Annotated in this window: 50 protein-coding genes, 1 tRNA gene and 1 riboswitch (2 of these 52 cut by a window edge); of the genes, 28 read left to right on the top strand and 23 right to left on the bottom strand. The window is 70.6% G+C overall.

Translation table 11 applies throughout. From position 1 onward, the window contains the following. Window positions 1-65, bottom strand: the 5' end (the start) of a protein-coding gene (locus ABZV42_RS06440) for a hypothetical protein (protein WP_356051012.1). Its footprint begins 523 nt before the window's first position; only the first 65 of its 588 coding nucleotides appear in the window; its start codon is at window positions 63-65; its stop codon lies off the left edge, out of view. 55 nt (window positions 66-120) lie between these two features. After that, a complete protein-coding gene (locus tag ABZV42_RS06435) occupies window positions 121-786 on the bottom strand; it encodes a bifunctional DNA primase/polymerase (RefSeq protein ID WP_355983519.1) in 666 nt (221 codons plus the stop codon). 482 nt (window positions 787-1,268) lie between these two features. On the opposite strand from ABZV42_RS06435, the gene ABZV42_RS06430 reads away from it, so the two are divergent. Then, complete coding sequence (locus tag ABZV42_RS06430) at window positions 1,269-2,780, top strand: PP2C family protein-serine/threonine phosphatase (RefSeq protein WP_356051010.1); 1,512 nt, start codon at window positions 1,269-1,271, stop codon at window positions 2,778-2,780. A gap of 99 nt (window positions 2,781-2,879) precedes the next feature. Then, window positions 2,880-4,367, top strand: a complete 1,488-nt coding sequence (locus tag ABZV42_RS06425; RefSeq protein ID WP_355983521.1) for an aminopeptidase P family protein — start codon at window positions 2,880-2,882, stop codon at window positions 4,365-4,367. A gap of 293 nt (window positions 4,368-4,660) precedes the next feature. Here ABZV42_RS06425 and ABZV42_RS06420 read toward each other — a convergent pair whose 3' ends face one another. Beyond that, entirely contained in the window at window positions 4,661-5,485 is an 825-nt protein-coding gene (locus tag ABZV42_RS06420) for a triphosphoribosyl-dephospho-CoA synthase (RefSeq protein ID WP_355983522.1), read from the bottom strand. 154 nt (window positions 5,486-5,639) lie between these two features. Continuing rightward, window positions 5,640-6,095 (bottom strand): ATP-binding protein, encoded by a 456-nt coding sequence (locus ABZV42_RS06415; RefSeq protein ID WP_355983523.1) that lies wholly within the window; start codon window positions 6,093-6,095, stop codon window positions 5,640-5,642. A 251-nt stretch (window positions 6,096-6,346) separates the two neighbouring features. Between ABZV42_RS06415 and ABZV42_RS06410 the strand changes: the two genes are divergently transcribed. The 9 genes from ABZV42_RS06410 to ABZV42_RS06370 all read left to right on the top strand — a co-directional run bounded on the left by ABZV42_RS06410 (window position 6,347) and on the right by ABZV42_RS06370 (window position 16,666). Beyond that, window positions 6,347-7,195 (top strand): hypothetical protein, encoded by an 849-nt coding sequence (locus tag ABZV42_RS06410; protein ID WP_356051009.1) that lies wholly within the window; start codon window positions 6,347-6,349, stop codon window positions 7,193-7,195. A 221-nt stretch (window positions 7,196-7,416) separates the two neighbouring features. Next, the gene (locus ABZV42_RS06405) at window positions 7,417-8,157 is read left to right on the top strand and encodes a YcnI family protein (protein ID WP_356051008.1); all 741 of its coding nucleotides are present in this window, start codon (window positions 7,417-7,419) and stop codon (window positions 8,155-8,157) included. Between the two features lie 185 nt (window positions 8,158-8,342). Further along, the gene (locus tag ABZV42_RS06400; RefSeq protein WP_356051007.1) at window positions 8,343-8,996 is read left to right on the top strand and encodes an SCO family protein; all 654 of its coding nucleotides are present in this window, start codon (window positions 8,343-8,345) and stop codon (window positions 8,994-8,996) included. Window positions 8,997-9,046: 50 nt separating this feature from the next. Next, window positions 9,047-9,478 carry a copper chaperone PCu(A)C gene (locus ABZV42_RS06395; RefSeq protein ID WP_355983597.1) on the top strand — a complete coding sequence of 144 codons (432 nt, stop codon included), beginning with the start codon at window positions 9,047-9,049 and terminating at the stop codon, window positions 9,476-9,478. 13 nt (window positions 9,479-9,491) lie between these two features. After that, window positions 9,492-11,507 (top strand): copper resistance protein CopC, encoded by a 2,016-nt coding sequence (locus ABZV42_RS06390; RefSeq protein WP_356051006.1) that lies wholly within the window; start codon window positions 9,492-9,494, stop codon window positions 11,505-11,507. 8 nt (window positions 11,508-11,515) lie between these two features. Beyond that, complete coding sequence (gene efeB / locus ABZV42_RS06385) at window positions 11,516-12,835, top strand: iron uptake transporter deferrochelatase/peroxidase subunit (RefSeq protein WP_355983528.1); 1,320 nt, start codon at window positions 11,516-11,518, stop codon at window positions 12,833-12,835. Window positions 12,836-13,030: 195 nt separating this feature from the next. Beyond that, a complete protein-coding gene (pheA, locus tag ABZV42_RS06380) occupies window positions 13,031-13,966 on the top strand; it encodes a prephenate dehydratase (protein WP_356051005.1) in 936 nt (311 codons plus the stop codon). Window positions 13,967-14,537: 571 nt separating this feature from the next. After that, complete coding sequence (serS, locus tag ABZV42_RS06375) at window positions 14,538-15,815, top strand: serine--tRNA ligase (RefSeq protein WP_355983530.1); 1,278 nt, start codon at window positions 14,538-14,540, stop codon at window positions 15,813-15,815. After that, window positions 15,812-16,666 carry a Cof-type HAD-IIB family hydrolase gene (locus ABZV42_RS06370; protein ID WP_355983531.1) on the top strand — a complete coding sequence of 285 codons (855 nt, stop codon included), beginning with the start codon at window positions 15,812-15,814 and terminating at the stop codon, window positions 16,664-16,666. Before serS ends, ABZV42_RS06370 begins: the two co-directional genes overlap by 4 nt. 30 nt (window positions 16,667-16,696) lie before the next feature. Here the strand turns inward: ABZV42_RS06370 and ABZV42_RS06365 are convergent. From ABZV42_RS06365 to ABZV42_RS06340, 6 genes are all read right to left on the bottom strand, one after another. Next, window positions 16,697-16,783: transfer RNA gene (locus ABZV42_RS06365), tRNA-Ser, on the bottom strand. Window positions 16,784-17,044: 261 nt separating this feature from the next. Next, window positions 17,045-17,332 (bottom strand): hypothetical protein, encoded by a 288-nt coding sequence (locus ABZV42_RS06360; protein WP_356051004.1) that lies wholly within the window; start codon window positions 17,330-17,332, stop codon window positions 17,045-17,047. 131 nt (window positions 17,333-17,463) lie between these two features. Then, window positions 17,464-18,183, bottom strand: coding sequence for an ABC transporter permease (locus ABZV42_RS06355; protein ID WP_355983533.1), 720 nt, complete (start codon window positions 18,181-18,183; stop codon window positions 17,464-17,466). A gap of 10 nt (window positions 18,184-18,193) precedes the next feature. Next, a complete protein-coding gene (locus tag ABZV42_RS06350) occupies window positions 18,194-19,105 on the bottom strand; it encodes an ABC transporter ATP-binding protein (protein WP_355983534.1) in 912 nt (303 codons plus the stop codon). After that, window positions 19,102-20,007: an ABC transporter permease gene (locus ABZV42_RS06345; RefSeq protein ID WP_355983535.1), complete on the bottom strand. Its 906-nt coding sequence runs from the start codon at window positions 20,005-20,007 to the stop codon at window positions 19,102-19,104. Before ABZV42_RS06345 ends, ABZV42_RS06350 begins: the two co-directional genes overlap by 4 nt. Continuing rightward, the gene (locus ABZV42_RS06340; protein ID WP_355983598.1) at window positions 19,997-20,959 is read right to left on the bottom strand and encodes an ABC transporter ATP-binding protein; all 963 of its coding nucleotides are present in this window, start codon (window positions 20,957-20,959) and stop codon (window positions 19,997-19,999) included. The genes ABZV42_RS06345 and ABZV42_RS06340 overlap by 11 nt, the downstream gene beginning before the upstream one ends. A 256-nt stretch (window positions 20,960-21,215) precedes the next feature. Here ABZV42_RS06340 and ABZV42_RS06335 point away from each other — a divergent pair, with 256 nt between their 5' ends. The 6 genes from ABZV42_RS06335 (at window position 21,216) to ABZV42_RS06310 (ending at window position 27,925) form a co-directional block, all read left to right on the top strand. Next, window positions 21,216-22,058 (top strand): M24 family metallopeptidase, encoded by an 843-nt coding sequence (locus ABZV42_RS06335; RefSeq protein WP_356051003.1) that lies wholly within the window; start codon window positions 21,216-21,218, stop codon window positions 22,056-22,058. Beyond that, window positions 22,055-23,824: an SDR family oxidoreductase gene (locus ABZV42_RS06330; RefSeq protein WP_356051002.1), complete on the top strand. Its 1,770-nt coding sequence runs from the start codon at window positions 22,055-22,057 to the stop codon at window positions 23,822-23,824. Before ABZV42_RS06335 ends, ABZV42_RS06330 begins: the two co-directional genes overlap by 4 nt. A 367-nt stretch (window positions 23,825-24,191) precedes the next feature. Next, the gene (locus tag ABZV42_RS06325) at window positions 24,192-25,136 is read left to right on the top strand and encodes a MerR family transcriptional regulator (RefSeq protein ID WP_356051001.1); all 945 of its coding nucleotides are present in this window, start codon (window positions 24,192-24,194) and stop codon (window positions 25,134-25,136) included. Between the two features lie 230 nt (window positions 25,137-25,366). Then, entirely contained in the window at window positions 25,367-25,915 is a 549-nt protein-coding gene (locus ABZV42_RS06320; protein ID WP_356051000.1) for an RNA 2'-phosphotransferase, read from the top strand. A gap of 117 nt (window positions 25,916-26,032) precedes the next feature. Next, complete coding sequence (locus ABZV42_RS06315) at window positions 26,033-26,935, top strand: LLM class flavin-dependent oxidoreductase (protein ID WP_355983540.1); 903 nt, start codon at window positions 26,033-26,035, stop codon at window positions 26,933-26,935. Between the two features lie 102 nt (window positions 26,936-27,037). Beyond that, window positions 27,038-27,925: a Cof-type HAD-IIB family hydrolase gene (locus tag ABZV42_RS06310; RefSeq protein ID WP_355983541.1), complete on the top strand. Its 888-nt coding sequence runs from the start codon at window positions 27,038-27,040 to the stop codon at window positions 27,923-27,925. A gap of 146 nt (window positions 27,926-28,071) precedes the next feature. Here the strand turns inward: ABZV42_RS06310 and ABZV42_RS06305 are convergent, their stop codons facing one another. From ABZV42_RS06305 to hisC, 6 genes are all read right to left on the bottom strand, one after another. After that, window positions 28,072-29,115 carry a peptidoglycan DD-metalloendopeptidase family protein gene (locus tag ABZV42_RS06305; protein ID WP_355983542.1) on the bottom strand — a complete coding sequence of 348 codons (1,044 nt, stop codon included), beginning with the start codon at window positions 29,113-29,115 and terminating at the stop codon, window positions 28,072-28,074. Between the two features lie 170 nt (window positions 29,116-29,285). After that, entirely contained in the window at window positions 29,286-31,007 is a 1,722-nt protein-coding gene (locus ABZV42_RS06300) for a GAF domain-containing protein (RefSeq protein ID WP_356050999.1), read from the bottom strand. Between the two features lie 295 nt (window positions 31,008-31,302). After that, window positions 31,303-34,833, bottom strand: coding sequence for a thiol reductant ABC exporter subunit CydD (gene cydD / locus ABZV42_RS06295; RefSeq protein ID WP_356050998.1), 3,531 nt, complete (start codon window positions 34,831-34,833; stop codon window positions 31,303-31,305). A 60-nt stretch (window positions 34,834-34,893) separates the two neighbouring features. Beyond that, entirely contained in the window at window positions 34,894-35,901 is a 1,008-nt protein-coding gene (gene cydB, locus ABZV42_RS06290) for a cytochrome d ubiquinol oxidase subunit II (protein ID WP_355983545.1), read from the bottom strand. Between the two features lie 20 nt (window positions 35,902-35,921). Beyond that, the gene (locus ABZV42_RS06285; protein ID WP_355983546.1) at window positions 35,922-37,430 is read right to left on the bottom strand and encodes a cytochrome ubiquinol oxidase subunit I; all 1,509 of its coding nucleotides are present in this window, start codon (window positions 37,428-37,430) and stop codon (window positions 35,922-35,924) included. 375 nt (window positions 37,431-37,805) lie between these two features. After that, window positions 37,806-38,882: a histidinol-phosphate transaminase gene (gene hisC / locus ABZV42_RS06280; RefSeq protein ID WP_356050997.1), complete on the bottom strand. Its 1,077-nt coding sequence runs from the start codon at window positions 38,880-38,882 to the stop codon at window positions 37,806-37,808. 475 nt (window positions 38,883-39,357) lie between these two features. On the opposite strand from hisC, the gene ABZV42_RS06275 reads away from it, so the two are divergent. The 3 genes from ABZV42_RS06275 (at window position 39,358) to ABZV42_RS06265 (ending at window position 42,859) form a co-directional block, all read left to right on the top strand. Beyond that, on the top strand, window positions 39,358-40,470 hold the full coding sequence (locus ABZV42_RS06275; RefSeq protein ID WP_355983548.1) for a LacI family DNA-binding transcriptional regulator: 1,113 nt from the start codon (window positions 39,358-39,360) through the stop codon (window positions 40,468-40,470). A 202-nt stretch (window positions 40,471-40,672) separates the two neighbouring features. After that, window positions 40,673-41,815: a metallophosphoesterase gene (locus ABZV42_RS06270; protein ID WP_355983549.1), complete on the top strand. Its 1,143-nt coding sequence runs from the start codon at window positions 40,673-40,675 to the stop codon at window positions 41,813-41,815. 180 nt (window positions 41,816-41,995) lie between these two features. After that, complete coding sequence (locus ABZV42_RS06265) at window positions 41,996-42,859, top strand: hypothetical protein (RefSeq protein ID WP_355983550.1); 864 nt, start codon at window positions 41,996-41,998, stop codon at window positions 42,857-42,859. Window positions 42,860-43,042: 183 nt separating this feature from the next. On the opposite strand, the gene ABZV42_RS06260 is transcribed toward ABZV42_RS06265, so the two are convergent. Together ABZV42_RS06260 and ABZV42_RS06255 are read right to left on the bottom strand one after the other, a co-directional pair. Continuing rightward, window positions 43,043-44,545 carry a VWA domain-containing protein gene (locus tag ABZV42_RS06260; protein ID WP_355983551.1) on the bottom strand — a complete coding sequence of 501 codons (1,503 nt, stop codon included), beginning with the start codon at window positions 44,543-44,545 and terminating at the stop codon, window positions 43,043-43,045. Next, window positions 44,542-45,486: a LysR substrate-binding domain-containing protein gene (locus tag ABZV42_RS06255; protein WP_355983552.1), complete on the bottom strand. Its 945-nt coding sequence runs from the start codon at window positions 45,484-45,486 to the stop codon at window positions 44,542-44,544. The genes ABZV42_RS06260 and ABZV42_RS06255 overlap by 4 nt, the downstream gene beginning before the upstream one ends. 186 nt (window positions 45,487-45,672) lie before the next feature. Between ABZV42_RS06255 and ABZV42_RS06250 the strand changes: the two genes are divergently transcribed. Beyond that, complete coding sequence (locus ABZV42_RS06250) at window positions 45,673-46,068, top strand: VOC family protein (RefSeq protein WP_355983553.1); 396 nt, start codon at window positions 45,673-45,675, stop codon at window positions 46,066-46,068. Between the two features lie 57 nt (window positions 46,069-46,125). Here the strand turns inward: ABZV42_RS06250 and thiC are convergent, their stop codons facing one another. Further along, entirely contained in the window at window positions 46,126-47,946 is a 1,821-nt protein-coding gene (thiC, locus tag ABZV42_RS06245) for a phosphomethylpyrimidine synthase ThiC (protein WP_356050996.1), read from the bottom strand. After that, a riboswitch (TPP riboswitch) is annotated at window positions 47,939-48,095 on the bottom strand. Its footprint overlaps the gene before it by 8 nt. Before the next feature lie 71 nt (window positions 48,096-48,166). Between thiC and ABZV42_RS06240 the strand changes: the two genes are divergently transcribed. Continuing rightward, the gene (locus tag ABZV42_RS06240) at window positions 48,167-49,666 is read left to right on the top strand and encodes a YibE/F family protein (RefSeq protein WP_355983555.1); all 1,500 of its coding nucleotides are present in this window, start codon (window positions 48,167-48,169) and stop codon (window positions 49,664-49,666) included. Window positions 49,667-49,748: 82 nt separating this feature from the next. Here the strand turns inward: ABZV42_RS06240 and ABZV42_RS06235 are convergent, their stop codons facing one another. The 4 genes from ABZV42_RS06235 to ABZV42_RS06220 form a co-directional block, all read right to left on the bottom strand. Then, window positions 49,749-50,186, bottom strand: a complete 438-nt coding sequence (locus ABZV42_RS06235; protein ID WP_355983556.1) for an SsgA family sporulation/cell division regulator — start codon at window positions 50,184-50,186, stop codon at window positions 49,749-49,751. Between the two features lie 100 nt (window positions 50,187-50,286). Next, on the bottom strand, window positions 50,287-51,024 hold the full coding sequence (locus ABZV42_RS06230) for a helix-turn-helix domain-containing protein (protein ID WP_355983599.1): 738 nt from the start codon (window positions 51,022-51,024) through the stop codon (window positions 50,287-50,289). Window positions 51,025-51,571: 547 nt separating this feature from the next. Continuing rightward, window positions 51,572-51,784 (bottom strand): DUF5326 family protein, encoded by a 213-nt coding sequence (locus ABZV42_RS06225; protein WP_355983557.1) that lies wholly within the window; start codon window positions 51,782-51,784, stop codon window positions 51,572-51,574. A gap of 164 nt (window positions 51,785-51,948) precedes the next feature. Further along, the gene (locus tag ABZV42_RS06220) at window positions 51,949-52,266 is read right to left on the bottom strand and encodes a cupin domain-containing protein (RefSeq protein ID WP_355983558.1); all 318 of its coding nucleotides are present in this window, start codon (window positions 52,264-52,266) and stop codon (window positions 51,949-51,951) included. A gap of 81 nt (window positions 52,267-52,347) precedes the next feature. Here ABZV42_RS06220 and ABZV42_RS06215 point away from each other — a divergent pair, with 81 nt between their 5' ends. From ABZV42_RS06215 to ABZV42_RS06190, 6 genes are all read left to right on the top strand, one after another. Then, window positions 52,348-52,725 (top strand): phage holin family protein, encoded by a 378-nt coding sequence (locus ABZV42_RS06215; protein WP_355983559.1) that lies wholly within the window; start codon window positions 52,348-52,350, stop codon window positions 52,723-52,725. A gap of 17 nt (window positions 52,726-52,742) precedes the next feature. Then, on the top strand, window positions 52,743-53,234 hold the full coding sequence (locus tag ABZV42_RS06210) for a low molecular weight protein-tyrosine-phosphatase (protein ID WP_355983560.1): 492 nt from the start codon (window positions 52,743-52,745) through the stop codon (window positions 53,232-53,234). 74 nt (window positions 53,235-53,308) lie between these two features. Further along, window positions 53,309-54,430, top strand: coding sequence for a cystathionine gamma-lyase (locus tag ABZV42_RS06205; protein WP_356051056.1), 1,122 nt, complete (start codon window positions 53,309-53,311; stop codon window positions 54,428-54,430). Between the two features lie 216 nt (window positions 54,431-54,646). Then, window positions 54,647-55,552 carry a LysR family transcriptional regulator gene (locus tag ABZV42_RS06200; protein ID WP_355983561.1) on the top strand — a complete coding sequence of 302 codons (906 nt, stop codon included), beginning with the start codon at window positions 54,647-54,649 and terminating at the stop codon, window positions 55,550-55,552. A gap of 100 nt (window positions 55,553-55,652) precedes the next feature. Beyond that, window positions 55,653-56,135 (top strand): NUDIX hydrolase, encoded by a 483-nt coding sequence (locus tag ABZV42_RS06195; protein ID WP_355983562.1) that lies wholly within the window; start codon window positions 55,653-55,655, stop codon window positions 56,133-56,135. 124 nt (window positions 56,136-56,259) lie between these two features. Beyond that, window positions 56,260-56,941 carry the 5' portion of a GNAT family N-acetyltransferase gene (locus tag ABZV42_RS06190; protein WP_356050995.1) on the top strand. 185 nt of this gene lie beyond the right edge of the window, so 682 of the gene's 867 nt are visible here — the first part of the coding sequence; its start codon is at window positions 56,260-56,262; its stop codon lies beyond the right edge, outside the window.

Here is a 56,941-nt window from a genome sequence, read left to right as displayed (position 1 = left end):
CTTCGGGGGTCCGGCCCGTCGTCCGGCTCCGTCGCGGCCCGGTACCCCCCGGAATGACGCTGCATAGGCGGACGATAACGAGCCCGGGCGGGCGCGCGGCGAGCCGCGCGCCGGACGCCCTTACAACTCGGGCGCGCTCACACCCGTACGAGTGAGTGCCTCGACGACGGCATCCACCACGGCCTCCACGTCGGGCACCCAGGGGGCGGCCGAACCGGGCAGCGGAGCGCGCTCCCAGCGGATCTGCCCCTGGGCCGTCTCGGACGGCGGCAGCGCGATGTAGCCGCCCTCGCCGTGGAAGCGCAGGGAACCGGGGACGAAGTCCTTGGCGTAGAGCAGTTCGCCGAGCTGCTCCATGGAGTACGGGGCGACGAGGATCGCCCAGCGGGAGGGGGCCGCGACGACCGGGCCGAGGCGCATCCCGGTGCGGTCGAGGGCGTCGAGCGCGCGGGCCGCCGCGAGGGCGGGCAGACTCACCGCGCACGGCGCGCCGCCCCCGGTGGCCAGCACGATGGGGGCCGAGGGCCGGTTGGTCCACCACCAGCGCACCATGCGCTCGTCCGTGGTGGCCGCGAGGAGGCCGGGGTCGAAGGGATGGGCGCCCGGCACCGTGCACTCCGGGTCGGGGCAGCCGCAGCGGGCGCGCCCCTGCGGGTCGGCCGCCACACCCGGGAGTACGGGCCACCGCCATTCGGCCGCGAAGGTCAGGGCCGCGCTGAGCATCTCAGGCTTCCCGTCGTTCCGCCTGGACAGGAGCCTGCGTCGCCTTCCGAGGATCTCGCGCATGAGCGCTCGTTCCTTTCCGTTGCACGCCTGGCAACACCGAGGATCACATCACACCATGTGTCGATCACTTCACTGTGCGTACCTGCTGGCGCATCACACCCCTGCTGGGGACAAGGGGAACCCCTCTGGGCCGAGCATGTGGCTGTGTCCGCGCCCATACCGCGTACATCCAAAGCATGGGCATGGCGTGGGGTGGCGGCGCCTGGCGTTTTACGTCCCGCGTATTGCTAGCCGCCTCCGCCACGGGAGGATGGGGCACGGTCGTCGGTGGTTAAGACGCCCGGGTCCGTCGCCAGGTTCCGGGCGGATCTCAACCACCCCTGACCTTCACCGAGTACGTACCCACCACGACCGCTGTGACGCTCCGTCGAACGAGGCCAGTCGACCTCAATCAGCCGTTACCCGAGTCAGTTTTAGGCCAATTTTGATTTCCCGCAAGGGTTACCACCGGTCGCACGGACACCAGGAATCCCGGCAGGACAATGCTGGACATCCCCTCACGAGTACGTGTACATGTGGAGACACCGCTAGCGGCGCAGAACGACATGGGGGTTTGCGATGCTATTGAGCAATACGCACCGGTCGGAAGGCCGGACGCCATGAACGCCCCTCACCTTCCGAAAGTGGCCGGAATCGATTCAACGGTTCCCTCGCCCGCACACACTGTCGCGCCGGCGCCCGCGCCCACGGGCACCTCCCCGGCCGTCCCGCCGGCCGGCCCCGGAGCCGCTCTCCAGGATCGACTCGCGGGCTGGGTCTCGGACCTCACGACGCTCCACGAGCTCACCGAGCGTCTCGCCCGCGCCGCGACACTGAGCGACGCGCTCCAGGAACTGCTGCGCGCCGGAGCCGCCCTCGTGGGCGCCCGGCGCGGTCTGGTCGTCCTTGAACCCGGCGACGGACTCGGACCCGACACCACGATCGGCCTCGGCCTCGCCCGGGCGGACCTCGGCCACATCGAGACGGTGCCGCGCAGCTCCATGTCGTACGGGAAGATCCTGGACGGACTGCCGGGCGGCGAGGGCGAGATCACCCAGCCGGACCTCCTCTCGGAGGACGGGCTCGACCCGCGCCACCGCGAGGTCGCCGCCCGCCTCGGCTACGCCGCCAGTTACGCGCTGCCGCTGTCCACCGAGGCGGCGGGCCGTCTCGGTGCCGCCGTGTGGCTCTACGACGAACCCGCCGAGCCGGTGGAACGCCAGCGCCACCTCGTCGGCCTCTACGCCCGCTATGCCACGGAGCACCTGGCTCGGCTGCTGGAGCTCGAACGCGCGCGTACGTGCGTGAAGACGATGTCCGAGGAGCTGCTTCCCCCACGGCTGCCCCGGGTCTCCGGCGTCCAGCTCGCCGCCCGGCACCGCACCGGCCCGCGCGGCGGCGGCGACTGGTACGACGCGCTGCCGCTGCCCGACGCGGCGCTCGGCCTCGCGGTCGGCTCCGTCACCGGCTCGGGCCCCAGCGCGGTCGCCGCGATGGGCAGGCTGCGGGCCTCCCTGCGCGCCTACGCCGTCATGGAGGGCGAGGACCCGGTCGCCGTCCTCTCCGACCTCGAACTGCTGCTGCGGCTGACCGAACCCGCACGGTCCGCCACCGCGCTCTTCGCGTACTGCGAACCGGCCCTGCACAAGCTCACGCTCGCCGGCGCCGGACACAGCCCGCCCCTGGTGATCGGCCCGCGCCGCACCGAGTTCGTGGAGACCTCCCTGTCCGCGCCCCTGGGCATGCTCGCCTGCTGGGAGGCGCCGAGCGTCGAACTGACCGCCGAGCCTGGCGAGACCGTGCTCATCTACACCGACGGCCTGCTGCACCGCACCGGCGACCCGATGGACCGTGCCTTCGCCCGGCTGCATGCGGCGGCGGCCAGTGTCCCGAGAGCGCTGCGCGACGATCCGGGCGCGATCGCCGACCACGTGCTGCGCTGCGTGCTGCCGGACGGCCTCGACGAGGCGGACAGCGACGAGGACGTCGTCCTCCTGGCGGCCCGCTTCGAGTGAGAGGGCTCTCACCCGGTGTAATAGGCCTTCCGGCCCTGGGCCCCCTTCAGTACGACCGTACGATGGGGGAGGTCCAGAGTCGTATCAAGGAGGCAGACCGTGTCGGAGGCGCTCACCCCGGAGACCCCGGAAGCCGTACTCGACGAAGCCGCTGATGAAGCGGGCGAAGAGGAGCCCGTCAAGCAGCGCAAGAACGGCCTCTACCCGGGCGTGTCCGACGAGCTGGCCGACAGCATGAAGTCCGGCTGGGCCGACACGGAGCTGCGGGGCCTCGAACCCGTCGCGCAGGCCGGGTACACCGCGGCCCGCCGCGCCGCCCTGTCCGCGCGCTTCCCGGGCGAGCGCCTGGTGATCCCGGCGGGCAACCTGAAGACCCGCTCGAACGACACGGAATACCCCTTCCGCGCCTCGGTCGAGTACGCGTACCTCACCGGCAACCTCACCGAGGACGGCGTCCTCGTGCTGGAGCCCGCCGCCGAGGGCCACAAGGCGACGATCTACCTGCTGCCGCGCTCCAACCGTGAGAACGGCGAGTTCTGGCTGTCCGGACAGGGCGAGCTGTGGGTCGGCCGCCGCCACTCCCTGGCCGAGGCCGAGCAGCTGTACGGCATCCCCGCCTCGGACGTCCGCGAACTGCCGGCCGCGCTGACGGAGGCCACCGGTCCCGTCCGCGTCGTGCGCGGTTACGACGCCGCGATCGAGGCCGCGCTGACCGACAAGGTCACCCGCGAGCACGACGACGAACTGCGCGTGTTCCTCTCCGAGGCACGGCTGGTCAAGGACGAGTTCGAGGCCGGCGAGCTCCAGAAGGCCGTCGACTCCACCGTGCGCGGCTTCGAGGACGTCGTGAAGGTCCTCGACAAGGCCGAGGCCACCAGCGAGCGCTTCATCGAGGGCACCTTCTTCCTGCGCGCGCGGGTCGAGGGCAACGACATCGGCTACGGCTCCATCTGCGCCTCCGGCCCGCACGCCTGCACGCTGCACTGGGTCCGCAATGACGGCCCGGTCCGCTCCGGCGATCTGCTGTTGCTGGACGCGGGCGTGGAGACCCACACCCTCTACACCGCCGACGTCACCCGGACGCTGCCGGTCAACGGCACGTACACGGAGATCCAGAAGAAGATCTACGACGCCGTGTACGACGCCCAGGAGGCCGGTATCGCGGCCGTCCAGCCGGGCGCCAAGTACCGCGACTTCCACGACGCCGCGCAGCACGTGCTGGCCGAGCGGCTCGTCGAGTGGGGTCTGCTCGAGGGCCCGGTCGAGCGCGTCCTGGAGCTGGGCCTCCAGCGCCGCTGGACCCTGCACGGCACCGGCCACATGCTCGGCATGGACGTCCACGACTGCGCCGCCGCGCGCACCGAGACGTATGTCGAGGGCACGCTGGAGCCGGGCATGTGCCTGACGGTCGAGCCGGGCCTGTACTTCCAGGCGGACGACCTGACCGTGCCCGAGGAATACCGCGGCATCGGCGTCCGCATCGAGGACGACCTGCTCGTCACCGAGGACGGCAACCGGAACCTGTCGGCCGGCCTGCCGCGCCGCTCCGACGAGGTCGAGGCCTGGATGGCGTCCCTCAAGGACTGATGCTGGGCCCGCGAGGGCTGATACGAGACCGGTGGCCGGGTTCCCTTCGGGGTACCCGGCCACCGGTGCGTCCGGGAGCGGCCTCCCCGCACTCCCGCTCGTCCGGTGACGGGCCTTCGCGGACTTGGGCCTCCGGTGCGGTGGCGGGTCTTCGCGGACGACAGCCTCCGGTGCGGTGGCCGACCTTCGTGGACGACGGCCTCCAGCGCGACGGCGAGCGATTGCGGACCAGGACCTCCGGTGCGGTGGCCGACCTTCGTGGACGACGTGGCCTCCGGTGCGGTGGCCGGTTGTCAGGCTGGTGGGACCGGCAGGGTGTCCACGAACAGCGCGCCCGCGAGCAGGGCACCGCTGCCCCGGGGGCTCCACCCGCGGGCGTGGAGATCGTCGTCGAGGGCGGCCAGTCCCGAACGCCCCGCCTCCGTCGACGTGCCCCCCGCTTCGAGCACCCCCCGGGCGCCGGCCTGCACATGGCGGAGGCCATGGGGACCGGCCGTGTACAGCAACTCGGTGTCCTGGAGCGTGGACATGACGGTGAGGAGGGCGTCGAGACGGGCGCACGGCTCGGGCACACGGGCCGAGCGGGCGGCGGCGAGCGCGTCCAACGCCCTACGCACGTGAGGGAATCCGGCCCGCGCCTCACCGCGCGCACCGGCCGCGCCGTACTTCGCCGAGACGGACGAGCCGCGGGAGGGCCGCCGCGGTGCCCGCCGGTCCGCGTGCGCCGCGATCCGCTTGGCCGTCGCGGTGACCCCGGTTCCGTGGGCCCCGGGATCCAGAGCCGCCGCGGCGACCAGCAGCCCCAGAGCCCACAGGGCGCCCCGGTGGCCGCCGCCCGTCAGGGCCACCGAGTGCTCGGTGCACCGGCCGATCGAGCCCAGCTCCGCGCGGAGTTCGGGCGTGGCCCGGCCGGTGCGGCGGGCGGCGGCGGCCATGGCCGTGAGGCCGGGCGTGAGCGCCTTGGCTGACCAGCGCAGGGAACACAGGTCCCGGCGGGTGGCCCGGGCGCCGAGGTCGCGGGGGTCGGGCAGCCCGGGTTTGGGAGTCAGCTCCAGTTGCCGGGTCAGCGCGGCCACCGCGGCCCGGGCCAGCGCCTCGTCGTCCTCGCGGCCGCTCATCGACGTATCCCTTCCCCCGAGGGCGCCGGCGGTGAAGGCACCGGAGCCGAACCCTGCTGCGTGGGAAGCGAAGCTAGCCGCGTCAGCCCTCAAGAGCCTGGGCGCACGCTGTCACCTGGCTGTGGACTCCGGGACGCGGGAAGCCGGCGGCGCGTCAGGCCGGCAGCAGCGAGGGGACCGTCCTCCACTTGAGGATCTTGTCGAAGCTCACCACCGCACCGCCGCGCCCCGGCCTGTTGCCGATGTGGACGTGGTCGGCGAGCTCACGGATCAGACACAGCCCCCGGCCGTGCTCCGCGTCCTCGCCGGCCTGGCGGAGCAGGGTGCGCGTGTTCCCGGCCGGAAAACCGGGGCCGAAGTCGGCGACCTCGATACGGCACTGGTCTCCGTCGAGGTAGGCCGTCACCCGGTACGCCTCGCAGGAGGGGTCCCTCACGTCGTCCCCGCCGTGCTCGACGGCGTTGGCGCAGGCCTCGGTGAGAGCCACGGAGAGGTCGTACGAGATGTCCGGGTCGACGCCGGCGCTCTCCATCGTGCCGAGCAACAGACGTCTGGCGAGCGGAACACTCGCAGCCTCGCGCCGCAAATGGAGTGACCACCAGATGCTCATGCTCCAGCCTCCCGGCCGCGGCTCGACATACCGTTACGTATTGCCGCAACGACCCGTGCGCAATCGCATACGCGACGTGATGCCGCCCATACGGCCGACGCGCTCACATGAGGGAGCGGTGTATGCGCGAGCGATCGGACGCCGGCCGTCGGCCCTTCGGCCGCCCGCCGTACGGCGGACGGACCGGTCACAAGCCGTCAATCGGACCTGCCGCACGAGACACGGGCGCCCAGTGCGATGATGAGCCGGCCATGACTGCCCCCCACCAGCGTTCGGCGCGCTCCGGAGCAGGCCTCCGGACCCTGAGGGCCGCGGTGTTCGCCGCGGTCTGCGTCGTGCTGGCCGCGGCCGGACACGGGATCGCCTCCTGCGCCACGGCCCCCCTGTGGACACTGGGCGCCGGATTCCTCGCGGTCTTCGCCGTCGCCGCGGCGCTGGCGGGCCGCGAGCGCGCGCTGCCGGGCATCGTGGCGCTTCTCGCGCTCGGCCAGACGGTGCTGCACACACTCTTCGGACTCGGTCTTCAGGCCTCCGCGACGGCCACCGGTTCCATGGGCTCGATGGCGTCGGGCATGCCGATGTCCGACGCCACGCTCGTGGCCCGGGCCGCCCGCCTGGTGTGCGGTACGGCCGCGGCGGCGATCACCCCCACGCAGGCCATGAAGATCCTCGCCGACGCGCGGATCGACACGGGCATGACGGGGATGACGGGCATGACGTCGTCCATGCGCCATGCCGCGGACGCGGTGCCCGCCGGCGCGGGTACCGCGATGCCGGTGCTGCCCTCCCTGCCGATGCTGCTCGGCCACGTACTCGCGGCCGTCACCGCCGGATGGGTGCTGCGCCACGGCGACCTGGCCCTCCTGCGGCTCATGCGCCTGTCGGCGCAGGGAGTCACCGAAGCGGCGCTCGTACGGTCCTTGCGCGCCGCGCTGACACTCGTACGCGCCCTGCGTACGGGACTTCCCGGGGCGCCCGAGATCGCGCGCACGCCTCGCACCGCGCTGCTCGCGCCCCTCGCTCCACGGACGACCGCTCTTCAGCACACCGTCGTCCGGCGCGGGCCGCCCGCCTCCACCGCGCTCGCCCTCGTCGCCTGACACGACGCGCCGCTTCACGGAGATCCACGGAACGCCCCGGTCCCGGAGTCCTCGACTTCAGGGATCCGACGGGCTTCACGGACCTTCTCGAAGGGACGCGGTCGTGCCGCACGCGCGCGTGCCCGCCGGTCTCCCCGGGGCGCCGTTCGGCCCCCCGCGCGGGACACCTCGGCGCACACGCGTCCCCTTCGTCATCGGATGAAAGTGGAGTGTTTCCTTCCATGAAGGTTTCTCGTCTCGCCGCCGCCGGCACCGTCGCCGCCACGGCCGTTCTCGCCCTGTCCGCCCCCGCGTTCGCGCACGTCAGCGTGCAGCCCGAGGGGGTCGCCGCCAAGGGCGGCTACACGGTCGTCGACTTCAAGGTGCCCAACGAGCGCGACAACGCCTCGACCACCCAGGTCGAGGTGAACCTCCCGGCCGACCACCCGCTGGCCTCCGTCATGCCGCAGCCGCTCGACGGCTGGACCGTGAAGGTCACCAAGTCCAAGCTGGACAAGCCGGTCACCGCGCACGGCGAGAAGATCAGCGAGGCCGTCACGAAGGTCACCTGGACCGCCGACGGCAAGGGCATCGAGCCGGGCTTCTTCCAGAAGTTCCCGCTCTCCATCGGCGCACTGCCCGAGGACACCGACTCCCTCGTCTTCAAGGCCGTCCAGACGTACTCCGACAAGGAGATCGTGCGCTGGATCGAGCCGCAGAAGGAGGGCGCGGACGAGCCCGAGCACCCGGCTCCGACGCTCGCGCTCTCGGCCGCGACCGAGGCGGGTCACCACGGCGGCACCGCCGCGAAGGACGCCTCCCACACGGAGGAGACGGCGGAGCACACCACCGGGACGGCTGCTGCCGCCGCCGCGGACGGCAGCGACACCACGGCGCGCGTACTCGGCGCCGCGGGCATCGTCGTCGGCCTGGCGGGCGTGGCGTACGGCGTTCTGGCCGGCCGGCGGCGTACGAACGCCTGAGGTGCCGGCACCCGCCTGAGGTACTGAGACACACCCGCTCCTGGTGGGCACCGGAGGGTCGCGGACGCGGCTCTCCGGACCGGCCGGACCGGATCGGACCCGCTTGCGGTCCCGTCCCGCCCGGCCCTTCGGCCTCGCCCGACCCCCGGTGTCCACCGGAGCACTCACATCTGGGACATTTTCCTATGCGCAAGAAGACGTACGCGACGGCCGCCCTGTTCGTCGCCGCCGCACTGGCCCTCTCCGCCTGCGGCAGTGGCGACGACAGCGCCGAGCCGGTCGCCGTCGTGTCCGCCGAGGCCGGCTCCGCCAAGGCCGCCACGGTCCTCGACAACCCGTTCGAGAAGCCGGACCTCGTGCTCACCGACACGACCGGCAAGAAGTACGACCTGCGCGCGCGGACCAAGGGCAGGCCGACGCTCGTCTACTTCGGCTACACCCACTGCCCCGACGTCTGCCCCCTGACGATGAACAACCTCGCCGTCGCCAGGAAGCAGCTGCCGAAGGCCGAACAGGACAAGCTGCGCGTCGTGTTCGTCACCACCGACCCGGCCCGCGACACACCCGCCGCGCTCGGCACCTGGCTCAAGGGCATCGACCCCGACTTCATCGGCCTGACCGGCGACTTCGCCACCATCCAGGCCGGCGCCCGCAGGCTCGGCATCACCATCGAGCCGACGACCAAGGACAAGAACGGCAAGACCGTCTCCGTCCACGGCACCCAGGTCATCGCCTTCTCCCCGAAGACCGACGCGGGCTATGTGCTGTACGGCGAGAGCGCCACCGTCGACGACTACACCAAGGACCTGCCCAAGATCGTCGAGGGGAAGAACCCGTGAGCCGCCGTACGGGCCGCCGCGCGGGGCTCCTCGCCTCCTGCGCCCTGGTCATGGCCGCCGCCGGGACCCTCTCGGGCTGCGGCCCGGACGGCTCCTCCTCGTCCCCGGCCCGTCCCGAACTCGAGGTCACCGGCGCCTACATGCCCGTCCCTGGCATGGCCACGATGGCGGCGGGCTTCTTCACCGTCACCAACTCCGGCGGCGCCGACACCCTCACCTCCGTCACCAGCGACCTCTCGGACGACGTGACCATGCACGCCACCGTGGACGGCGCGATGGAGGAGAAGAAGTCCTTCGCCGTGCCCGCCGACGGCACCCTGGACTTCGCCAGCGGCGGCAACCACCTCATGTTCGAAAAGCTCACCCACAAGCCCGGACAGGGCGAGAAGGTGTCCGTGAAACTGCACTTCGCCAAGTCCGGCACCGTCAGGATCTCCATGCCGGTGAAGCCGGCGACCTACAACCCGAAGACCGGACACTGAGGGAGGCCTCACCGTGAAACCGACCATCGCCCCCCGCTTCAGGACCCTTCTGCTGCTGTTCCTCGCCGTCTGCGGCGCGCTCCTCGTGGGCGCCGCGCCCGCCTCCGCGCACGCCGCGCTGACCGGGAGCAACCCGACGCAGGGATCGGTGGTCGACCAGGCTCCCACCCAGGTCTCGCTCACCTTCTCCGAGCAGGTCTCGCTGAACGGCAACTCGCTCCAGGTGCTCGACCCCAAGGGCGACCGGGTCGACGCCGGCGGCGCGAGCGACCTGGGCGGCGACACCTACGGCCTGAAGATGCGCCCGGGGCTGCCCGACGGCACGTACACCGTCACCTATCAGGTGGTGTCGGCGGACAGCCACCCCGTCTCCGGCGCCTTCACCTTCTCCGTCGGCGCCCCCTCGCAGACCTCCGTCGCGCTGTCCGGCCAGGCGGTGGGCGGCGGCGTGGTGGGCTTCCTCTACGGAACCGCGCGCTACTTCTCGTACGCGGGATTCATCCTGCTCGTCGGCGGCGCCGCCTTCGTCCTGGCCTGCTGGCAGCGGGGCTCGGGCATCCGGCCGGTGCAGCGGCTCGTGGTCGGCGGATGGCTCACCCTGACCGCCTCCACCCTCGCCCTGCTGCTCCTGCGCGGTTCGTACGTCGGGTCCGGCAAGGCCGGCGACATCTTCGACATGACCCTGCTCGGCGAGGTGCTCCAGACCAAGTCGGGCGCCGCGCTGGTGTCGAGGCTGCTGCTGCTCGCCGCGGCGGCGCTGTTCATCGCGGTGCTGTTCGGCGCGTACGCGAGGCGCGACGAGGACGAACGGGCGGACGGCACGGACGACGGTTACGGCGAACCGGCCGAGACCGCGGAGGCCCGCGCCGGTGACGGCGAGGACCGGGCCACGCACGGCCAGGAACCGGCCGAGGACCCGGCCGACGAGGCCGGTCGTTCGGCCGCGGAGAAGAACGACCTCACCTTCGGGCTCGCCGTCGGCGGCGCGGTCGTCGCGGCCGGTCTCGCCGCGACCTGGGCCATGGCCGAGCACGCCTCGACCGGCCTCCAGCCGGGCATCGCGATGCCCGTCGACGTCCTGCACCTGCTGGCCGTCGCCGTCTGGCTCGGCGGTCTGTCGACCCTGGTGGTGGCCCTGTTCCGGGCTCCCGCTGAAGCACCGATCGAGGCGGCGGCCGTGCGCCGGTTCTCCCGCTTCGCGTTCGGCGCCGTCCTCGTGCTGGTCTCGACCGGGATCTACCAGTCGTGGCGCCAGCTCGGATCCTGGTCGGCTCTCACCGGCACCGGGTACGGGCAGCTGCTGCTCGTGAAGGTCGCTCTGGTGGCCGTCCTCGTGGGCATCGCGTGGTTCTCACGGCGCTGGACGGCCCAGCTGGCGGAGGCGACGGTCCCCGAGGCCGCCGCCGTCGTCGTGGAGCAGCGCTCCGAGGTGAGGACACCCGCCACGGTCCCCGCCGACTCCCGGCGCGCCGCCCAGCTCGCCCGGCAGCGGGCCGCCATGGACTCCACCCGCGACAAGCGGGTCCGCGAAGCCGACCCGCACCGCTCGGGCCTGCGGCGCTCGGTCCTCGCCGAGGCCGGGGTCGCGGTCGTGCTGCTCGCGGTCACGACCGTGCTCACGGCCACCGAACCGGGACGCACGGCCGAGGCGGCCCGGCAGGCCACCGCGTCCGCCTCCCGGCGCTCCGGACCGCTGTCGCTGAAGATGCCGTTCGACACGGGCGGCCAGGACGGCAAGGGCACGGTGGAGGTCACCCTCGACCCGGCCCGCGTCGGCGGCAACCAGATGCACGTCTTCGTGCTCCGGCCGAACGGCAAGGCCTTCGACGTGCCCGAGGTGAAGGTCGCCTTCACGCTCACCGCGCGGAATGTCGGCCCGCTGCCCGTCGCCCCCGACCGGGTCGCCACCGGACACTGGGCGGCGAGCGGAGTACAGATCCCCATGGCGGGCGACTGGAAGATCGCGGTGACCGTGCGCACCTCCGACATCGACCAGGCCACCGTGAACAAGACCGCGCAGATCGGCTGAACCTGACCATGGCTGACCAGTCCACCCCGGGGCCCTCCTCCCCCTCCGCCCGAAAGGGCCCGCCGACCGAGACCTCCCCCGGCGTCACCTCGTCGGGCGATTCCACGCAGGGGGTCATGTCGCGACGCCGACTGCTCGGCACGGCCGGCGCCACCGGGCTCGCGCTCGGAGCGGCGGGAGCGGCCGTGGGGTACGCGGCGGCGCCCTCTCCCGTGACGGCCGTCCCGCTGACCTCCGTCGGCGCGGACATGGCAATGTTTCACGGGAAACATCAGCCGGGCATCACCAGCACGCTCCAGGCGCGCGGCCACCTCGTAGCCTTCGACCTCACGGCGGGCGCGGGGCGCAGGGAGGCGGCCGCACTGCTGCGCCGCTGGTCGGTGACCGCCCAGCGGCTGATGGCGGGCGAGGCCGCGGCCCATGAGGACACCGATGTCGCGCGTAACGCCGGCCCGTCGTCCCTCACCGTCACCTTTGGCTTCGGACACAGCTTCTTCGCGCGTACGGGCCTGGAGAAGCAGCGCCCGGTCGCTCTGGACCCGCTGCCCGACTTCTCCTCCGACCGCCTCGACAAGGCCCGCAGCGACGGCGACCTGTGGGTGCAGATCGGAGCGAACGACGCCCTCGTCGCCTTCCACGCCCTGCGCGCGATCCAGAAGGACGCCGGCGCCGCCGCGCGAGTGCGCTGGCAGATGAACGGCTTCAACCGCTCGCCCGGAGCCACCGCCGGGCCGATGACCGCCCGCAACCTGATGGGCCAGATCGACGGCACCCGCAATCCGAAGCCGTCCGAGCCCGACTTCGACCGGCGGATCTTCGTCCCCGCCTCCGGCACCCCGGAGTGGATGGGGAACGGCTCCTACGCCGTGGTCCGCCGTATCCGGATGCTTCTCGACGACTGGGAGAAGCTCTCGGGCAAGGCCCAGGAGGACGTCGTCGGGCGGAAGAAGTCCACCGGGGCGCCGCTGAGCGGGGGCACCGAGACCACCACGATGGACCTGGACAGGGCCGACGCCGACGGCAATCCGGTCGTGCCGGTCAACGCGCACGCCCGCATCACCAGGCCCGACCAGAACGGCGGCGCCGCCATGCTGCGCCGCCCGTTCTCCTTCCACGACGGCATCGGGACCGACGGGACCCCCGACGCCGGGCTGCTCTTCGTGTGCTGGCAGGCCGACCCGGTGCGCGGCTTCGTCCCCGTCCAGCGCAAGCTCGACCGCGGCGACGCGCTCTCGACGTTCATCCGCCACGAGTCGAGCGGCCTCTTCGCGGTGCCGGGCGGCGCGGCGGAGGGGGAGTACGTGGGGCAGCGGCTGCTGGAGGGGTGAGGGGGCGCTGTCCGACCGGGCTTCGTACGAGCCTCGGCGCCCGGGTCCGAGCGGGCTCGGCGTAGACGCCCGTACGGCGTTCCGTACCGCAGTACCGGGCTCCGTATCGGGCTCTGTAGCGGCCTCTGTATCGGGCTCGGGGCCGGGGGTCCGCGGGCGTCGGACGCTTCGGGCGAGGCCCATTAGGGTGACGGTATGTCGGCGACGCGCTACACCTATCTCGGCCCCGAGGGTACGTTCACCGAGGCCGCCCTTCGCACGCTTCCCGAGGCCGCGACGCGGGAACTGGTCCCCATGGTGTCCGTCCCCGCCGCGCTCGACGCGGTACGCGGCGGCAAGGCCGCGGGCGCGCTCGTCCCGATCGAGAACTCCGTCGAGGGCGGTGTCACGGCCACCCTCGACGAGCTGGCCAAGGGCGACCCGCTGATGATCTACCGCGAGGTCGTGCTGCCGATCGCCTTCGCCCTGCTGGTCAGGCCCGGCACGGCGCTGAAGGACGTCAAGACCGTCACCGGGCACCCGGTCGCCCAGCCCCAGGTGCGCAACTGGCTGGCCGCGCAGCTGCCGGACGCCGTGTGGGAGTCGGCGGCGTCGAACGCGGACGGCGCCCGGCTGGTCCAGGAGGGCCGTTTCGACGCGGCCTTCGCGGGCGAGTTCGCCGCGTCCACGTACGGCCTCGAACCGCTGGTGACCGAGATCCACGACGCGGCGAACGCCGAGACCCGCTTCGTGCTGGTCGGCCGCCCGGCCCGGCCCGCCGCGCCCACCGGCGCCGACAAGACGTCCTTGGTCATCTGGCTCGGCGACGACCACCCCGGAGCGCTGCTCGAACTGCTCCAGGAATTCGCCGTCCGCGGCGTCAACCTGATGCGGATCGAATCCCGTCCGACCGGCCGCGGCATCGGCAATTACTGCTTCTCGGTCGACGCCGAGGGCCACATCACGGACCGTCGCGTGGGCGAGGCGTTGATGGGCCTCAAGCGGATCTGCCCCCAGGTGCGCTTCCTCGGTTCCTATCCGCGGGCCGGTGTCGCCCTGGAAAACGTACGGCCGCTGCGGCCCGGTACGTCGGACGACGAGTTCTCCGTGGCCTCGGACTGGCTGGCCCGCTGCGCCGACGGCCGGTTCTGAGCGGCGGATCCACGCCCGTCCCAGCGTTTCCCGCAGGTCCCGCCTGCTGATTTCCGTCATCCACAAAGTTATCCACAGGCATGCTTCTCGACCTGGGGACAAGTCGACAACGAAGCACTACATCATCGACAAATCGGCTACTCGACCCAAGTCCGTCCACACCCCTACGCGTCCCTCTTCGTCTACCCTTTTCCATTGATCAACCCTATAGAGCGAATCGTTTACACCCGAAAGTGGCTGTACAGAGGGTTTGGACCGGGAATTCCTCAGCCGACGAAGAGGGATCGGAATGATCAATTCCGACATCCACAGATCTTCCACACAGCCTGTGGATAACTAGCGGCGGGGCCCGCCCCCTGTGGACAACCCGGCCCGCAAGTCCCGCCCCGCGCAAGGAAATCCGGTCAACCGACAAAGCGCCGTCTGCCCCGTTTCAGGGAGTAGGCCCCTTTTCCTTGACGTCGTTCGGTGATCAAGAGATCCGGTCCGGCATTTCACTCATACCGTGACAGCCCTCACTCTCTGGAATATCGGGTCGTTGACGGGAAGCGGGCACCGGTAGCCTTGGAGGGTGATTGACCTTCGCCTGCTTCGTGAGGACCCCGACCGTGTTCGCGCCTCCCAGCGCGCCCGTGGAGAGGATGTCGCGCTCGTCGACTCCCTCGTCTCCGCCGACGAGCGGCGCAGGTCGTCCGGCGTCCGCTTCGACGAGCTGCGTTCCGAGCAGAAGTCGCTCGGCAAACTGATCCCCAAGGCGTCCCCGGACGAGCGCGCCGAGCTGCTGAAGAAGGCCGAGCAGCTCAAGACCGACGTCAAGGCCGCCGAGGCCGAACAGAACGAGGCGGACGAGGAGACCAAGCGGCTCCTGCTCCGGCTCGGCAACCTGGTGCACCCCGACGTCCCGGTCGGCGGCGAGGAGGACTTCGTCGTCCTGGAGACGCACGGGATCATCCGCGACTTCGCCGCCGAGGGCTTCGAGCCCAAGGACCACCTGGAACTCGGCGAGTCCCTGGGCGCCATCGACGTCGAGCGCGGCGCCAAGGTCTCCGGCTCCCGCTTCTACTACCTGACCGGCGTCGGCGCGCTCCTGGAGCTCGCCCTCGTCAACGCCGCGATCGCCCAGGCCACCGAGGCCGGCTTCACGCCGATGCTGACCCCGGCCCTGGTCCGCCCGCGCGCCATGGAGGGCACCGGATTCCTCGGCCAGGCCGCGGAGAACGTGTACCACCTGGAGAAGGACGACTACTACCTGGTCGGCACCTCCGAGGTCCCCCTCGCCGCGTACCACATGGACGAGATCCTCGACGCCGACAAGCTGCCGATGCGCTACGCCGGCTTCTCGCCGTGCTTCCGCCGCGAGGCGGGCACGTACGGCAAGGACACCCGCGGCATCTTCCGCGTGCACCAGTTCGACAAGGTCGAGATGTTCTCGTACGTCGACCCGGCGGACGCCGAGAACGAGCACAAGCGGCTCCTCGACTGGGAGAAGCAGTGGCTCACCGGCCTCGAGCTGCCCTTCCAGGTGATCGACGTGGCCAGCGGCGACCTGGGCGCCTCGGCGTCCCGCAAGTTCGACTGCGAGGCGTGGATCCCGACCCAGGGCAAGTACCGCGAGCTGACCTCGGCCTCCAACTGCGACAGCTTCCAGGCCCGCCGCCTGTCCGTCCGTATGCGCGACGGCAAGAAGGTCCAGCCGCTCGCCACCCTGAACGGCACGCTGTGCGCCGTCCCGCGCACCATCGTCGCGATCCTGGAGAACCACCAGCTCGCCGACGGTTCGGTCCGGGTCCCCGAGCTGCTGCGGCCCTACCTGGGCGGCCGTGAGGTTCTGGAGCCGATCTCCAAGTGACCAGCACCACCGGTTCGGCGGGAGCGTCCGGGGCCACCGCGCCCGGGACGTTCCCGTACCGGCTCGTCGCGACCGATCTCGACGGGACGCTGCTGCGTTCCGACGAGACGGTCTCGGCGCGTACGCGTGACGCGCTGGCCGCGGTGACCGAGGCGGGCGCGGCCCACATCGTCGTCACCGGGCGCGCGGTGCCCTGGACGCGGCACATCCTCGACGAGCTCGGCTACCGCGGTCTCGCGGTCTGCGGTCAGGGCGCGCAGGTCTACGACGCGGGGGAGCACCGGCTGCTCACGTCGGTGACGCTGGACCGGCAGCTGGCCGGTCTCGCGCTCGCCAAGATCGAGGCGGAGGTCGGGCCGCTGCTGCTGGCCGCGAGCCGCGACGGGCTCGACGGCGACGTGCTGGTGGGTCCTGGCTACCGCAGGCTGGAGGGCGCGCTGCCGGTCGTACCGATCAAGGACGCGGCGGACCTCTGGTCGGCCCCTCTGAACAAGGTGTACGTCCAGCATCCGACGCTCTCCGACGACGAGCTCGCGGCCGTGGCCGTGAAGGTCGCGGGCGGACTCGTCGGCGTCACGATGGCGGGCCCCGGAGTCGTGGAGCTGCTCCCGCTCGGCCTCTCCAAGGCGACGGGGCTGTCCCTGGCGGCCAGGCGACTGGGCGTCAAGGCCGCCGGCACCATCGCCTTCGGCGACATGCCGAACGACCTTCCGATGTTCGCCTGGGCGGCCCACTCGGTGGCCATGGCCAACGCCCACGACGATCTCAAGGCGATCGCGGACGAGGTGACGTCCTCGAACGAGGAGGACGGGATTGCGCTCGTACTGGAGCGGTTGCTGACGGGGCCGTAGCTCGGTTCCGGCCGGTTCTTCTGTCTCGTGCGGAGGATGCGCGGATCGAACGCGCGCGGGGTTTCACCCCCGACCACGGCTTAGCAAGCCGGTGCCTTCCCACTCGGCCAATCCTCCGGGTGGGCGGCCCGCGCGGTGACGCGCGCTCGAAGCGGCCGCCCCGGGCAACTCCCCCTGCGAGCGGGTTCGACGGAGGGGTAACTACTCCGGAACCCGCCGTGGGCTGCCCTGTCGGGAGCTCGACGAACTGCTCCTGATGAACATCGTCGCGCTCCTCTCCCGGACCGTGGCGCCGGCTCGACGCGGCGGCGTGTACACAACCACTGTGCCCGTACGCCGACTTGGGCGCCACCGATTAAAGGGCGGGTCCGCGGGGGCTCACTTGCGGCGCCATCTGCGCCGGCGGCCCTTTCCGAAGAACCACCCGGCGGGCGGCTCGTCGGAGCGCCAGGGCTGCGGATCAGGACCGCCCTCACGCCACCGGGCGGCGAGCATGCGCGCGCGGGCCGACGGCTCGGTCGTCTCCGCGGAGCGTATGAAGTACTCGTCGAGCACCAGGTCCTCCCACGGCTCCCCCACCGTGTCCCCGGGCCCGTCCCCGGACCCCTCACCGGAGCCGTTCCCGGCCTGGTCCCTGCCGCCGGCTCCTGGTTCCTCGGTCGTCATCCCCGTTCCTCCCGGCCGTGCGTCCCCGTTCCGGCCAGTGTGCCCGGACCCGGGTGAAGCCGCTGTCAAGGAAAAGAGGGCTCCCACGCGCGGGTGCCCGTGACGGACACCGCGCGCGTGGGAGCCCTCGTTCACTCCTCGCCGGCCACCTTCAGCGACCGCAGCCGCTGCCCCGCGTACCAGGTGGCGAGGACGGTGACCACGACCAGCAGGACCGTCGCGGTCGGCAGGCTCACGTCGGAGGTGACGAGGTCACCGCCGGTCACCTTGTGGCCCACGGCGAGCGCCCACTGCTGGACGCTGAGCGTGCGCGCGCCGGACACCAGGGACCCGAACAGGGCCTCCCAGACGAGCGCGTAGACGAGCCCGAAGACCACCGCGTGCCGGGTCACGGTCCCGAGGAGCAGGAACATGGCGGCGTAGGCGATCGAGGCGACCAGGGCGGCGACGGTGTAGGCGACGGCGATCTGCTGGCCGTTGCCGTTCAGGATCATGCCCGCGATGAAGGTCGGCACCGCCGAGAAGGCCATGGTGACGGCGACCGCGACGATGAGCTTGGTGAAGATGATCGTGGGCCGCTTCAGGGGCTTGGCCAGCAGATACACCACCGAGCCGTCGTCGATCTCGGGCCCGATCGCGCCCGTGCCGGCGATGACGCCGATGATCGGCACCATGGTGGCGAGGGCGAACCCGCCGAGCAGGTCCGAGGCCACCTGGTCGTCGGCTCCGGAGAAGCTCCGGACGGCCAGGGAGATCACGATGAGCAGGACGGGCAGGACGCCGAGGATGAGGGCCCTCCGGCGGCCGAGCAGGCCCCGGTAGGTGAGCCGGGCGACTGTGGGGTCGTACATCTTCGGCCTCCTACGCCGCGACGAGATACGAGAAGACGGATTCGAGCGACTCGTCGGACGGCGACACGGTCAGCAGCCGGATGCCGTGCTCGCGCGCGAGCTTCGGCAACAGGGCGGTGAACCGGCCGAAGTCGACGGCCTGGACGCGCAACGCGCCTTCGGCGAGGTCTACTTCGATGCCGGACGTCGACGGGTCCGCGATGAGCGCCGCGGCCAGTGCCCGGTCGTCGCTCGAGCGGACCAGGTAGCGGTGCGGGCGGTCGGTCATCAGCCGGCGGATGCGCCGGAAGTCGCCGCTGGCCGCGTGCCGTCCGGCGACGATCACCTCGATGTGGGCGGCGAGTTGCTCCACCTCTTCGAGGATGTGGGACGAGAACAGCACGGTGCGGCCCTCGTCGCCCATGCGGCGCAACAGGTCCATGAGCTGCATGCGCTGGCGCGGGTCCATGCCGTTGAACGGCTCGTCGAGCAGGAGCAGCGAGGGGTCGTGGACCAGCGCGGACGCCATCTTCACGCGCTGGCGCATGCCCTTGGAGTACGTGGAGATCTTGCGGTCCTGCGCGTACTCCATCTCGACGGTGGCCAGCGCGCGGTCGGCGGCCTTGGTACCGAGGCCGTGCAATTCGGCGTTGGCGACGACGAATTCGCGTCCGGTGAGGAAGTCGTACATCGCCTCACGTTCGGGGACGATGCCGATGTGGCGGTAGATGTCCTCGTTGCGCCAGGTCGGGCGGCCGTCGAGGGTGACGGTGCCCGTGGAGGGGGCGAGGAAGCCGCCCATCATGTTGATGAGGGTGGACTTGCCGGCGCCGTTCGGGCCGAGCAGGCCGGTGACCCCGGGGCCGATCGTCATCGTGATGTCGTTGACCGCCACCACGTTGCCGAACCAGCGCGAGACGTGGTCGATGCTGAGCGTGGTCACAGCCCCGCCTTTCGGTAGCGGCGCATCAGGAGGCCATAGCAGCCCGCGATGAGACCGAGGACGACGACGAGGTAGACGACGCCCTGCGCGGACGAGGGGCCCACCTCGCCGGGGAAGGCGGAGGAGGCGCCCAGGAAGGCCGTCTGGACTCCGTCGATGAGCGTGATCGGCGAGAAGAGCCCGATCCACGGGACGGCTCCGCTGCTGGACCGCTCGAAGGCGATGGCCTGGACGGTGGAGACCGCTCCGTAGGAGATGGTCAGGGCGGCGATGACGGCGGCGATGCCGAAGCCGCGGCGCGGGGTGATCGCCGAGATGACCAGGGCGATGCCGGCGAAGAGCAGGGACAGCAGGGCCACGGAGAGCAGCCCCTGTCCGAAACCCTTGCTCTGGTCGGCGAAGTCGAGCTTGGCCAGCAGCGCCCCTACGTAGAGCACGATCAGCGGAGCGGCCGTGAGGACGAACAGCGCCGAGGCCAGGGCCGCGTACTTGGCGCGCACGTAGTCGGCTGTCTCTATGGGGCGCGAGAAGTACAGCGGAATGGTCTTGAAGCGCAGGTCCCGTGAGACCGCCTGGGGGCCCTGGGAGGCGACGTACAGGCCGATGACCGCCTGCATGATCACCGCGTAGCGCGTGTAGTCGACGGGCAGGTCCTTCGCCTTGGTGGCGACCGCGACGGCCACCATGATCAGCGCGGGGACGCACATGACCACGAAGAGCAGCATCGGCAGGACCTTGGACTTGACCGAGCGGCCGAGGCCGTAGGCGCCGCGCAGGGACTGCGAGTAGAGGGAACGGCGGGCATAGGCGCGGCCGAGTCGCGGGCCGTCGTAGTTGCGGTAGCCGATGTTGTGGATACGGGTCTGCTCACCCGGCTGGGTGAGGGGGTTCTCAACTGCCATGGCCGACCGCCTCCTTCCGCTGGTCGTCGCTCTCGGTGAAGACCTCGGCGATGTGGTGCCTGCGCTGTTCCATGCGGACCAGTCCGAGGCCGAGGTCGGCGACCACGTCGCGGACGAGGTCGTACGTGTCCTCGCTCTCGGCGGTGAGCAGCAGGATGTGTCCGGCGCCCGGCAGTCCGCCGCCGTCGTGGGTCTCGATCCCGCGCGCGTGGAGCACCTCGCGCATCGCGCCCGTGCCGTCCGGGTGTTCGTCGCTGTCGGTGACCTCGACGGCGAGGGTGGTGGTGGTCTTGGTGAAGTCCATGGTGGAGCTGGAGCGCAGCAGCTTGCCGCCGTCGACGACCACGACGTGGTCGCAGGTCCGCTCCAGTTCGCCCAGGAGGTGCGAGGTGACCAGCACCGAGATGCCGAAGTCCGTGTGGATGCGGCGGATCAGTCCGAGCATGTCGTCGCGGCCGACCGGGTCGAGGCCGTTGGTCGGCTCGTCGAGGAAGACCAGCCGGGGGTCGTGGACGAGGGCCTGCGCGAGTTTGACGCGCTGCTTCATGCCGGTCGAGTAGCCGCCGATGGGACGGTAGCGCTCCTCGTACAGGCCGACATGGCGCAGGGTGTCCGCGGTGCGCTCGCGGGCCGCGGCCGGCGGCAGCCCGGACATCCGCGCCATGTGGACGACGAACTCGGTGGCCGAGACGTCGGGCGGCAGGCAGTCGTGCTCGGGCATGTACCCGACCCGCTCACGGATGGCGGCGCCCTCGGTGGCGACGTCGAGGCCGAGCACATGTGCGCGGCCCTCGGTGGCGGGGGACAGACCCAGCAGGATCTTGATCAGTGTGGACTTGCCGGCTCCATTGGCTCCGACGAGTCCGGTCACACCGGGCCCGACGTCCACGGAGAGCCGGTCAAGCGCGGTCACCCGTGGGTACCGCTTGCTCAGGCTTTCGGTCGCGATCACAGTCACGCTTCGACGGTAGTGGCGCACACCACAGGGGTCGTCAGCCCACGGAGGTGGATCCGCGTCAGCCTCCAGGCGTACGGGCCCGTAGGGGTCACCCTCAGGTACGGGTACCGGGCGCCCGGCCGGACCCGCGCCGCCGGTTGTCCACAGGCGGACCACGGGCCTATTGACGCAGCCTCTAACAACTGTCACATTCGCCAGTGTCACGTTACGGGCACGTACCGCAGTCGGTGCGGACAGGTGGGGCGGTGGCATGACGACGGCCATGACAGGCGAACTCTCGGCGGAGCTGCGGGGGTTCAGAGAGGTCCAGCGGCTCGCGTACGAGTGCGCGGAGGCGGTCGCGGCGCAGCTGAAGCCGGGCGTCACCGAGCGGGAGGCGGCGCGCATGCAGCGGGTGTGGCTGCGTGAGCGCGGGGTGCGGGACTGGTTCCATCTGCCGTTCGCCTGGTTCGGCGACCGCACGGCCTTCGCCGGTTTCCGGATCCCGTTGCAGTTCTTTCCCACCGACCGCCGGCTGGAGCCGGGGATGCCCTTCATCCTCGACATGGCGCCGGTGCACCGGGGCTTCACGGCGGACATCGGGTACGCGGGCTCGCTCGGGCCGAACCCCGTGCAGGACAGACTGCTGGCCGATCTGGAGGCGCACCGCGAGCTGATCCTGCGCGAGGTGCGCGAGCGGCGGCCCCTGCGCGAGATCTACGAGGACGTCGACCGCCTGATGGTCCGCCAGGGCTGTGCCAACCGGCACCGCGCGTATCCGTTCGGCGTGATCGCGCACAAGGTGGACCGGGTGCGGGAGCGGCCCTGGTCCCCGCATCTGTTCGGGTTCGGCGTCCAATCCCTGAAGGGGCTGGCGAGCGACGCGCTGCGCGGGCACCGGGAGGGCTGGTCCCCGCTGTGGTCGCCGTACACATTCTCCGACCACCCTCCCCGGCCGGGGCTGTGGGCGGTCGAACCGCACCTCGGTTTCCGGGGTACGGGCGCGAAGTTCGAGGAGCTCCTGGTCGTCACGGACTCCCGGGACCCCGAACAGAGCGCGTTCTGGCTCGACGACGATCTGCCGCACGTGCGGCGCTGGGCGGAGGACGAGTGAGTCTCGTGGGGGCGCGCGAGCGCCGGGTACGGACGGGCGGGATCGAACTGTGTGTCGCCGAGCTGGGTGACGCGAGGCAGCCGACCGTGGTGCTCGTGCACGGTTATCCGGACTCCAAGGAGGTGTGGTCCGAGGTCGCCGTGCGGCTCGCGGACCGCTTCCATGTCGTGCTGTACGACGTGCGGGGGCACGGCCGGTCGACGGCGCCGCGGCCCCTGCGCGGCGGGTTCACGCTGGAGAAGCTGACGGACGACTTCCTCGCGGTGATCGACGCGGTCAGCCCCGGCGAGGCGGTGCATCTCGTGGGCCACGACTGGGGTTCGGTGCAGTCGTGGGAGTTCGTCACGGTCGCCCGCACCGAGGGCCGGATCGCGTCCTTCACCTCCCTGTCCGGTCCGTCCCTGGACCACTTCGGTCACTGGATCAAGCGGCGGATGCGACGGCCCACCCCGCGAAGGATCGGCCAGCTCCTCGGCCAGGGCGCCAAGTCCTGGTACGTGTACATGCTGCACACACCGGTGCTGCCCGAACTGGCCTGGCGCGGACCTCTGGGCAAGCGGTGGCCGAAGATCCTCCAGCGGCTGGAGAAGGTACCCGCGGGTGACTATCCGACCCCGTCGCTGCCGTCCGACGCCGCGCACGGCGCGTGGCTCTACCGCGACAACGTACGGTCGCGGCTCGGCCGCCCCCGCGAGGACGCGTACGCGCACGCGCCCGTGCAGCTCATCACGCCCCTGGACGACGCCTTTCTCTCCGAGCGGCTCTACGACGAACTGGAGAAGTGGGCCCCCGATTCTGTGCGCCGCACGCTGCCCGCCAAGCACTGGGTCCCACGGACCCGTCCCGACCGATTGGCCGCCTGGATATCGGAGTTCGTGACGGCCAACGAGGGCCGGGAGACCGGAGTGCCGGCGCCCGGGCCGGTGGCCTCCGGAAAGCACGCGGACCGGTTCGGCGGGCAGCTCGTGCTGGTCACCGGCGCCGGCAGCGGCATCGGGCGGGCCACCGCGTTCGCGTTCGCCGAGGCCGGTGCGCGGGTGGTGGCCGTCGACCGGGACGCGGAGGCCGCAGCCCGCACGGCGCAGATGTCCCTGCTGATCGGCTCGCCCGCGGCCTGGGCGGAGACGGCCGACGTCAGCGACGAGCAGGCCATGGAGAAGCTCGCCGACAAGGTCTCCACCGAGTACGGCGTGGTGGACGTGCTGGTGAACAACGCCGGGATCGGACTCTCCGGTTCCTTCTTCGACACGACGACGGAGGACTGGAGGAAAGTCCTCGACGTCAATCTGTGGGGGGTGATCCACGGCTGCCGGCTCTTCGGGAAGCGGATGGCCGAGCGCGGGCAGGGCGGTCACATCGTCAACATCGCGTCGGCGGCGGCGTATCAGCCCTCGAAGGCGCTGCCCGCCTACAGCACCTCCAAGGCGGCCGTACTGATGCTGAGCGAGTGTCTGCGCGCGGAGCTGGCCGGACAGGACATCGGCGTCTCGGCGGTCTGCCCCGGCTTCGTCAACACGAACATCACCTCGACCGCGCGGTTCGCCGGGGTCGACGCGGCCGAGGAGAAGCGGCGCCAGAAGAAGTCGGCGCGGCTCTACGGGCTGCGCAACTATCCGCCGGAGAAGGTCGCCGACGCGATCCTGCGCGCGGTCGTCCGCGACGAGGCGGTGGTTCCGGTGACCCCGGAGGCGCGCGGCGCCCACCTCCTGCACCGCTTCGCGCCGAGGGCGCTGCGGGCGATCGCCCGCATGGAGCCGCCCCTGTGAGCGAACGGGCGGCAGACGCGGCGGACAGCCCGCCGGAACCGCCCGCCCCGGCTCGGGCCGCCGCCGGCCCGCGGCACGCCGCCGCCGCTCGCAACAGGGCTTTCCGGGAAGGGCTGTTGCCAGGGCGCAAGCGGTTCGGCGCGGCCATATCGCCCTGTCCGCGCCGGTCGTACCATCCGTCGCGGAAGGGTTCACCGCTCGGGCCGTCGGTTGTCCTGCGAGGTCACCCGCGGCGCGGTCGGCCGTGGAGGGCAGTCGGCGGTCAGTCGGTCGGCGGTCAGTCGGTCCGCGGGTGGGGGCGGTCAGCGTCGGGCGGTCGGGCAGCGGCTTCCCGGGGGCCGGGGCGGAGGCGGGAGGGGCGGGAGAGATGAGCGACGAGGCGGGCGGGGTCGCGTACCGCATCGAGGACCTGGCGCACCGCAGTGGCGCCACGGTCCGGACGATCCGCGCCTATCAGGACCGCGGACTGCTGCCCCGCCCGGAGCGGCGCGGGCGTGCCAATGTGTACGCGGACGCCCATCTGGCGCGGCTGCGGCAGATCGCCGAACTCCTGGACCGCGGCTACACGCTGGCCTCGATCAAGGAGCTCCTGGAGGCCTGGGACGCGGGCCGGGGACTCGGCGGGATACTCGGCCTGGTCGCGGAGGTCGACGGACCGTGGACCGACGAGGAGGCCGCCCGGATCTCCCGGAGCGAGCTGGCGGAGCGGTTCGGCGGCCGTCCCGACGACGCTGCGGTGGCGGAGGCCGTGGAGCTGGGCGTGCTGGAGCCCGTCCCGGGGGACGAGGACATCTTCCTCGTCCCGAGTCCTCAAGAGCTCTCCGCGGCGGTCGAGTTGTACAACGCGGGAGTTCCGCTGTCCGCGATCGCCTGCCATTTGCGGGAGTTGAGGGGTCAGGTCGAGCACATCGCCTCCCGGTTCCTGGAGTTCACCACCGAGCACGTCTTCGCGCGCTATCTGGGGGAGAGCCCGCCGAGCGACGCGGAAGCGGCCGAGGCCGCCTCGCTCGTACGGCGGCTGCGACCTCTCGCGCAGCAGGCGGTGGACGCCGAACTGGCCCGTGCCATGCGCCATTTCGCGACTCGTCACCTGAGCCGGCAGCTCGCGGCGGGACCGTTCCCGGTGGAGCCCGGGGGCGCACGTCCGGTGGAGATGGCCGCCGGGACAATGCGGGCCGTGGAGCGGCTTGTTGGTGTTGAACATGCGGCCGCGTTCGTGACGGCTGCGACCGAACGGGAGCTACAGACACGTACGTTGGACCGGCTGACGGCAAACACCGCTCATCGCACCATTGTTGACGAAACACCTTGAACCGCATGCCCGTTGTCCACAGCTTCGCCAATTCGCCTGTGGATAACGCGACTTGGTTGTGGATCAAACCTCCTATCCAAAATCAAATGCGTGATCCGCCTCTCTCCAGGCACGCTGTGAGGATGAAGGAACACGGCAATGAACAGACGCCCGAGCGCACGCGTGACCGAACGCGGGGCCGGGCGCATGAGCAGACAGATGATCGGACGGAAAGACAGGCCGATGAACCGATGGATGAAAAACGCACCGTGAAGGTGTCGAAGTACCTCTCGAAACATCTGCGGCACCAGCCCGAACGGATCGGGCTCACCCTCGGCGAGGGCGGCTGGGTCGAGATCGACGTGCTGATCTCCGCGGCGACCGCGCACGGCTTCCGGTTCACCCGTGCCGAGCTCGATCATGTGGTGGCCGCCAACGACAAGCAGCGCTTCGCCGTCGAGGGGACCCGGATCCGGGCGAGCCAGGGCCACTCCGTCGAGGTCGACCTCGGACTGCCCCCGGTGACCCCACCGGCGTACCTCTACCACGGGACCGTGGCCCGCAGCCTGGACCAGATCCGCGCCGAGGGTCTCAGACCCATGAACCGGCACGACGTGCACCTCTCGGCGGACCGGGAGACGGCCACCCGCGTCGGCGCCCGCCGCGGCCGCCCGGTCGTCCTCGGGGTGGACGCCGCCGCCATGCACCGCGACGGCCATGTCTTCCGGGTCAGCACCAACGGTGTCTGGCTGGCACAGGCCGTACCCCCGGGCTATCTGCGGTTCCCCGGCCCGCACTGATCCGGCTCGCCGCGCTCTCTCGGGCCCCGGGCACCGGGCACGTCCTGATCCCGGGTGCGGGCCGGCGGGCGGACCGCCCTGAGGCGTCCACGTCCCGGCTCCGTCTACGCTCGAGGCATGAGTCTGCGTCTGAGCACCGTGATCCTGCCCTACGTCCGCTGGCACGAGGGCGGGCGTTCCGCATGGCAGCGCGCGGAGCAGCTCGGCTTCCACACCGCGTTCACCTACGACCATCTCTCCTGGCGGACCTTCCGGGACGGCCCGTGGTTCGGGGCCGTGCCGACACTGACCGCGGCGGCGGCCGTCACCGACCGGCTGCGCCTCGGCACGCTCGTGACCTCGCCGAACTTCCGGCACCCGGTGACCCTCGCCAAGGATCTGATCTCCCTCGACGACATCTCGAACGGCCGGGTCACGCTGGGCATCGGAGCCGGCGGCACCGGTTTCGACGCCACCGCCCTCGGACAGGATCCGTGGACCCCGCGTGAGCGCGCCGACCGCTTCGGCGAGTTCGTCCCGCTGCTCGACCGGCTCCTCACCGAGGAATCCGTCTCCTACGGCGGCAATTTCTACTCGGCGCACGAGGCACGCAACATCCCGGGCTGTGTCCAGCGCCCCCGGCTGCCGTTCGCCGTGGCCGCCACAGGCCCGCGCGGACTGAAGCTCGCCGCCCGTCACGGGCAGGCCTGGGTGACGACGGGCGACCCGAAGCTGTACGAGACGGGCACCTCCGAGCAGTCGGTTCAAGCCATTCACGGACAGGTCTCCAAGCTCGCGGACGCGTGTGCCGAGATCGGCAGGGACGTGGCGGAGATCGACAAGATCCTGCTCACCGGCTTCACCCCCGACCGAGGCCGCCCTCTGGAGTCCCTCGACGCGTTCGTCGACTTCGCGGGCCGGCATGCCGAACTGGGCTTCACCGACATCGTGATCCACTGGCCCATCCCCGACTCGGAGTTCGCCGCCGACGCGAAGGTCTTCGAGCGGATCGCCATGGAAGCGGTGGCCCAGCTGCGCTGAACCGTGCGGCCGTGTCCCGGGGTCCGACCGGTCGGGACGGCACGGGCCAGATGAGGCGGTAACCACTCAAGTGTGCGCACCGCCGCACGGCCGTGCGCATATATGCGGGAGAATGAGCCCGTGACCTCAGCGACTCGCCGGCCCGAGACTCCGGCCTCCACCGTCCCGCCCCGGCTGATCGCCACGGACCTCGACGGCACCTTGTTGCGCGACGACAAATCGGTGTCCGACCGCACGATCGCCGCCCTCGCCGCCGCCGAACAGGCCGGTATCGAGGTCTTCTTCGTCACCGGCCGCCCGGCCCGCTGGATGGACGTCGTCAGCGACCATGTCCACGGGCACGGCCTCGCCATCTGCGGCAACGGTGCCGCCGTGGTCGACCTGCACGGCGGCCCCGGCGCCCACCGCTTCGTCAAGATCCGTGAACTGACCCCCGACATCGCCCTGGACGTCATCCGGATCCTGCGTTCCGCCGCGCCCGGCACGGTGTGCGCCGTCGAGCGGACGTACGGCCTCCATCTCGAACCGGGTTATCCCCTCATGCACATGGAGCCCCCGGAGATCGTCCTGCCCGCCGAGAAGCTCCTCGCCAAGGACGCGCTGGACGCCGATCAGCCGGTGCTGAAGGTGCTCGCCTACCACCCCGAGATGGACCCGGACGCGTTCCTCGCCGTCGCGCGCCCGGCCATCGGCGACCGGGCCAACGTGACCCGGTCGAGCCCCAGCGCCCTGCTGGAGATCAGCGGCCCCGGCATCTCCAAGGCCAGCACCCTCGCGCTGTGCTGTGCGGAGCGCGGCATCTCGCCCGAGGAGGTCGTCGCCTTCGGTGACATGCCGAACGACGTCGAGATGCTCACCTGGGCCGGCCGGTCGTACGCGATGGGCAACGCCCACCCCGACGTGATCGCCGCCGCCTCCGGACGCACGGTCGCGAACAACGAGGACGGGGTGGCGGTGGTGATCGAGCAGATCCTGGCGGACCGCTCGTAGCCCTCCGACAGCGGGGCCGCGGGGCCCTCCGGCGCGGCACCTCCGGGCCCCACCGGCAACACGGCCGCAGGCTCGTCCGACGTGACGGCCACGGGCCAGTCCGACGGCACGGCCACGGGGCCCTCCGGTCACATCCGCCAGAGGGCCTAGACGACGACCCCGTGCTCCGCCAGCCACGGCACCGGGTCGATCGCCGATCCCATCTCCGGGGTCACCCGCACCTCGAAGTGCAGATGCGGGCCGGTCGAGTTGCCGCTCGTGCCCGACTGCCCGATCCACTCCCCGGTCGAGACCCGCTGCCCCTGGTCGACGGCGACGGCCGCGAGATGCGCGTACTGCGTGTAGTAGCCGTCGGGGTGCTCGATCACGACCTCGATGCCGAAGGCACCGCCGCAGGACACGCTCACCACCCGGCCAGCTCCCGCCGCCCGCACCGGGGTGCCGATGGGCACCGCGAAGTCCTGCCCGGTGTGCCGGTGCGCCCAGTGCTCACCCCCGCTGCCGAAACCCGCCGAGAGTTCGTACGTCTCCACCGGAGCGACCCACGCGCGCGTGAGTTCCACCGGCGGCTGGTCGAGACGGACCGCCCCGCGGCACGCGCCGGCCGCCACGGAGGCGTCGGCCCGGCTCTGCAACGACGACCGCGCCTCGTCGAGCTTCGCCTCGATGGTCCTCTTGATCGCGGCGAGCTCCGCGGTCCGTTTCTCCAGCACCTGCCACTCGGAGCGGGCCTTCGCCTCGTCCGTGGCGAGCCTGCTCTCGGCGCGCCTGCTCCTCGTGACGGCGCCGGCGACGGCCAGATCGGCCCGCCGCACGGCATGCTGACCGCGCATCAGGCCGTCGGGGTCCTTCGCGAACAGGATCTGCGCCGTGTACGGCAGCCCGCCGCCCTGCCGGTACTGGGCGCGCACGATACGGCCCAGGTCCTCGTGCAGCACCGCGATCTCCTGCCGCTCCTGCACGAGGAGGCGTTCGGCCCGCTCCGCCCGGCCGCGCTGCGCCTCGGCGTCCTGCCGCCCTGCCTCGTACTGTCCCGTCGCCACGGAGGCGTCCTCGTACAGCCGCGCCACCTGGGCGCTGATGTCGAGTTCGGCGCCGTCGCCGTCGGCCGCCGCGGGCCGGGCCGCGAGGACCACGAGCGCGGACAACAGGGCCGGGACGAGGAGGGGATGGCGGCGAGATGAGCGCATGACAGCGATCGTGGCCCGGGCAGTCCGGCCCGGCCTGTTCAAGGCGTACACCTGGGGGACAGGACGTCACGAATGGCGCAGCGCCGCCACCGAACGGTCCCGTCCCGGCGGGGCCGCCCGCGCACGGGGCGCCCGCCCCTCTCGCGAACAGGTCTCCCGTACAAGGGGGTTCAGTAGGGGACCTGCCACACCACCGTCGTGCCGCCGCCGTCCGCGCCGATGCCCGGCCCGTGCCAACTCGCGCCGCCCAGCGACTCGGCACGCCGCTTGAGGTTCTTCAGGCCGCTGCGCCTGCCCCCGTCGGGGATGCCGACGCCGTCGTCCGCGACGGCGAGACGCACGCCCGGACGCCCGTCCGGCAGAAGGACGTCCGCGTCGACGGAGACCTCGATCCGGGAGGCCCCCGCGTGCCGGAAGGCGTTGGAGAGGGCTTCGCGCAGCGCGGCGATGAGGTTCTTGCCCGTGAGTTCGCCGACCGCCGTGTCGACGGAGCCGGTGAAGCGGTGCCCTGGGTGAAAACCGAGGGGCACGGCGGCCATGTTGATCTCGCGCAGGACACGGGTGCGCAGCCCGGACGGCGTCTCGGCGGGGCCCTGCCGGAGCGCGAAGATCGCGGTGCGGATCTCCTGGATGGTGACGTCGAGTTCGTCGACCGCCTTGCCGACGCCCCGCCGCACCTCGGGCACGTTCGACCTGCGCTGCGCGCCCTCCAGCATCATTCCGGTGGCGAACAACCGCTGGATGACCAGGTCGTGCAGGTCGCGGGCGATCCGGTCGCGGTCCTCGTACACCGCGAGGCGTTCCCGGTCGCGCTGGGTCTCGGCCATCATCAGCGCCAGGGCCGCCTGCGAGGCGAACTGCGCGGCGACGGTCCGCTCGGTCCCGGTGAACTGTCGTCCGTCGCGGGACCGCGGGGTGAGCAGGGCGCCGAGGACCCGGCCGTCGCTCTCCAGGGGGAGCATCATCACGGGTCCGTAGGCGTGGGTGAGATCCGTGCGCATGCGCGGGTCGGCGGACGCGTCCGCCAAGAACACCGGGTTGCCGTCGAGGAGTGCGGCGACGAGCTCGCTCTCCGGAGGGACGACCACGCCGAGCAGTTTCGTCGGGCGGTCCGACGCCACCGCGACGACCTCCAGGCCGGCCTCCTCCGTCGGCAGCAGCACGATCCCGGCCGCGGAACCGGAGAGCCGGCGGGCCTGCTCGGCGACGGTCTGCAACACGTCCTCGGCGTCGCCGCCCGCCAGCAGCGCGGTCGTGACGGCCACCGAGCCGTCGATCCAGCGCTCACGCAGCTTCGCCTCCTCGTACAGACGGGCGTTGCCGATGGCGATGCCGGCCTCCGTGGCGAGCACCTGGAGCATGTCGAGATCGTCGTCGTCGAAGCCGGCGCCGCCTCGCTTCTCCGCGAGATACAGGTTCCCGAAGATCTCCCCCCGCACCCGGATCGGTACCCCGAGGAAGCTGCGCATCGGCGGATGGCCGGCCGGGAACCCGCAGGAGCGCGGGTCCTCGGTCAGGTTCGCGAGGCGCACCGGGTCGGGGTCGCGGATGAGCGCGCCCAGCAGCCCTTGACGGCCGTCCGGCCTTCGCCCGATCCTGCGGGCGGTCTCCTCGTCGACGCCGTACTGGACGAAGTCGGCGAGCCCCTCCCCGCTCTCGTCCACGACTCCGATGGCCGCGTATCGAGCGTCTGTGAGTTCGGCCGCGGTCTCGCAGATCCGGTCCAGCTTGGAGTGCAGCTCGAGCCCTGATCCGACCGACCGCACGGCTTCCAGCAGTCGCGGAACCCGTGCGGCGGAATCGCCGGACAGCCCTGCCCGAGCACGGGCCGCGAGGGAGGCCACGCCCGTGTCGTCGTCGCCCGGGACGGGAGAGCCCCTCGCCGCTGACATCCTTCGAGCCTAGTGAGGGCCCTTCGCGACGGAAAGTCGGCCGGTTCACGGAAGACCGGGAACGCGACACCGCCGACACATCCGCGAACCGCCCACACCCGCCCGCAGGGGGCGCCGCGCCCCGGACCATCCACACCTGATGACAGCGGGCGCCACGCCCTGGATCGCCTCCGCCCGATCACAGGGGGCGCCACACTCGCGACCGCATCAGCCCAACCACAACAGGCGCCACACTCTCGACCGCATCAGCCCAACCACAGGGGCGCGCATCGCCCACGATCCGCCCGTGCGGCGCTCAGCGGGCCCCCGCGCGCACCAGCAGATCCGCCGCGTTCTCCCGTTCCGCCATCTCCCGCAGAGGCCCCTCGACCGCCGCCAGCTCCGCGAACGCCCCGCGCTGGACCACCCGTCCCCGCGCGAGCACGATCACCTCGTCCACCGCGTCGAGCCCGGCCAGCCTGTGCGTGATCAGCAGCGTCGTGCGGCCCTCGGTCGCGGCCAGCAGGTCCGCGGTGAGCGCGTCGGCCGTCGGCAGATCGAGGTGCTCAGCCGGTTCGTCGAGAACGAGGACCGGGAAGTCGGCGAGCAGCGCGCGTGCCAGCGCGAGCCGCTGACGCTGACCGCCGGACAGCCTGGCCCCGTGTTCTCCGATCAGGGTGTCGAGCCCGTCGGGCAGCCCGTCGACCCAGTCGAGGAGCCGGGCCCGCCCGAGCGCGTCACGCACAGCGGCCTCGGTCGCGTCCTTGCGGGCGAGCAGCAGATTCTCGCGCACGGTGCTGTCGAAGAGGTGCGCGTCCTGTGCGCACAGCCCGACCAGCCGGCGCACCGCGTCCCCGTCCAGCCCGTACGCGTCCGTCCCTCCCAGCGTGTACGTCCCCGCCTGCGGGTCCAGGAACCGCAGCAGCACCTGCGCGAGCGTGGTCTTGCCGGCTCCGGACATGCCGACCACGGCGGTCCTGCGGCCCTCTTCGAGGGTCAGCTCGATTCCGGCCAGCGCGTCACGGTCCTGCCCGTCGTGACGGGCCCGGAGTCCGGACACGCGGAGCGGGAACGGTGACGTGGGCGCCGGGAGCGGCTGTCCGGGCTCGTGTACGGGATCGGCGGCGTCCAGCACCTCGTACACGCGCTCGGCGCACTTGCGCACCCGCTGCCGGTACTGCACGGCGAGCGGCAGTCCCATGACGGCCTCGAAGGCCGCGAGCGGGGTGAGGACCACGACGGCCATGAGCACGCCGTGCAACCGCCCCTCGGCGACCGCCTGGGCGCCCACGAGAGCGGTGGCCGCGACGGTTAGCCCGCAGACGAGTGCCGTGAGTCCGTCACCGAGGGCGGTCGCGGTGGCGGCTCGGGAGGCGATGCCCGTGAGGACGCCGTCGGCCTGCCGTGCTTCGGCCGTACGGGCGGGCAGGGCGCCCGCGACGGTCAGTTCGGCGGTCCCGGTGAGCAGGTCGGTCACCTGGGTCGCCAGCGCGCCGCGCGCGGGAGCCAGTCGCCGCTCGGCGCGCCGGGCCACGGCGCCGGTCACCAGGGGGACTCCGGCACCGGCGGCCAGCAGACCGGCGGCGAGGACGGCGCCGGCCTCGGGCAGCAGCCAGGCGGTGAACCCGACGGAGGCGGCGGAGACCAGGACCGCGGCTCCGGCCGGCAGCAGCCAGCGCAGCCAGTAGTCCTGAAGGGTGTCCACGTCGGCGACGAGCCGCGACAGCAGGTCACCGCGCCGGGTCGTCCGCAGCCCGGCGGGCGCGAGCCGTTCCAGGCGCCGGTAGACGGCGACTCGGGTGTCGGCCAGCATCCGCAGCACGGCGTCGTGCGACACGAGCCGCTCCGCGTACCGGAACACCGCCCTTCCGATGCCGAACGTCCGGGTGGCCGTCACGGCCACCATCAGATAGAAGACCGGCGGTTGCTGGGAGGCACGGGAGATGAGCCATCCGGAGGTCGCCATGAGGCCGACGGCGCTCCCGAGCGCGAGGCCGCCGAGGAGCAGGGCGAGCGCCAGCGGCCGACGTCGGGGAGCCGCCATCGACCGGACCCGGGCGAGCACGCCGGTCCGGCCCCGGGACATCGCGGCGAGCGCTTCGGCGTCCGCCGCCGGGGGCGTTCCCTGCGGCTCGGCTCCCCGGAAAGGCTGGTTGAGTGACGGCTCCGCGGAGCCGGTAACGCGGGCCTCGGGTGTCGGCCGTGGCGCGCCGACGACAGTATTTTCCAGGCGGACCACCCGGTCCGCGACGTCCAGCAGGGCCGGCCGGTGCACGACCAGCAGGACGGTCCGTCCCACGGCCAGCCGCCGGACCGCCGCGACGACCTCGGCCTCGGTCGCACCGTCGAGCGAGGCCATCGGCTCGTCGAGCAGCAGCACGGGCCTGTCCGCGAGGAACGCCCGTGCGAGTGCCAGGCGTTGGCGCTGGCCGGCCGACAGTCCGGCACCGTCCTCGCCGAGGAGCGTGTCTGCCCCGGCGGGCAGTGCGTCGACGAACTCTGCCGCCCCAGCGTCGACGAGAGCTCTGCGCAGCGCGGTGTCGTCGGCGTCGGGTCGCGCCAGCCGTACGTTCTCCGCGATGGATCCGGCGTACAGGTGCGGTCGTTGCGGTACCCAGGCGATCCGCGAACGCCACTGGGCGAGGTCGGCCTCGGCGAGATCGGCTCCCCCGGCCCGGACGTGGCCGGCGGTGGGCTCGACGAACCCGAGCAGGACGCTCAGCAGCGTCGACTTGCCCACCCCGCTGGGTCCGACGAGGGCGATCGTCTCACCGGGCTCGACCGTGAAGGAGACGCCTGAGACCGCGTCCGTGGAACGCCCCGGATAGCGCACGGTCACGCCCTCGAAGGCGATCTCCCCCACGGGCATGCGCAGTGAGCCGGACCTCGGGTCAGGGGTCTCCAGAACCGCGAAGATCGCCTCGGCGGCCGCGAGCCCCTCGGCGGCGGCGTGGTACTGGGCGCCCACCTGCCGCAGCGGCAGATAGGCCTCGGGCGCCAGCACGAGGACGACGAGCCCCGTGTACAGGTCCATCTCGCCACGGACGAGCCGCATTCCGATGGTCACCGCGACCAGGGCGACCGAGATGGTGGCGAGCAGTTCCAGTGCGAAGGAGGACAGGAAGGCGATCCGGAGCGTCCGCATGGTCGCCTGCCGGTACTCGCCGGTGATCTTCCGGATGGACTCGGCCTGCGCCTTGGCCCGGCCGAACACCTTGAGCGTGGGCAGTCCCGCGACCACGTCCAGGAAGTGTCCGGACAGCCGGGACAGCATCCGCCACTGGCGGTCCATCTGGCTGCGCGTGGCCCAGCCGATCAGCACCATGAACAGGGGGATGAGTGGCAGGGTGCAGACGATGATCGTCGCCGACACCCAGTCCTCGGTGACGATCCGGGCCAGTACGGCGACCGGTACGACCAGCGCGAGTCCCAACTGCGGCAGATAGCGCGAGAAGTAGTCGTCGAGCGCGTCGACACCCCGGGTCGCGAGAGCGACCAGGGAACCCGTCCGCTGGCCGCTGAGCCACCCCGGCCCGAGCGAGGCGGCCTTCTCCACCAGCCGGCCCCTCAGCTCCGACTTGACCGCGGCACTCGCGCGGTGCGCGGCGAGCTCGGTGAGCCAGCCCACCACGGCACGGCCGAGCGCCACGGCCGTCAACAGCAACAAGGGATTGCGTAGTTCGGTAGCGGAAAACCCGTGCTGGAAGGCCCCGACCACCACTTCGGCGATGAGCATCGCCTGGACGATGACCAGAGCCGCTCCGGCGACGCCCAGCCCCACGACCGCCGCAAGAAAGAGGCGGGTGGCTCGGGCGTACCGAAGCAGGCGCAGATCGATTGGTTTCACGTGAAACACACCTTTGGCCCATCAGGCATGTTTCACGTGAAACATGCCGTTACATCGGATTCAGTGCGACACGTCCACGGCGATGTGGTGCGTGCCGATGCGCTTGCGGAACACCCAGTAGGTCCAGCTCTGGTAGAGCAGAACGATCGGTGTGGCGATCACGGCACACCAAGTCATGATCGTCAGGGTGTAGTGACTCGACGAGGCGTTGGTGACCGTGAGGCTCCAGTCCGCGTTGAGCGAGGACGGCATGACGTCCGGGAAGAGCGACAGGAAGAGCATCGCGACGGCGGCCACGATGGTGAGCCCCGAGAGGATGAACGCCCATCCCTCGCGCCCACCGCTGACCATCGCCAGCGCCCCGACGAGGGCGACCACGGCCACGATCAGCGCGACCAGCGAGGCACCGTCACCATTGTCGACCTGGGTCCAGATGAGGAAGACCAGCGCCAGCACGGCGGTTGCCAGGCCGACCAGCAGCGCCAGCTTCCGCGACCGCTCCCGGATGTCGCCCACCGTCTTGAGTCCGACGAACACCGTTCCGTGGAAGGTGAACAGCGTGAGGGTGACCAGACCACCGAGGATCGCGTACGGATTGAGCAGGTCCCAGAAGGTGCCCACGTACTCGAAGTTCCGGTCGATCTTCACTCCGCGGACGATGTTGCCGAAGGCCACCCCCCACAGGAACGCGGGGATCAGCGAGGTCCAGAAGATCGCCGTCTCCCAGTTGCGCTGCCAGTGCTCCTCGGGCCGCTTCGCCCGGTACTCGAAGGCGACACCGCGCACGATCAGACAGACCAGAATGATCAGCAGGGGCAGATAGAAGCCCGAGAAGAGGGTGGCGTACCAGTCGGGGAAGGCGGCGAAGGTCGCGCCGCCGGCCGTGAGCAGCCACACCTCGTTGCCGTCCCAGACAGGGCCGATCGTATTGATCAGCACCCGCTTCTCGATGCGGTCGCGGGCCAGCAGTTTGGTGAGGATGCCGACCCCGAAGTCAAAGCCCTCCAGGAAGAAGTAGCCGGTCCAGAGGACCGCGATGAGGACGAACCAGACGTCGTGAAGTTCCATGACTCAGCAGCTCCCTGAGCCTAGTAGGAGAAGGCCATCGGCTTGTCGGCGTCACCCGAGTCGCCGCCGATCCTGGTGGGCGGGTTGAGGTCGGACTCGGTGAGCTCGGGAGGCCCGGCCTTCACGTACTTCGCGAGCAGCTTGACCTCCACCACGGCGAGGATCGCGTAGATCAGCGAGTAGACGGTCAGCGATGTGATGACCTCGCCCTGGGAGACGGTGGGGGAGACCGCGTAGCGGGTCTGCAGAACTCCGTAGACGACCCACGGCTGACGGCCCATCTCGGTGAAGATCCAACCCCAGGAGTTGGCGATCAGCGGGAAGGCCAGCGTCCAGATGGCGATGCGCCAGCCCCACTTGGTGAGGTTCGGTCCGAGTGCCTTCTTCTTGAACAGGACCAGATGCGGCACCTCGTCCTCACCGACCCTCAGATGCTCCGGCAGCATGAACTTCTTGCGGGTCAGCCAGAGCCCGATGATGCCGATCACGAAGGACGCCATGCCGAAGCCGATCATCCAGCGGAACGCCCAGAAGGTGACCGGGATGATGGGCCGGTAGTCGCCGGGACCGTATTTCTCCTGCTCGGCCTTGTTCGTGTCGTTGATGCCGGGGACATACGAGTTGAAGTTGTCGTCGGCGAGGAACGACAGTATCCCCGGGATCGACAGCTCGACGGAGTTGTGGCCCTTGCTGACATCTCCGTACGCGAAGATCGAGAACGGCGCGGAGTCCTGGCCGTCCCACAGCGCCTCGGCGGCGGCCATCTTCATCGGCTGCTGCTTGAACATGATCTTGCCGAGGGTGTCACCGCTGATCGCCGTGAGCAGACCGGCGATGACGACGGTGACGAGGCCGAGCCGCAGCGAGGTCTTCATGACGGCGACGTGCCGCTTGCGCGCCAGGTGGATCGCGGCGATCCCCACCATGAAGGCGCCGCCGGTCAGGAAGGCCGCCGTGAGGGTGTGGAACACCTGGGCGAGCGCGGTGTTCTGGGTCAGCACGTGCCAGAAGTCGGTGAGTTCCGCGCGCCCTCTCGCCTTGTTGATCCGGTAGCCGACGGGGTGCTGCATCCACGAGTTGGCCGCGAGGATGAAGTACGCCGACAGGATGGTGCCGATGGAGACCATCCAGATGCAGGCGAGGTGGAGCTTCTTCGGGAGCCGATCCCAGCCGAAGATCCACAGCCCGATGAAGGTGGACTCGAAGAAGAAGGCGAGCAGGGCCTCGAAGGCGAGCGGCGCACCGAAGATGTCACCGACGAAGCGTGAGTAGGCGGACCAGTTCATGCCGAACTGGAACTCCTGGACGATGCCGGTGACGACACCCATCGCGATGTTGATCAGGAAGAGCTTGCCCCAGAACTTGGTGGCCCTGAGGTACTTCTGATTCTCCGTACGCACCCAGGCGGTCTGCAGGCCGGCGACGAGCGCGGCGAGCGAGATCGTCAGGGGGACGAAGAAGAAGTGGTAGACGGTGATAATGCCGAACTGCCATCGCGCCATGGTCTCCGGCGCCAAAGCCAATTCCACGTCGTCAGTCTCCTTACGTCGCCGTGGTCACAGCGGCAGTTTGCCCGCTTTACAAGAGACATCACGGGAGCAACAGGACACGCTTGTGAACGCGTTCACATTCACAAGCAAGTATGACGCATGCCCGTTCGACGAACGAGGGGTGGGGGGTCCCTAAGCGGGGCCGAAGGGACCCGGCCGGGAGGGACCGGGCGGCCCATCCCGGGGCCGTCCCCGCCCGACTCGCACGGCACCGTACGACCGGCACCGCGCACGCCGAGGGGCCTGTACACGATCAACGCGTACAGGCCCCTCCTCCGCCTCACAGGCGGATCCTTCGCGGGCTACGGCGGACGAGCCAGTCGTCCCTATGGGCAAGGGTGGTCCACCGGGCGGCTACAGCCCCTTGTGGAAGCTCTCGGTCGCCTTGAGGAAGATGTCGTTCGCCTCGGTCTCACCGATGGTGACGCGGACGCCCTCGCCGGCGAAGGGGCGCACGACGACACCGGCCTGCTCGCAGTGCGCGGCGAAGTCGAGGGTGCGCTCCCCCAGCCGCAGCCACACGAAGTTGGCCTGGGTCTCGGGCACCGTCCAGCCCTGACCGCGCAGGGAGTCGACCACCCGGGTGCGCTCACAGACCAGGGAGCCGACCCGGCCGAGCAGTTCGTCCTCGGCGCGCAGGCTCGCCACGGCCGCGTCCTGGGCCAGCTGGCTCACCCCGAACGGCACCGCCGTCTTGCGCAGCGCGGCCGCCACCGGCTCGTGAGCGATCGCGAAGCCCACCCGCAGACCGGCCAGCCCGTACGCCTTGGAGAAGGTCCGCAGCACACACACGTTGGGCCGGTTCCGGTAGATCTCCACACCGTCCGGCACCTCGGCGTCACGGATGAACTCGCGGTACGCCTCGTCCAGGACGACCAGGACGTCGCTCGGCACCCGGTCCAGGAACCGCTCCAGCTCGGCCCGGCGGACCACGGTGCCGGTCGGGTTGTTCGGGTTGCAGAGGAAAATCAGCCGGGTCCGGTCGGTGATGGCGTCGGCCATCGCGTCCAGGTCGTGCACCTCGCCCGGGGTCAGCGGCACCTGCACCGAGGTCGCCCCGCTGACCTGCGTGATGATCGGATACGCCTCGAAGGACCGCCAGGCGTAGATGACCTCGTCACCGGGGCCGCTCGTGGCCTGGAGCAGCTGCTGCGCGACGCCGACCGAGCCGGTGCCGGTCGCCAGGTGGGAGACGGGGACACCGAAACGATCCGCCAGCTCGTTCATCAGCCCGGTGCACGCCATGTCCGGGTAGCGGTTGAACGAACCGGTCGCCGCGGCCAGGCTCTCGACCACCCCGGGCAGCGGCGGATACGGGTTCTCGTTGGAGGACAGCTTGTATGCCACGGCGCCCGCGGCGGCGGGCCTGCCCGGCTTGTAGGTGGGGATACCCGCCAGCTCGGCACGCAGCTTGGGGTTCGTGTCGCTCACCGCAGTCCTCCTCGTGACCACCAGCGGCTCATGACCACCGGCTACCAATACTTCTCACCTTATGAGGATTCCGCGCCGCTGCGAATGGCCTGTGGACAACCTGACACCACCACGTGTCCGGCGGGGTGATCATCCGCGGGCGCCGGAGACACCGGGTCCCGGCCGTCGCGTCGCACGACCCGGCGGCCGCCCTCGTACGAAGTCGTACGAAAAGGGGGCGCGTCGGCGGCCATCCCATGCGCCGGTGGCTCACGCCGTGGCGCGCATCGCTCGTACAGGTGAGTTGAGACCTCTTCGAAACATGGCCCGCTTGGCAGGCTCGCACGCACCGACAGGTCACGTACTGGGATGCGATCGCTCAACTGCCTTCGCTTCAAAGGAAGTTAGTGTCTGTCGATCATGCAGAAACGTGCCTGTCAACGCGTGCATATGCGTCCGCACTACCCCACCGTATGAGCCCTACTATCGGCTCGCCATGACAGCAGCAGGGAAGCACCAGGTGAGCCGGGCGGAGACCTCCCGCCGAGGCGGTCGACCGGGCCGAGCGGGCATCAGAGACGTGGCCGCGGCAGCAGGGGTCTCCATCACAACCGTCTCCGACGCCCTCAACGGCAAGGGACGGCTTCCGGACGCCACCCGACGCCATGTCCGCGAAGTCGCCGACCGACTGGGCTATCGCCCCTCGGCCGCGGCCCGAACCCTCCGTACCGGCAAGTCCGGCCTGATCGGCCTGACCGTCACCACGTACGGGGATGAACCTTTCACCTTCACCGAGTTCGCGTACTTCGCCGAGATGGCCAGAGCCGCCACCTCGGCCGCCCTCGCCCGGGGATACGCCCTGGTCATCCTCCCCGCGACCTCCCGCCACGACGTGTGGTCGAACGTGGCCCTGGACGGAACCGTGGTCATCGACCCCTCCGACCAGGATCCGGTCGTCAGCGAGCTGGTCCGCCAGGGGCTGCCCGTCGTCTCCGACGGCCGGCCCGTGGGATCGCTCCCGGTCACCGCCTGGGTGGACAACGACCACGAGGCCGCGGTCCTCGGCATCCTGGACCATCTGGCGGACGCGGGTGCCCGCCGCATCGGCCTTCTCACCGGCACCACCACGGACACGTACACCCGCCTCTCCACCACCGCATACCTGCGCTGGTGCGAGCGCGTGGGCCAGGATCCGGTGTACGAGGCCTACCCGGCGCACGATCCGTGCGCGGGAGCCGTGGCCGCCGACCGGCTCCTCGCCCGGCCCGACCGCCCGGACGCCGTCTACGGCCTCTTCGACCCGAACGGCACCGACCTGCTGGCCGCCGCCCGCCGCTACGGACTGCGCGTACCCGACGACCTGCTGCTCGTCTGCTGCAGCGAGTCGACCGTCTACGCCAGCACCGAGCCGCCCGTCACGACCCTCTCCCTCAAACCGCGCAGAATCGGCACGGCTGTCGTCCAGCTGCTGATCGACGCGATCGAAGGGGTCGAATCGGACCAACCGGTCGAGCAGGTGATACCTACGGAGCTGATCGTGCGGACCTCGTCGCAGCGCCGGTCGCCCCGGACGACCGTCAGTCCGCCCCGATCACCCGAGCAGGGTTGACACCCGATACGACAAGGGCGGGGCGAGCCCCGCCCAATTCGGGCGAAAACCGCGGTGAACTGGGCTCCTGTTCCGATTCACCACCCCTGGGTCATCACATGGCGCGATCCGCATTCCTATGATGGGCGGACGACACCGCGGGCCGCTGCGACCAGGCAGTCCGAACCGGTGCAGATGCGGCGCGATGGTGGTGGAGGGGTCGATGACTCAGGGGGCCGGTCAGGGACCCGAGGTGGTACGGACGGCGACGTTGCGCGACTTCCGGGTACCCGGGTACGTCCACGAGACCGGTCCGTATGCGCAGAACACGCCTCACGGCGAGGGCGCCGGACCCCTCGGGGAGACTGCGCGGTACGCGTCGGGAGAGTCCTCCCCGCACGCGGCCGGGGAGGCTCCGCCGGAGTTCCCGGGAGAGTTCTCCGAGGGATACACGCCCACTCAGCGCGATCTGCCGGTCATCAACCGGGGCGACACCCAACAGGTCGTCGTCGACCCCGCCGGTGCCCCCGCCCCGGCGCCCGGCGCCGGCCCCGGCCCGCTGTACGTCGTAGGGGACGTCCACGGCTACCTCGACCAGCTCGTCGGGGCGCTCCGGGCCAAGGGCCTCGTCGACGCCTCGGGCAGCTGGTCGGCCGGCACTTCGCGGCTGTGGTTCCTCGGCGACTTCACCGACCGCGGCCCGGACGGCATCGGCGTGATCGACCTGGTGATGCGGCTGTCCGCCGAGGCGGCCGCGGCCGGCGGCTACTGCAAGGCGCTCATGGGCAACCACGAGCTGCTGCTGCTCGGCGCCAAGCGGTTCGGCGACACGCCCGTCAGCTCCGGCGCCGGCACCGCGACCTTCCAGGCCGCCTGGCTGCTCAACGGCGGCCAGAAGACGGACATGGACCGCCTCCAGGACCACCACCTCCAGTGGATGGCCCGCCTCGACGCCATGGAACTGGTCGACGGGCACCTCCTGGTGCACTCCGACACCACCGCCTACCTCGACTACGGCGACTCCATCGAAGCGGTCAACGACACCGTCCGCGAGACCCTCACCCGCAACGACGCGGAGGACTGCTGGGACCTCTTCCGCAAGTTCACCCGGCGCTTCGCCTTCCGCGACGACGGCGCCGACGCGGTCCGCGAACTGCTCGACGCGTACGGCGGCACGCGCATCGTCCACGGTCACAGCCCCATTCCGTACCTCCTGGGCGAGGTGGTCCCCGAGGACGGCGAGTCCGGAGCGGGCCCCGTCATCGAAGGACCGCACGTCTACGCCGACGGGCTGGCCATCGCGATGGACGGCGGAGTGACCATGGCCGGAAAGCTGCTGGTCCAACAACTTCCGCTGGACAGCTGAGCGTTCGCCGGGCAGGCCTCCGGCGGACGGACCACTCCGGACGGGGGCCAATTTCCGGAAACCCCCTGTCACGGCGTGCCGTCGCCGCTCTACCATCGGCTTATCCGTAGCAGGCTCCCCTCCGTTTCTGCCCAACGGCTCGTCAGCGTGCGAGCCACCAGCCCTACGGAGCATCGGGGGATGCAGATGAACAGCGTTCCGCAGCACCTGCTGATCGAGGACCGCCAGGAATACGAGCGGATCCTCGATGAGGCGCTGCGCTCCGCACCACACCGCCCGGAACTCGCCGCCGTCGGCAAGCGGCTCAACCTCGAACAACTGCGCACCATGGCGCTCAACGCCACGGCCCTCATCACGACGGCCGCGTCGGACGAGTACGCGCACTATGTGAAGGTCCGCAGCGAACTGCGCCGCCCGGTGCGGTCCGCCCCGGTCATGAGCGAGGAGACCGGCTCCGCGGAGCCCGGTTCGACCGCGATGGGTCTCGCCGCCACCGTGGGGGAGGTCACCGAGACCGCCGGTGCCGGAGCGGTCGCCGTCGTCGCGGTGCTCGCCCCGGTCCTCGCGGGGACGGCCGCGGTGATATTCCTGCTCGTGGGTTACGTCCTGAGGATGCTCGACCCCGAGCCGGCCATCGCCGGAACCCTTCTGACCACCGGATGGGTCTTCGGCGCGGTCACGGCGGCCGCCATTCTGGTCGCCGCGGCAGGACTGCTGCTGACCGCCCTGCGCAACAGCTCGTCCTCCCTCCGTGCCGGGGCGGGCGACGAGCTGACCGAGCAGGTCGTCCGGGCCAAGGAAGCCTGGCGTGACGCCCTGCTGGAGCGCGGCATCCTGCCGTTCCTGCGGGAAGCCCTCGCGGACCCGGGCTCGGTGGCACTGGACCGCCCCGCACCGGCTCCCAGCCGCATACCCCACCTCGGGTACGGCCGGCCGGGTTTCAGCAGCCCCGACGGCGGCCCCGCGGCGGGCCCGCGGCCGAGCTTCTCCAGCCCGGACTTCTCCAGCCCGGACTTCGGGGGGCCTGAACACCAGCCCGAGTGATCCGGCCGGCCGAGGGCCGGGTCCGAGGCGGAGCAGGGCCCGCGCGAGCGCGCGGGCCCGCACACCGCTGCGGGTGCGCCCTCTTCGGGCTGCCGTCATGAGCAATGACATCCGTACGACCGGACCAGGACGGGGCGGTCCTGCCGTCGTACAGCGGGCGTCGTCCGCTGTCTTCCGGCCGGCTCAGATGATGCCCAGTCGCCGCGCCTCCTTCGTCCACGAGGGGAACTCGGACAGCAGCCGGTCGTAGAGTTCCGGATCCGGTACGTCGCTGATGTCGTCGACCGCGAAGAAGCCCACGTTGTCGACGCGCCGGCCCGGCAGGGTGTCGAACCGCTCCAGCACGCCGTAGTTGGAGCGGCCCAGTCCGACGAACTGCCAGAAGACCGGCTCCTCCACCGCCTCCCGCAGCTCGTTCTCGATCTCCTTGTTGCGGTAGACACCGCCGTCGGAGAAGAAGAGCACCAGCGTGGGGTCGGCGGCCGGGTGCTCGCGGACGTACGTCCGGACCTCGGCGATCACCTTCTGCTCCTCGTTCTGGATGCCGACCGCCCGCATGTCCACCTGCCCCGGCAGCAGGCCCTTCCTCGGCTTCTTCCGCCGGAACAGGGTCAGCTCGCCGACCCGGACATGAAGCTCCAGCCACTCGGGCAGATCCCCCAGGGCGAGGTCCGGCAGCCGGGCCGGGCTCGACGCGAAGGTCCAGGCCTGCATCTCCCCGTCGTCGTCCAGCTGGGCCGCCACCGCCGCCATCCGCTCCACCACATCGGCCACGACACCCTTGGAGTACAGGAACGACATCGACCCCGACGCGTCCAGGACCAGGATGACGCGGGCTTTGACGCCCACGGCCCCGTGCTTGCGCAGACTGACCGCCACCTGCTCCTTGCGCAGGGACAGCCGCTTGCGCATGTCCACGGGCAACCGCTCCTCCCCCTTGACGAGACGAGGAGCCGAACCGATGGGCGGGGCCTGGGGTGCCTGCGCCGGGAGTGCCTGGGGCACTGGGGGGACCGGCGCGGTCGGGGGTGCCGCCGCGGGTGCCGGGGGGACGGGCGCGGTCACGGGGACCGGGGCAGGCGGGAACGTGGGCGTCGGTGGGACGGCTCCGGCGGCCGCGCTCGCCGGGGCCGTGCTCCCGGATGTGCCCGGCTCCTCGTCCACGCTGATCCCGAAGTCGGTCGCGAGGCCCGCGAGCCCGGAGGCGTACCCCTGGCCCACCGCGCGGAACTTCCACCGGCCTTCCCGCAGATACAGCTCGCCCCCGATGAACGCCGTCTCCGTCGTCGCGTCCATCTCGAAGACGGCCAGTTCCTCCCCGGTCCCGGCGTCGATCAGCCTCAGTCTCAGATCCGACAACTCGCCGAAGGTGCCCCCGTCGGTGGAGGCACCCAGGACCACCCGCTGGATCTCCGGCTCCAGGGCACGCAGATCCACCTCGACGGTGTCCGTCGTCCCGTCGCCCTCCCGTCGCTTGCCCGAGTGACGCACGGCGCCGGAGGCATGCCCGGGCTGGTTGTAGAAGACGAAGTCACCGTCGTCGCGCACCCGTCCGTCCGCGCGGAGGAGCAGGGCCGAGGCATCGGCGTCCGGCGCGCCGGGGCCTGCGGACCAGCCGAGTACGACCCGCACCCGCTGCGCGGCGACGGGAAGGTTGGCACCCTTGCTCATCGATGTCGGTGTCATGCGCCCAGTCTCCCTGGAGAAGCGGCCGGTGGATCGGACCGATCTGCCCGCGTGTGGGAAGAGGCGGTCGCGTCGGTCGCGGCCCGTACGAACTCACGCAGCCGCTCGGTGGTGTTGCCCTCCATCCACACCAGTCCCCGTTCGATCGGCTGGGCGTCGTGAAGGGGGACGTAGGCGACATCGGGCCGTGGGTAGTACTGCCGGGAGTGTTCTCCGACCGGGAGGACGCCCCGGCCCATGGCGACCAGCGTCAGCATTTCGGAGAACGACCCGCCGACCGGGCCCTTGGGAACGGGCCTGCCCGAGGGGGTGTGGTCCGGTGTGCGGTCCCGTTTGAATCCCGTCGAGGTCACCTGGGGGTACTGCACGACGGGGTGTTCCGCGAGCACCTCGAGCGACAGCCTCTCCTCGCCGGCCAGCGGATGACCGGCCGCGACCGCCAGGACCCGTCTCTCCCGCAGCAGCGCGGGCCCGCGGGCCATCCCGTCGAAGGGGAACGAGGCGAGCAGCAGATCGATCGAGCCGTCCGTGAGACTCGCCCGGGAGTTGGACAGCTGCACCTCCCGCACGTCGACCCGGCAGTCGGGATGCCGCTCGCCGAACAGACCGACGGCCCGGAGAAGTGCGGGCGCCGTCCACTCACCGAGGAAGGCGACCCGCAGCTCTCCCGTGACTCCCCGGCCGGCGTCGGCCGCTTTCCGCAGTGCCGCCTCCATCCCGGCGACCAAGGGGACCAGGTCGTCCGCCAGCTGCCGGCCGATCGGCGTGAGCCGGACGGAACGGCTGGTGCGTTCGAACAGCAGGCCGCCGACTCTGCGCTCCAGCGTCTTGATCACCTGGCTGACCCGCCCGGTCGTGATCCGCAACCGCACGGCGGTGCGGCCGAAGTGCAGTTCCTCGGCCAGCGTCAGAAAGGTCTCGGTCTCCAGTCGCTCCAGCATGAATCCCCCGGCGTTAAATCTGGCTCAACGGTCGTACAGCGATCCTGCCTTGATGGTGTCCGTCCCGCGGCGGATCGTAGAAGGCGTCGGCAGGGCCGTGGGAAAGAACGGGCACGGCCGTGCCGACGAGATCGGCCCCGCCCCGTTCAGCGCGTGGCTCCGCCACGCCGTCGACCTGGAGACGACATGACCACCGTGCGCGTGAAGGCCTTCGACCACCTGGTCCTCAACGTCCGGGACGTCGAAGGGTCCCTGGCCTTCTACAGCGGACTTCTCGGCCTGGAACCCGTACGCGTCGCCGAATGGCGGCGCGGCCGGGCCCCGTTCCCGTCGGTGAGGATCACCTCGGAGACCATCATCGACCTGGTCGCCCATGCCCCCGAGGGGTCCAACGTCGACCACATCTGTCTCACCGTGGAACCGCTGGACTGGGACCAGGTCATCGCGTCGGGAGCCTTCACCGTCCTCGAGGGACCCGTGGAACGCTTCGGCGCGCGGGGCACCGCCACCTCGGTCTACGTCCAGGACCCGGACGGCAACACCGTCGAACTGCGCTGGTACCCGCAGGACGTCACGCCGTGACCGGATCGAGGGCGGCGGTCCGGGTGTGCGCCCCGGACCGCACCCCCGTGGAGTGGCTCAGTCGGCCAGCGGCAGATACACGCGGTTGCCCGCCTCCGCGAACTCCCGGGACTTCTGGAGCATGCCTTCGGAGATCTCCTCGGCCGAGGCACCCTCGGCCACTGCACCGCCGAACCGCTCGTTGATGTTCTGGCTGATCTTCATCGAGCAGAACTTCGGTCCGCACATGGAGCAGAAGTGGGCCGTCTTGGCGGGTTCCGCCGGCAGCGTCTGGTCGTGGAACTCCCGCGCCGTGTCCGGGTCGAGAGCCAGGTTGAACTGGTCCTCCCACCGGAACTCGAAGCGGGCGTCGGAGAGCGCGTCATCCCAGTCCTGGGCACCTGGGTGCCCCTTGGCGAGGTCGGCTGCGTGGGCGGCGATCTTGTAGGTGATGACGCCGGTCTTGACGTCGTCACGATCGGGCAGGCCCAGGTGTTCCTTGGGCGTGACGTAGCAGAGCATGGCCGTGCCCCACCAGGCGATCATCGCGGCGCCGATGCCGGAAGTGATGTGGTCGTAGGCCGGCGCGACGTCCGTCGTCAGCGGGCCGAGGGTATAGAACGGAGCTTCATCACAGATCTCCTGCTGAAGGTCGATGTTCTCCTTGATCTTGTGCATCGGGACGTGGCCCGGGCCTTCGATCATCGTCTGAACCTGAAAACGCTTCGCGACCGTGTTGAGTTCCCCGAGCGTCCTCAACTCCGCGAATTGCGCGGCGTCGTTGGCGTCCGCGATGGAACCCGGCCGCAGCCCGTCGCCGAGCGAGTAGGTGACGTCGTACGCGGCGAGGATCTCGCAGAGCTCCTCGAAGTTCTCGTACAGGAACGACTCCTTGTGGTGCGCGAGGCACCAGGCAGCCATGATCGATCCTCCGCGCGAGACGATGCCGGTCTTTCGGTTCGCGGTGAGCGGCACGTACGCCAGGCGCACGCCCGCGTGGACCGTCATGTAGTCCACGCCCTGCTCGGCCTGCTCGACGACGGTGTCCTTGTAGATCTCCCAGGTCAGCTCCTCGGCACGGCCGTCGACCTTCTCCAATGCCTGGTAGAGCGGCACGGTGCCGATGGGTACGGGGGAGTTGCGCAGCACCCATTCACGTGTGGTGTGGATGTTGCGTCCGGTGGACAGGTCCATGACCGTGTCGGCGCCCCAGCGGGTCGCCCAGGTCATCTTCTCGACCTCCTCCTCGATGGAGGAAGTCACCGCGGAATTGCCGATGTTGGCGTTCACTTTCACCAGGAACCGCTTGCCGATGATCATCGGCTCGATCTCCGGATGGTTGACGTTCACGGGCAGTACCGCCCGGCCCGCGGCGATCTCCTCCCGTACGACCTCGGGGTCGACGTTCTCGCGGACCGCCACGAACTCCATCTCGGGTGTGATCTCACCGCGCCGCGCGTAGGCGAGCTGGGTGACCGCCTGTCCTGTGCGCCCCCGGCGGGGCTGGCGCGGCCGGCCAGGGAAGACCGCGTCGAGATTGCGCAGTCCTCCGCGTGGGGACGTGTGCTTGATCCCGTCGTCCTCGGGACGAACGGGGCGGCCCGCGTACTCCTGGGTGTCGCCGCGGGCGATGATCCAGCTCTCACGCAGCGGCGCCAGCCCCCTGCGTACATCGGTGTCGATGGTCGGATCGGTGTACGGGCCGGAGGTGTCATACAACGTCACGGACTGCCCGTTGGTGAGGTGCACCTGACGAACCGGCACCTGCAGATCGGGACGCGTGCCTCCCACGTACCCCTTGTGCCAGCCGATGGACTGCCTCTCCTGGCCGTTCGGGGACGGCGGGGAAACCCCGTCCGTCCGGTTGGAGGCAGGCGTGCGTACATCCTTGTCGGTCATGAGACCTACTCCCTACGCCGGCATTACCCGGTAACAGGTTCAGCGGTCGACGCAGCGGCTTCCGATCGCCGATGTTTCATGTGAAACATCGCGAAGACGGACGTCAGCGCCCTCTCAGCCCGGTGCTCCGAGCTCCCGCGTGTGCAAAGGTGCCTCCACGCTAGCGTCATGTTTGGCGCGGTGACCAGAGGGCCCTTGACGTTGTTGCGATGATCGGGCGGTGACAACGACCCGGCAGCACCCGTTCCAGCCGTCCGAGCCACCGCGCCGTCCCGGCTCCGACGGCGGCCGTGGGCACGGCCCCGGCGACGGACACGGGCATGAGCACGGGCAGGGGCCGGACAGTGATCATCACGGTTCGGACGATGACCACGGGCCGGGTCCCCGCCGTGGGCACGACGAGCCCCCGAGCGCCGGGCACGGGCACTCCCACAGTCACGGTCCGGCCGCGCCGGTCTCCAAGCATCTGCGCAAGGTCATCGCCGCGGTGCTGATCCCTTTCGCGGTCGCGGTCGCGGTGGGACTCGTGGTGCTGTGGCCCGGCGGCGCGCCGGCTCACGAGCGCACCGGTGTCGGCTTCGACCGGCAGACCCAGCAGGCGACGGTCACGAAGATCGACCAGGTGGACTGCAAGTCCGTGAACGCCTCCTCGGGGACCCCGGGGGGCGCCACCTCCGCCACCGGGGATTCCTCCGCCCAGCGCAGGTCGGCCGGGGAATGCAAGAAGGCGACGGTCCGGATCGACACCGGAAAGGACAAGGGCCGCACGTTCACCGAGATCGTTCAGCCGGATCAGTCACGGCAGTTGCACCAGAGCGAGAAGGTCGTCGTCGCGTACGAGCCCTCCGCCCCCAAGGACCTCCAGTACTCGGTCACGGACGCGAACCGGAAGCTGCCTCTGACGCTGCTCGCTCTGATCTTCGCGGTGGTCGTCGTGGTGATCGGACGGATGCGCGGGGTCATGGCGCTGGTCGCCCTGGCCATCAGCTTCATGATCCTGAACTTCTTCATCCTGCCCGCGATACTGCAGGGCTCGAACCCGCTGCTCGTGGCCGTCGTCGGGTCCAGCGCGATCATGCTGATCGCGCTCTACATGTGTCACGGTCTGTCGGCCAGGACGTCCGTGGCGGTGGTCGGCACCCTGCTCTCCCTGGTGCTGATCGGCCTCCTCGGCTCGGTCTTCATCGACTGGGCCGTGCTGACCGGCAACACCGACGACAGCACCGGTCTGATCCACGGTCTGTACCCGTCCATCGACATGAGCGGCCTGCTGCTGGCCGGTGTCATCATCGGTTCGCTCGGCGTCCTCGACGACGTGACGGTGACGCAGACGTCCGCGGTCTGGGAACTGCACGAGGCGAACCCCACGATGGGCCGGCGCGGCCTGTACCGCGCGGGCATCCGTATCGGCCGCGACCACATCGCGTCGGTCGTCAACACGCTCGTCCTGGCCTACGCGGGCGCCGCGCTCCCGCTGCTGCTGCTCTTCTCGATCGCGCAGAGCAGCGTGGGCACCGTCGCCAACAGCGAGCTGGTCGCCGAGGAGATCGTGCGCACGCTGGTCGGATCGATCGGTCTGGTCGCCGCCGTGCCGGTGACGACCGCGCTGGCAGCCCTGGTGGTCGCCGCGGACCGGGAAGGCGGCGCGTCCGTCCCCGCCCAGCCCGCGGCCGCCCTGACACCGGCACGGAGCGGGAAGGGGCGCCGCCGCAAGCACTGACCGGCTCCCGAAAGCGCTGAAACCATCCTGCGCCCACGCGCCTTGCGAGGAAGCGTTACTCCGCGCCAAGGCGACCTGGACCTCAGCCCGCGCTCTGCTCCTCGGTGAGGATGCGGTCGAGCACCGCGTCGAGGGACGTGTCGAAGCCCTCGAGGGAGCGCTCCTGCCCGAGCGGCACGAGCCTGTCCGTCCGGTCGAGAAACGCGACCAGCGGCGCCGTCCCGGACCGGAACAGCGCGTGATCGCCACCGACCTGAAGCCGGATCAGCACCTCCCCGAGCGCCTCCGGGTCGGCCGGCGCGATGTGCACGTCGCCGTCACCACAGGGCCTGCCGACGCCGTCGATCAGCAACTCCCGCCCGAACACCCAGGTCACGGGCGCATCGCCGGGCAAGTGGAAGGTCAACCGCACGGCGTACGGATCACAGCTCTCGTATCGCAGCTCGACAGGAATGCGGAAGCACAGCTCCTCGGACACGAGGAAGCTCATCATGACCTCTGCCTGCACCGACTCGCGCATCGCCTACCCCGTCGTTTGCCGTCGACTGGCCAGGATTCGACCCACCTGACACTGCTGAAATATTGCTCAACGTGCATGCCGTATTACAAGGAGTGAGTTTTCAGATACTGATAGAGATGGCGAGTGTTCCTAGCATCCGCCCGACCTCGCTCTGCAGCTTCCGTGCCGTGGGCATCAGGCGGTCCCCCTGATGGGACGGAAGAGAGAAGGCCACGACCGCCGCAGAACTGCCCGCGGTGACCGGGATCGCGGCGCAGATCGTGCCCAGCGCGTACTCCTGCCGCTCGATCACCGGTTCCATCCGGCCCGTCCGTTCCAGGCGCCGCAGCAGCCGGTCCTCGTCACGCACCGTGTACGCGGTGAGCGCCCGCACCGGGTACCGATCGAGGTGGTCACGGCGGGACTTGTCGTCCAGCTGCGCCAGCAGACACTGGCCGACCGCGTGGGCGTGCCCGGTCTCGCGGAAGTCGGCCCACTCCTGGACCGCCGGATTCACCGGAGTGTCGGCGACGCACATGACCTCGATCTCGCCCTCGCGGTAGACCGCGTAGTACACAGGTGCGCCGATCATGTCCCGCCACTGCGCGAGGGTGTCCCTCATCGTGGTGCGACGTTTCTGCCGGGCTCCGCTGCCGCCCAGGCGCTCGGCGGCCTCGCCGAGGAAGAACAGCCCGCTGTCACGGCGCAGATAGCCCTCGTGGACCAGGGTGCGCAGCAGGTGGTAGGCGGTCGGCAGCGCCAGTCCCGCCTCCCGCGCGAGCTGCTTGGCGGGGGCACCCTGCTCACGCGAGGCGACGGCCTCCAGCAGACGCATCGCGCGCTGGACCGAGCCGATCAGCGTGGTGGTGTGGCCGTCCGGAGGAGCGGCTTCGGGTCCCGCGGAAGGGGTGCGGGCGTGCCGTGCGGTCCCCGCGGAGGGCGAACTCCGAGTCACCGACGGACTGGTGCGTGCGGTGAGCCCTTCCGCCGGGGCGGTGCGCCGGGCGGGTTCCTCCACCCTCGCGTTCAGGGGCGGCGCCGGCTCCCTGGGCGGAGCCGACGGAGTGGGGGAGGGTGACGGCTCCCCCGGCGAGGTACACGGCTGGAGCGGTGGAACGCGTGCCGCCGCGGGTGTGCCAGGTCGCCGGAAGGGCGGAGCGACGGATGGTGCGGGTGCGGTGTCGGCCATGGCCAAGGGGCACTCCGAAGAGCGAGGAGGACCGCCCGTGCGGGGAGTCACGGGAGGGGGCTGTGCGCTGCCCGCGGGGTCGGCCCCGCGTCGGATTCCGGACTCTAACGGCCCGTCAGTGCCCAGATGCGGCCTCACCGGAAAACTTCCCCCGGGCGAGGGAACCTTGGGTTCCCTTTCCCCCTTCGCCGTTACCTGCCGCTCACCCTCTCGCGCCTCACCAGTCGCTGCGCGAGGAGGAACCCGAGATGAACTTCCGCACGATGAAGATCAGCCCGCCGACCAGCGCGACGAAGACGAGCAGCTTGAAGAGCAGGCCGATGACGAACCCGACGACGCTCGCTATCAGGCCGCCGAACACCACCAGGGCAATGACCGGCACCGCGACCCACTTAACCCACCACGGCATACCGCTGAAGATCTCCTGCATCGCCCTGTCCTTACCTCTCCTCGCCCGTGGCCCCGACGCCGGGACACTGATTCCGGGTTCTCTGGTGTCTCGCATCCGATGCTAGGCCGGAGAGGGGGCCCGCGGTGGCCTCGCACCCCTTGTCCTCCCCTGACCGTCCCCCTAGGGAACCCTGAGTCGCGCGGTCAGCTCTCGGGCGGAGAGAACACCACCATGACCCGCAGATCCTCAGTGATGTGGTGGAACTTGTGAGCCACCCCGGCCGGTACGTAGACGACGCTGCCCCGGGCCACCTGAGTGGTCTCCAGACCGACCGTGATCGACGCCCTCCCGCTGACCACGAAGTACACCTCGTCCTGGGCATGCGGCTTCTGCGGGTCGGGGGAGCCCGCGTCGAGCGCGTACAGCCCGACCGACATGTTCCGCTCACGCAGAAACTGCAGGTACGCACCGTCGTTGGCGGCGCGCTCCGCCTCCAGTTCATCCAGCCGGAATGCCTTCATCGCCCTCGTCCGCTCTCGTCCACCACAGGCTGTGTCCACAGCCTCTTCTGGCCAGTCGATCTCTCTGCCACGATCAGACACATGAAGAATTTCGTAGTCAAGACGCTCGCCAACGCGGGGGCCCTGGCCGTCGCCGTCTGGCTGCTCGACAAGATCACCCTGACGGGCGACAGCACGGGCAAGAAGATAGGCACGCTCATCATCGTCGCACTGGTCTTCGGACTGGTGAACTTCCTGGTCAAGCCGATCGTGAAGGTGCTGACCTTCCCGCTCTTCATCCTCACCCTCGGCCTGATCACCCTCGTGGTGAACGCCTTGATGCTGCTGCTCACCTCGTGGCTGGCCGACAAACTCGACCTGAGCTTCCACGTGGACGGCTTCTGGACCGCCGTCCTGGGCGGCCTGATCATCTCGGTCGTCTCCTGGGCGCTCAACGTCGTGCTGCCCGACAGCGACTGAAACGGCTGAGAGTTCCCATGACCTACCGCGTCTGCTTCGTCTGCACCGGCAACATCTGCCGCTCGCCGATGGCCGAGTCCGTCTTCCGCGCCCACGTGGCTGAGGCCGGGCTCGACGAGCTCGTCGAGGTCGACAGCGCGGGCACGGACGGCTGGCACGAGGGCGACGGAGCCGACGAGCGCACCGTCGCCGTGCTGGAGGCAGGCGGCTACGAGAGTGACCACGCGGCCCGGCGGTTCCAGGCCTCGTGGTTCTCCCGTCTCGATCTCGTCATCGCCCTCGACACAGGGCACCTCAAGGCCCTGCGCCGCCTCGCGAACAGTGCCGAGGACGCCGAGAAGGTCCGGCTGCTGCGCTCGTACGATCCCGCCGCGGGCGGCGACCTGGACGTTCCCGATCCGTATTACGGACATATCGAAGGCTTCAAAGAATGTCTTGAGATGGTGGAGGCGGCGAGCCCCGGACTGCTCGCCGCGGTACACGGGCAAGTGAAGGGACGAGGGGCATGACGTCAGGGGATTTCGTCACGGCGAACGACGAGGGCACCGGCCCTGCGGGCGGGAGCCGTGACACGCGGGCGACGATGCCGGGCGACGGTACACGGGCGGTACGTGCCGGGCTGCCCGAGCCCGTCAAGTACGAACCGACCCTTCCCGGCCCGGTCTTCGCCGCGCATTTCCATCTGCCCGGTGAGCCCACGGGCCCCTACACCTACGGCCGCGACGAGAACCCGACCTGGACGCTCCTGGAACGCGCCATCGGCGAGCTGGAGGCGCCAGGACTGGAGTCCGTCGAAACGCTCTCCTTCCCCTCCGGCATGGCCGCCATCTCCGCCGTGCTCTTCTCGCAGCTGAAGGCGGGCGACATCGTCGTCCTGCCAGACGACGGCTACCAGGTGCTGCCTCTGGTGCGCGAGCAGCTGACCGCGTTCGGCGTCGAGGTGCGCACGGCCCCCACCGCCGGCGACGCCCAGCTGGAGGTGCTGGACGGGGCGAAGCTGCTGTGGATCGAGACGCCGTCCAACCCCGGTCTCGACGTCTGCGACCTGCGGCGCCTCGTCGCGGCCGCCCATGCGCAGGGCACGCTCGTCGCCGTGGACAACACCCTGGCCACCCCGCTCGGACAGCGCCCGCTGGAGCTGGGAGCCGACTTCTCCGTGGCCAGCGGCACCAAGATGCTCACCGGGCACGGCGACCTCCTCATCGGCTACGTCACCGGGCGGGACGCCGGACTGATGGCGCCCGTACGACGCTGGCGCAAGGTCGTCGGGGCCATCCCCGGCCCCATGGAGGCATGGCTCGCCCATCGCTCGCTCGCCACGCTCCAGTTGAGGGCTGACCGCCAGAGCTGCACCGCGAAGACGATCGCCGAGGTTCTGCGGGACCGGCCCGAGGTGACGGGGCTGCGCTACCCGGGACTGCCCGACGACCCCTCGCACAAGATCGCCTCGCAGCAGATGCGCCGCTTCGGCTGTGTGATCTCCTTCACGCTGCCCTCGCGCGAACGGGCGGAGCGCTTCCTCGACGAGCTGCGCCTGGTGGACGACGCCACCAGCTTCGGCGGGGTGCGGTCCACGGCCGAGCGGCGCGGCCGGTGGGGCGGGGACGCCGTCCCGGATGGCTTCATCCGCTTCTCCGCCGGCGCCGAGGATCCCGAGGACCTGGTGGCGGACATTCTGCGGGCCCTCGACGCAACCGCGGAGTAGGGCGGCCGGCGCCGCGTGATCAGCGCGTCCACCACGCACGACGGACGGTCCGAGCCTCCCCCCTCGTGGCTCGGACCGTCCCGGTTCTGCGCGCGAAGAACCGCGCGAACAAGGCTAGTTGACTCTGCGTCAGTGTCCAATCACCGTAGCGACAGCGACCTATCGACTTATTTATAGTTGAGGTTCGCGCGGGGGTGCTGAAAGGGGAGAGGCACCATGGACTTGGCCTTGCTGCGCACGTTCGTGACTGTGCACCGGGCCGGATCCTTCACTCGTGCCGCCGCACTGCTCGGCCTGTCCCAGCCGGCCGTCACTTCGCAGATCCGCACGCTGGAGCGCCAGTTGGGGCGGCCCCTGTTCCTGCGCCAGGCGCGTGGGGTCACCCCCACGACCATCGGCGACGAACTCGCCCACAAGGCGGCGCCGCATCTCGACGCCCTCGTGGAGATCACCGAGACCGGGCTCGACGAGGACTCCTCCCTTCGCACGCTGCATCTCGCGGGACCCCCCGAGTTCACCGCGGAACGCGCGTTGCCCGCTCTGATGGGTCTGACCGGGGACGACGGCCAGGGCTTCACACTGCGCGCCTCCTTCGGCAACGCGGAGGAGACGATGGAGGGGCTCGCCGCCGGACATCATGATCTGGCCATGGCGACGGCCCAGCCACGGGGTGCGCTGCTCACCGCGACTCCGCTCTGCGACGAGGAGCACGTCCTGGTCGCGGCTCCGCGCTGGGCCGCCGAGATCGGTCCGGGCAAACTCCGCCGCAGGGGCGCCCACGCTCTCGAGAACGTTCCCATCGTCGAAGTCCACGAGTCGCTGCCGCTCGTCGCCCGCTACTGGGCCTCGGTCTTCGACTGCCGCCCCGCCGCCTCCGGCACGGTGATCGTCCCGGATCTCCGGGCGGTTCTCGCCTGCGCCTCCGCGGGCGCGGGCCTCACCGTCCTGCCCAGATACCTCTGCTCCGACGCGATCGAGCGCGGAGACGTCGTGGCACTCCTCGACCCCGCGGTGCCCCCGCTGCGTACCTACTTCCTGGTCGTACGGACGGGAACGCTGGCGATGCCGCACATCGCCCGGGCGCACGAATGGCTGCTGCGGGCGGCCTCCGACTGGAGCTGAGCCCGGCACGGACCGGTAACCGGAACATTCTTGGGGGCTTTCACGCGGAATCGTGGCCGCAGGATGTTTCACGTGGAACCAGCCGGGCCACATTTCTCCCATGACCGTCCGACCCGTGGTCAAGCGCACCGCACGTGCCGTCCTGCTCGACGGCGACGACCTGATCTTGATCAAGCGCACCAAGCCCGGCGTCGATCCCTACTGGCTCACACCGGGTGGCGGGGTCGAACCGGAGGACACAACTGTCGTCGAAGCGCTCCACCGTGAGGTGCACGAGGAATTGGGCGCCAAGATCGTCGATGTGGTGCCCTGCTTCGTCGACACCGTCGAGCACATCGGTGACGACGGCGGCGCGACCGGCGTGAAGGTCCAGCACTTCTTCGTCTGCCGCCTGGAGTCCATGGACCCGTCCCTGCGGCACGGTCCCGAAATTGAAGAGCCCTGCGGTGAATACGAGATCGTCCGCGTCCCGTTCACCCGGGTCGGCATCGCGTCCGTGCACCTCGTACCGCTGTCGCTGAGGCACTATCTCGACGGCAACATCGAGGGCGTACGAGCCATGCACGCGCCCGATCTGGGCTGACCCGGGAAGATCCCCGCCCGGGTCAGTGGACCGCGATCAGCCGATGCGGAGCATGGCCAAAAGCCGGTGGGAATGCCGGGAAAGCGGTGGACGGCAGGGAGTCCTCTCGGACAGCCTGACCTGCGTGCCGACTTCTACCTCCGCCGCTCTGCCCATTCGCCGTCTGACGCCCCGCGACCTCGTCGCCTGCGCCGACTTGTCCGAGGACCGGGGCTGGCCCCGTGAGGAGCACAAGTGGGGCCTGCTGCTGGCCGGGGGGACCGGTTACGGGATCGACGACCCCGCAGGCGGTCTTGTCACCGCGTGCGTGGTGACGGAATACGGACCCCGCGAGCGTCCGGCACTGGCCGCGATCGGCATGGTCCTCGTCGCCGAGCGGCACGCGCGCCAGGGTGTCGGCCGCCGGCTGATGCGGCACGTCCTCGAGGAGATGGGCACCACCCCCCTGACGCTGCACGCCACCCCTTACGGGCGCCCGCTCTACGAGGAGTTGGGATTCAAGCTCACCGGCCAGGCGGAGATGGTCAGTGGAGTGTTCACTCCCGACATCTCCGAGCCAGGGGTCTTCACGCGCCCGGCCACGGCGGAGGATCTGGCTCCCGTCCTGCGGCTGGACGAAGAGGTCTTCGGCGCCGACCGCACCCACATGATCACGCGGCTGCCCGCCTTCGCGGACCAGTTGCGGGTGGCCGAGGAGAACGGCCGGATCGTCGGCTACACGGCCGCCTGGCCCAACATGGCCACCCAGGTCGTGGGTCCCCTGATCGCCCGGGACACCAAGACGGCCAAGGCTCTCGTCTCCTCTC

This window comes from Streptomyces sp. NPDC005281 (assembly GCF_040607495.1).
Lineage (GTDB): Bacteria > Actinomycetota > Actinomycetes > Streptomycetales > Streptomycetaceae > Streptomyces.
This window is presented reverse-complemented; position numbering and strand designations above follow the sequence as displayed.

What these genes read in the sequence shown, in the direction of transcription:
- ABZV42_RS06275 (WP_355983548.1), top strand. Translation starts at nt 39,358, where the DNA reads ATGACAGCAGCAGGGAAGCACCAGGTGAGCCGGGCGGAGACCTCCCGC.
- ABZV42_RS06205 (WP_356051056.1), top strand. Translation starts at nt 53,309, where the DNA reads ATGCCGGGCGACGGTACACGGGCGGTACGTGCCGGGCTGCCCGAGCCC.
- ABZV42_RS06415 (WP_355983523.1), bottom strand. Translation starts at nt 6,095, where the DNA reads ATGAGCATCTGGTGGTCACTCCATTTGCGGCGCGAGGCTGCGAGTGTT.
- ABZV42_RS06360 (WP_356051004.1), bottom strand. Translation starts at nt 17,332, where the DNA reads ATGACGACCGAGGAACCAGGAGCCGGCGGCAGGGACCAGGCCGGGAAC.
- ABZV42_RS06220 (WP_355983558.1), bottom strand. Translation starts at nt 52,266, where the DNA reads ATGAAGGCATTCCGGCTGGATGAACTGGAGGCGGAGCGCGCCGCCAAC.
- ABZV42_RS06215 (WP_355983559.1), top strand. Translation starts at nt 52,348, where the DNA reads ATGAAGAATTTCGTAGTCAAGACGCTCGCCAACGCGGGGGCCCTGGCC.
- ABZV42_RS06430 (WP_356051010.1), top strand. Translation starts at nt 1,269, where the DNA reads ATGCTGGACATCCCCTCACGAGTACGTGTACATGTGGAGACACCGCTA.
- ABZV42_RS06265 (WP_355983550.1), top strand. Translation starts at nt 41,996, where the DNA reads ATGCAGATGAACAGCGTTCCGCAGCACCTGCTGATCGAGGACCGCCAG.
- ABZV42_RS06255 (WP_355983552.1), bottom strand. Translation starts at nt 45,486, where the DNA reads ATGCTGGAGCGACTGGAGACCGAGACCTTTCTGACGCTGGCCGAGGAA.
- ABZV42_RS06250 (WP_355983553.1), top strand. Translation starts at nt 45,673, where the DNA reads ATGACCACCGTGCGCGTGAAGGCCTTCGACCACCTGGTCCTCAACGTC.
- ABZV42_RS06400 (WP_356051007.1), top strand. Translation starts at nt 8,343, where the DNA reads ATGCGCAAGAAGACGTACGCGACGGCCGCCCTGTTCGTCGCCGCCGCA.
- ABZV42_RS06235 (WP_355983556.1), bottom strand. Translation starts at nt 50,186, where the DNA reads ATGCGCGAGTCGGTGCAGGCAGAGGTCATGATGAGCTTCCTCGTGTCC.
- ABZV42_RS06395 (WP_355983597.1), top strand. Translation starts at nt 9,047, where the DNA reads ATGGCCGCCGCCGGGACCCTCTCGGGCTGCGGCCCGGACGGCTCCTCC.
- ABZV42_RS06310 (WP_355983541.1), top strand. Translation starts at nt 27,038, where the DNA reads ATGCGGGAGAATGAGCCCGTGACCTCAGCGACTCGCCGGCCCGAGACT.
- ABZV42_RS06355 (WP_355983533.1), bottom strand. Translation starts at nt 18,183, where the DNA reads ATGTACGACCCCACAGTCGCCCGGCTCACCTACCGGGGCCTGCTCGGC.
- ABZV42_RS06325 (WP_356051001.1), top strand. Translation starts at nt 24,192, where the DNA reads ATGAGCGACGAGGCGGGCGGGGTCGCGTACCGCATCGAGGACCTGGCG.
- ABZV42_RS06420 (WP_355983522.1), bottom strand. Translation starts at nt 5,485, where the DNA reads ATGAGCGGCCGCGAGGACGACGAGGCGCTGGCCCGGGCCGCGGTGGCC.
- ABZV42_RS06305 (WP_355983542.1), bottom strand. Translation starts at nt 29,115, where the DNA reads ATGCGCTCATCTCGCCGCCATCCCCTCCTCGTCCCGGCCCTGTTGTCC.
- cydB (WP_355983545.1), bottom strand. Translation starts at nt 35,901, where the DNA reads ATGGAACTTCACGACGTCTGGTTCGTCCTCATCGCGGTCCTCTGGACC.
- ABZV42_RS06260 (WP_355983551.1), bottom strand. Translation starts at nt 44,545, where the DNA reads ATGACACCGACATCGATGAGCAAGGGTGCCAACCTTCCCGTCGCCGCG.
- ABZV42_RS06270 (WP_355983549.1), top strand. Translation starts at nt 40,673, where the DNA reads ATGACTCAGGGGGCCGGTCAGGGACCCGAGGTGGTACGGACGGCGACG.
- ABZV42_RS06225 (WP_355983557.1), bottom strand. Translation starts at nt 51,784, where the DNA reads ATGCAGGAGATCTTCAGCGGTATGCCGTGGTGGGTTAAGTGGGTCGCG.
- ABZV42_RS06320 (WP_356051000.1), top strand. Translation starts at nt 25,367, where the DNA reads ATGGATGAAAAACGCACCGTGAAGGTGTCGAAGTACCTCTCGAAACAT.
- ABZV42_RS06405 (WP_356051008.1), top strand. Translation starts at nt 7,417, where the DNA reads ATGAAGGTTTCTCGTCTCGCCGCCGCCGGCACCGTCGCCGCCACGGCC.
- thiC (WP_356050996.1), bottom strand. Translation starts at nt 47,946, where the DNA reads ATGACCGACAAGGATGTACGCACGCCTGCCTCCAACCGGACGGACGGG.
- ABZV42_RS06345 (WP_355983535.1), bottom strand. Translation starts at nt 20,007, where the DNA reads ATGGCAGTTGAGAACCCCCTCACCCAGCCGGGTGAGCAGACCCGTATC.
- ABZV42_RS06300 (WP_356050999.1), bottom strand. Translation starts at nt 31,007, where the DNA reads ATGTCAGCGGCGAGGGGCTCTCCCGTCCCGGGCGACGACGACACGGGC.
- ABZV42_RS06195 (WP_355983562.1), top strand. Translation starts at nt 55,653, where the DNA reads ATGACCGTCCGACCCGTGGTCAAGCGCACCGCACGTGCCGTCCTGCTC.
- ABZV42_RS06210 (WP_355983560.1), top strand. Translation starts at nt 52,743, where the DNA reads ATGACCTACCGCGTCTGCTTCGTCTGCACCGGCAACATCTGCCGCTCG.
- pheA (WP_356051005.1), top strand. Translation starts at nt 13,031, where the DNA reads ATGTCGGCGACGCGCTACACCTATCTCGGCCCCGAGGGTACGTTCACC.
- efeB (WP_355983528.1), top strand. Translation starts at nt 11,516, where the DNA reads ATGGCTGACCAGTCCACCCCGGGGCCCTCCTCCCCCTCCGCCCGAAAG.
- ABZV42_RS06335 (WP_356051003.1), top strand. Translation starts at nt 21,216, where the DNA reads ATGACGACGGCCATGACAGGCGAACTCTCGGCGGAGCTGCGGGGGTTC.
- ABZV42_RS06410 (WP_356051009.1), top strand. Translation starts at nt 6,347, where the DNA reads ATGACTGCCCCCCACCAGCGTTCGGCGCGCTCCGGAGCAGGCCTCCGG.
- ABZV42_RS06435 (WP_355983519.1), bottom strand. Translation starts at nt 786, where the DNA reads ATGCGCGAGATCCTCGGAAGGCGACGCAGGCTCCTGTCCAGGCGGAAC.
- ABZV42_RS06200 (WP_355983561.1), top strand. Translation starts at nt 54,647, where the DNA reads ATGGACTTGGCCTTGCTGCGCACGTTCGTGACTGTGCACCGGGCCGGA.
- ABZV42_RS06315 (WP_355983540.1), top strand. Translation starts at nt 26,033, where the DNA reads ATGAGTCTGCGTCTGAGCACCGTGATCCTGCCCTACGTCCGCTGGCAC.